The following is a 56,327-nucleotide window of genomic DNA, read 5'->3' on the forward strand; positions in this document are numbered from 1 at the left end:
CCTCTTATGGCTATGACGCACGGGTATCGGACGAGTTCAAGATTTTCACCAATGTGAACAACGCCGTTGTCGATCCCAAGAATTTCGCCGAGAATAGTTTCGTCGACCGCAAGACCGACTGCTGCATCATTCCGCCGAACAGTTTCGCGCTGGCCCGGACGGTCGAATATTTCCGGATACCGCGCGATGTGCTGGTCATCTGCCTCGGAAAGTCGACTTATGCCCGTTGCGGGATCATCGTGAATGTCACGCCGCTGGAGCCGGAATGGGAAGGCCATGTCACCCTGGAATTTTCCAACACCAGCCCCCTGCCCGCCAAAATCTACGCCAACGAGGGCGCTTGCCAGTTCCTGTTCCTCAAAGGCAATGAACCCTGCGAGACCAGCTATGCCGACCGTTCCGGTAAATATATGGGCCAAAAAGGTGTGACTCTGGCCAAACTCTAGGCCATAGGCAGGGAAATTAACCCACCGATTAAACAATCTGCAGGAGCGCTCGCTATGTCCGACACACGCGAATTTGATGTCATCATCTATGGTTCAACCGGTTATACGGGCCGCCTTGTCGCCGAATATATGGCGCAGCAATATGGTATCGGCAAAGACGCTCCTAAATGGGCTATGGCAGGCCGCAGCATCGACAAGCTTGAAGAAGTTCGCGATCTCATCGGTGCGCCCAAGGACACGCCGCTGGTTGTGGCTGATTCCGATGATGCCGCGTCGATCGACATGATGGCAAGCCGGACCAAGGTCGTGCTGACCACGGTCGGTCCCTATCAATTATATGGCGACGAACTGGTTGCAGCCTGCGTCAAGAACGGCACCCATTATGTCGACCTGTGCGGCGAGCCCGGGTGGATGCGCGCGATGATCGACAAACATCAGGAAGAAGCTGAAAAGTCGGGCGCACAGATTTGTTTTTCCTGCGGATTTGACTCGATTCCCTTCGATCTCGGCGTGCTGATGCTGCAGCAGGAAATGAGCAAGCGCTTTGCCAAGCCGGCCACCCGCGTCAAGGGACGGGTTCGCGCCATGGAAGGTACATTCTCCGGCGGAACCGCCGCCAGCCTGAAAGAAACAATGAAGGCGATCGCCAAAAATCCCGGCCTTGTCAAAATTCTGGCGAGCAGCTTTGGCCTGACCCCCGGTTTCGAAGGACCGGACCAGCCCAATATGCTGATCCCCAAATATGACAAGACCATCGACAGCTGGGTCGCACCGTTCATCATGGCGGCGATCAACACGAAAAATGTCCACCGGACCAATTTCCTGCTCGACTTCCCCTTCGGCGAAGATTTCAAATATGATGAAATGGTCGTCACCAGCGCAGGTGATCTCGGCAAGCAGGCCGCTGAAATGGTGGCAAAAGCCAACCCCTTCGGTGGTGACGATGCTCCCAAGCCAGGCGAAGGCCCGACCAGGGAACAGCGCGAAAACGGCTATTATGACCTGTTGTTCCTCGGCGAAACCGCAGATGGCGAAACGGCCACTCTATGCGTCAAGGGCGACAAGGATCCCGGCTATGGCTCGACCTCCAAGATGATCGCAGAATCCGCTCTCTGTCTGGCTCAGGACAATATCAAAAAAGGTGGCGGCGTCTGGACCCCGGGCGCGCTGATGGGCAAGAAGCTGGTGCAACGGCTGGAAGACAAGGCCGGTCTCACCTTCACGGTCGAAAGCTGACGATTATCAGCGACCGTTCAGGTTGCTTCATGCAAGAACATCGCCTCGTATAAAATATCGCCTTCGACCCTTGAAACCCGGTTTCTCAGGACAAATTTGTTAGCATCATGCTGAAACGTCTTTTACGCAAAAAAAAGCCAGCGCGGCCGATCGACAGCGCGACCATCCCGGAGGGGCGCCGGGTCTATGCCATTGGCGATGTTCATGGCCGTAACGACCTGTTGAAGAAGCTGCTCGACAAGATCATCAAGGACGATGGCGAGCGGGATAGTGCCGAAAGCGAGATTATCTTCCTCGGTGACCTGATAGACCGGGGTCCCGATAGCGCCGGCGTCATTGATACCGCGATGCAGGCCAGGGACATATTCGGCAATGTCCGCTTCCTGATGGGCAATCACGAAGAAGTCTATCTGGCGGCGGCGGCCGGTGACGAAAAATCTGTCCGCTTCTTCAACCGGATCGGTGGCCGCGAGACGATCTTGAGCTACGAAATCACCATGAAGGAATATATGGAACTGGATATGACGCAATTGGCACAGCGCATTCCCGAACTATTCCCTCAGGACCATATCGACTTTATCGCCGGCTTCGAGGATCAGATCTCCATCGGTGACTATGCCTTTGTCCATGCCGGGATTCGTCCCGGCGTGCCGCTGTCGGAACAGCGTCAGAAAGACCTCCGCTGGATCCGTGAAGAGTTTCTTTCGGCTCAGGAAGCGCACGAAAAGATCATCGTTTACGGACATACGATCAACGATGATGTCGTGGAGACCGGAACCCGCATCGGCATCGATACCGGCGCCTATTATTCGGAAAAGCTGACCGCACTGGCGCTGCAAGGGCCGGAACGCTGGTATCTCGACACCGCGACATAAAAAAATCGGCGGAACCCTTTTGGTTCCGCCGATTTTGGGTCCGGCAATCAGACCAGTTTTTGGGTAGTGAACGCTTCGTAGTTTAGGCGACTTGAGCGGTAGGAGCGGTTTCTTCTTCCATATCCCGAAGAACATAACCACGGCCCCAGACCGTCTCGATATAATTTTCACCACCGCAAGCCAGCGACAGTTTCTTGCGCAGCTTGCAGATAAATACGTCGATAATCTTGAGTTCCGGTTCGTCCATCCCGCCATAAAGATGGTTGAGGAACATTTCCTTGGTGAGCGTCGTTCCCTTTCGGAGGGAGAGCAGCTCGAGCATCGCATATTCCTTGCCGGTCAGATGGACACGATTGCCATCGACTTCGACCGTCTTGGCATCCAGATTGACGGCCAGCTTGCCGGTCCGGATAACGCTTTGCGAATGGCCCTTGGACCGACGCACAACGGCATGGATACGCGCTACCAGTTCGTCGCGATGGAACGGCTTGGTGACATAATCATCGGCACCGAAGCCGAAGCTGCGAACCTTGCTGTCCATCTCGCTGATACCGGAAAGAATGAGAACGGGCGTTTGCACTTTCGCAACGCGCAGCTTCTTGAGCACATCATAACCATGCATGTCCGGCAGGTTAAGATCGAGCAATATGATATCATAATCATAAAGCTTGCCGAGATCGAGGCCCTCTTCGCCCAGATCCGTGGTATAAACGTTAAAACCCTCGGTTGTCAGCATCAGCTCAATCGCTTTTGCGGTCGTTGGTTCGTCTTCAATCAGCAGCACGCGCATCAGGCAGCCCCTTTTTTTATTTACTCGCTCCAGATCGACCACTGTGCCGACCCGATGGATCATTTATTAACCATAAGATCAATGAACGTAAAAGGTTAATTTTTCCCTAAGGCAGGATTCAACAGGAGTCGCGAGGAGTCAAATGACTCTGGAACCCGCAGAAACGAGTCGTTTACGGACTCCCGCCACCCTTCGAAAAAAAATTAACTTTTTGCCGGTTTTGATCCGAAATGATCCGAGATTTTCCGAAATCGACGAGATTTCGTCACGATCTGGCGACAAAAGAAGCGATTTCGATGCCAAATGACGGACTTCGTTAACAAGCTCTGTTGCCCGGCGGTTGATGGCGCTAGGAACGAGAACATGGTTGATATTCCCGAAAGCGCGATCACCGAGACGTTTCTGGCGGCCAGTGGACCTGGTGGCCAGAATGTTAACAAGGTGGCCACTGCGGTCCAGATGCGGGTAAATGTCTACGCACTCGGACTGGAGCCTTATGCGTTTCGCAAACTGAAGACGCTGGCAGGGCGCAAAATGACCACTGGCGGCGAACTGGTGTTCACCGTGCGCGAATATCGCACCCGCGAGGCCAATCGGGCCGAAGCGCGCAGGCGCCTGGCGGAGATGATCGAAGAGGCCTATCAGCGCGACGCCCGCAGGATCAAAACCCGGCCGAGCAGAGCCGCCAAGGCCCGGCGGGTCGACAGCAAAAAGAAAAAGGCTTCGGTCAAGAAGACACGCGGCAAGCCGGGGCTCGACTGAACAGGGTGGCTCGCCTGCCACCAAGAGCTTCACCCAACATATATCTGGCTATGCTGAACGAATATATCCCACATAGAATATCCGGGACGCCAATGAGGTGCTTGCAAGGATCGCGAATGCATCCCATCTAACTGCCTGCAGACCGAAGCGGCCTGTCGCCAGCGTCGACAATGCCACAGGCTGGTTTGCGAAATTTGATCCGGTGACGAAACTTTAAACAGAATAACAGCCTGAAAGGCGGGACGCATAATCATGTTCGACATTGCCATCGATAAAAACCAGCCGGCAGCAGAATTTTATGCTGACCTGACATCATCCGCGTCCGCTGTGGTAAACGGCGAACCGGATGCGATTGCCAATATGGCCAATGTCGCGGCGCTGATCTGGCAATATATGCCGGACCTCAACTGGGCCGGTTTCTATCGCGTGGTAGATGGAGAACTGGTGCTCGGGCCGTTTCAGGGCAAGGTTGCCTGTATCAGGATCGCAATAGGATCTGGCGTTTGCGGCACCGCCGCAGCGTCCGGCCTTGCGCAACGGGTCGCTGATGTCGATGCCTTTCCCGGCCATATTGCCTGCGATGCCGATAGCCGCAGCGAACTGGTCGTACCGATATTGAAAAACGGCGTTGTGATTGGCGTACTAGACCTCGACAGCCCCCTGCCCGACCGTTTTGCTCCCGCCGATGAGGCCGGAATGGTCAAACTGATCGGAGCAATTGCTAATAGCCTTGGTTAACGCCACGGTAACCAATATGCCCCATTTCGATACACCGGCGTAAATCTACTCTATTTTACAAGCCCCTAATGGCCAAAGCCGCCGGAAAATGGTAAACAACTGTTAACCAGATTTCGGTCGAACACGCTCGGTGCGTGCTCGAAACTAGGGAGTTGTTAACCATGAAGACCCTTTTATTTGTTGGCCTTGCCGGTGTTTTGACCACGGCATCAGGATCGGCCAATGCTGCTATCGACTCGGTATCAGCCGATACAACGAGGTCGTCGATTGATCTCTCCTTCGCGTCTTCAACGGCGCTGGCGAACCCGGCACAGGGAACCAGATCAATGCCGCGCATGGGTAATACGCGGCAGATGAAACATATGAGCGGCACACGCCAGATGAAAACCCATCGGCAGGGCGGAAATTTTGTTCGCCAGGGCCGCGTCGGCTATGGCAACGGCTATCGCAAACCGCATCGCGGGTTCCGCCTGCCCCAGACCTATATCCAACCCAGTTATTTCATTGGCAATTTCGGCTATTACGGATTGAGTCAGCCGAGTTTTGGCTATGGCTGGTCGCGCTATTATGACGATGCCGTTCTGACCGACCGCTACGGCGTTGTCCAGGATGCCCGCTACAATGTCGACTGGGACCGTTATAACAAAGGCTATCATGACGGCTATCGCGACGGTCGGGCGACTTATGATCCCGGCGTATTTGCCGGCGACGATCGTGTTCTTGCGACGCCGTCCGCCTACAACAGCAACCAGTCGACCTATCAGGGTGACTGGGACGGCGAATATCGCGAAGACGGCAGTTATCAGGGCGAATGGCAGGGCACCTATCGTGACGCCGAGGGCCGGACATATGAAGGCGAATATTCCGGCACATTCATCGGCGACGCCAACATGGCTCCGCATTGGGGATCTCGCGCGGACCAGAATGCCCGCCCGGAACATTATGTTCCTTATCCGGATGATCGTGGATTTGACAACGAGCGCTCCGAAGAACTGGCCTATCTTGAACAATGCAAGAAAAGCAGCGGTATCGGCGGAGCCATTGTCGGTGGTGCGATTGGCGCGTTCGCGGGCAACCGCATCGCAGGTAGCGGAAACCGTTTGGGTGGATCATTAATCGGTGGTGGCCTTGGCGCAGTCGCCGGAGCGGCGATTGACCAGGGCAGCGATCGTTGCCGCAAGCTGCTCAAGCAACATGGCTATGAACGGCAAGATACGGCGCGATATCCCGCACATCCGCCGGTCCAGCATCATCGGCCACAACCGCCCCAGACCTATCCGGCCTATCCCAGCGGCTGGAACGGACAATATGGTCAGGCCTATTATTATCCGCAGGCCCAACCGATGGTGACAACAATCATCATCCAGTCCGCACCGGTTACGACCACAACAACGACAACCTACATCGAAGAGGAAGTCGTCTATTCCAAGCCGACCTACAAGAAGCAGTGGAAGCCGGCAGCGAAGAAAGTCTGGAAACCGGCACCAAAAGCTGCCCCGCTCAAGGGATGCCAACAGGCCCGCTGCATGTACGACTGATAGGGTCACATATGTAAAAAAAGCCTGCTGACCTCATCCGGTCAGCAGGCTTTTTTTTGACTTGGCTTATGCCGAACCATATCGGTTCGGGGATTATTATTTCGGTGGATCGGCTGGATCATATCTTTCCCAGCCTTCCGGACCAAGCCGCTCGATCGGCCGATATCTGACTTTATATTCCATCTGCGGCGAGCCGTCGACCCAATAGCCGAGATAGACATAAGGCAATCCGGCTGTCCTGGCGCGCAGGATGTGATCCATGATGATATAATTCCCGAGACCGGCGCGCTCGCCATGCTCTGCATCGAAGAAGCTGTAGATCATCGACAGGCCATCGCCCTGTTGATCGGTCAGGCAGGCGCCAACCAGACGCCCCTTGCTACCGTCTGCAGTCGGCTCGCGATATTCGATCATGAAACTCTTGACCGGCGACTGCTCGACCATGTCGGAAAAATCCATCTCGTCCATTTCGGCCATGCCGCCGCCGGGATGGCGTTTGGCGAGATAATTCTGGAGCAGTTGATATTGTTCGTCCGTTGCCCAGGGCTCGCAAGCCTCGACAACCAGATCCTGATTGCGCCGGATGAGTTTTCTCTGGGTCCCGTTGGGACGAAATTCGTCAGCGATAACGCGAACCGAGACGCACGCCTTGCAATCCAGACAACTGGGGCGATAGGCCACATTCTGGCTCCGGCGAAATCCGATCCGCCCAAGCGCATCGTTCAATTCGTCAGTATGGGGGCCGTTGAGTTCGGTAAATACCTTGCGTTCACTCTTGCCGGGCAAATAGGGGCACGGGCTCGGATTGGTTACAAAAAATCGCGGAAAGCGAACGGGTGCAGTCACAATGCCAGCCTTTTGTTGGGTTTTTCAGAATCGGCAGGGACAATATGCAATGCAGGGAACAAAATGAAAAGGTGATTTACCACGTATTTATATATTGATTCCAATGGACCGGCTATAAAAAAACGGGGCGAAAATCGCCCCGTTTCAAATTTATTTTACCAAAGCTCAGGGGCTTGTTGGATCGTCATCGCCATCAGCAATGATGATGATACCAGCGATAACCGCTGCAGCTGCCAGAACCGCGATCAGAATGCCGTTTTCGCCTTCAAGCTTTTCCGAAGACGACGAAGTCGCACCCAGACGTTCAACAGCAGGCGCCGCACTGTTTGCGGCTTGAGCAGCGACAGGAGCCGCTACCAAAGACACTGCTGCGATACCTGCAGCCAATTTACCAAAATTCATAATAATGCTCCAATTAGTCGATTTACAAAGGTCGGAACCCCAAATTTTGGGCTTCCATGCGTCCCAGTGTACTCAAGAGGGCTTCATTACGTCCATCCCTCAGGCCCGACCGATCTATACCAATTGCTGATTCTGCACAACAACAAACACCAATTAAATTCTCAAGTTAGCTTGCTTACAAGCCACTTAGCCTTCCATTTATCATTTCCGGACAAATGCAGGCTTGCCCGCGACCCAGGTCTGGAGGACTTGCATATTTCGAATCTGCGCCGGGGTGGACAGCAGAATATCCCGATCGATAATGAGAAAATCTGCCCGTTTTCCTACTTCAAGGCTGCCGAGGCGATCTTCGGCAAACGCGGCGTAAGCGGCTCCATTTGTATAGGCTTGCCAAGCCTGTTCGCGGCTCAGCCTTTCTTCCGGCATCCATCCACCGAAGGGCTGCCCGGCGGCATCTTCCCGCGTCATCGCGGCGCTCAGTCCGGCAAAGGGATCGGATGATTCGACGGGAACATCCGTACCGAAAGCCAGCCTTGCCCCTGAATCAAGCAAGGATTTCCAGGCATAAGCGCCGTGCAGACGATCCGGCCCGAGCCGCGCTTCCGCCATCAGCCGGTCCGATGTCTGGTGAACAGGCTGCATCGAGGCGATCGACCCGGATGCGGCGAAGCGACCGATGTCGGACGGCTCGACTATCTGGGCATGTTCGATCCGCCAGCGGCGATCGCCCTTATATGTCGCCTGCAATTCCTCGATAGCGGACAGGACTTCGTCATTTCCCTTGTCACCGATGGCATGCACCGCGATCTGGAAACCATCCATGGCCGCCCGGCTCATCTTGTTTTTCAGCTGCGCCGACGTCAGCATAGCCAGCCCGCTTTCCTTGGGCCTGTCAGCATAAGGCGCCTTTAACAGGGCGCCACGCGATCCCAGTGCACCATCCATATAAAGCTTTACGCCGGCCAGCTTGAGATGATCGTCATATAGCCAAGGCGATGGCCCGGGACCGGCTATGGCAATCATATTATCAATACCGGCAGCATAAGAGACGATGCGGATTTTCAACTGGCCGGCATCGCCCGCCCGGCGAAAGCTCTGCCAGTCCTGCATCGTCGTGCCCATGTCCGCAATCGAGGTAACCCCGTTGGCGAGCAATATATCCTGCGCCTTGCCGAGCGCCAGATCATTTTCCACCGGTCTGGGAGCGGGAATGGCCTCTCCGAATAACTCCATCGCCGTATCGACGAAGATTCCGGTTGGATTGCCGCCGGCCTTCTCGATGGTTCCCCCAGAAGGAGATTTGCTTGAAGCAGTAATGCCCGCCGCCTTCATCGCCGTACCATTGACCCAGGCCGCATGACCGTCGACCCGCGACAGGAATACCGGACGGTCCGGGACGATCGCATCCAGTTCTGCTGCGGTGGGAAAGCGGCCCAGTCCCCAGACCTCCTGATTCCATCCATTGCCGATGATCCATTGCCGGTTCGGATTGGCCGCCGCATATCGCGCGATCTTGGCAAGCGCTTCTGCCAGAGACTTGGTGCCGGACAGATCCAGCGTCAGCGCCCCGAAGCCCATGCCCATGACATGGCCGTGAGCATCGAAAAAGCCGGGGATCAATGTCTGGCCCTTGCCGTCAAACTGGAAGTCGACCTCGCGCGGGCGTTTGTCCCGACGGTCGAGCAGCTGCTTGACCCGGCCATCGTCATCGATAACCATCGCGGCGAAGCGGACGATCTTGCCCTCGCTGTCGAGGGTCATGCCGTTGACATTCTCGATCAGACTGTCGGCACGGGCAACTGAGGGCAGAAGAAATAGCGTACCCGCAATCAAACCCAGTGCCGCGCCACAATTTTTCAGCCAACCGGCCATATCAACTACCTTTGTCTATTTTCTTTTCGGGAGGCGCGACACGAGCGAGCTCGTGTCATTGCGTCCGCCGCCGGCGGCCTGCACTTCTGCGTAAAACTGGTCGACCAGTGCCGCCACCGGGATGGTTGCGCCATTGGTCCGCGCTTCCTCGATCGCCAGTCCCAGATCCTTGCGCATCCAGTCGACAGCAAAGCCGAAATCGAATTTGTCCTGCGCCATGGTCGCCCAGCGATTGTCCATCTGCCAGCTTTGCGCCGCACCGCCCGAGATCGCCTCGTGGACTTTGTCCAGATCGAGCTGGCTGGCCTGGGCGAAGCGCAGCGCTTCCGACAGGCCTTCGAGGACCCCGGCAATCGCGATCTGGTTGCACATTTTTGTCGTCTGTCCGGCGCCGGTCCGTCCGACATGGACGATCCGTCCGGCATAAGCCGACATCACCGGCTCGGCTGCGGCAAAGGCCTCCTCGCTGCCGCCGCACATGATCGACAATGTGCCATTTTCCGCACCGGCCTGGCCTCCGGAAACCGGAGCGTCGACAACATGGATGGCCCGGCCTTCGGCTTCGACCGCCAATTGCCGCGCGATTCTTGCGGAAACGGTGGTATGGTCGATGAACAGGGAACCCGATTCCATGGTCGAAAAGGCACCGTCCCGCCCCATCGTGACAGAGGCCAGATCGTCGTCATTGCCGACGCAGGTAATCACAATCTGCTTGTCGCGGGCCGCTGCTGCCGGGTTCTCGGCCAGCGTCCCGCCATATTGCGCAACCCAGGATTCCGCCTTGGACCTGGTGCGATTATAGACCGTGAGCGCATGCCCTGCTTTGGCCAGATGACCCGCTATGGGACCGCCCATCACGCCCATCCCGATAAATCCGATATTTGCCATAGATCTCCCTAACCGTTGGAACGGCCATAATCATTGTTTCCCTCGATGGCCAGATGCGTTAGGGGCACAGGCGATATGAATGATATGCAGAAATCCGCCCTTCCCTCCTTCGATTTCGAGGATGTGAAAGCGGCGCACGACCGGATCAAGGGCCGGGTCGTCCACACCCCGACGCTGAAAAGCATCACCCTGTCAGAGCTCAGCGGCGCCGAAGTCTTTCTCAAATTCGAGAATCTTCAGTTTACCGCTGCCTATAAGGAACGCGGTGCGCTCAACGCCCTGCTGCTGATGGACGAGAGCAAGCGCAAGGCTGGCGTGATCGCCGCCTCGGCCGGCAACCACGCTCAGGGTCTCGCCTATAATGCAAAGAATCTGGGCATACCGGCGACGATCGTCATGCCGAGCACGACACCGATGGTGAAGGTCGAACAGACCCGCGGCCATGGCGCCGAGATCGTAATTTTCGGCAGCAATTATGATGAAGCCTATGCGCATGCCATGCTGCTCTCCGATCAGCGCGGCCTCACCTATATCCACGCTTTTGATGACCCGCATGTTGCGGCCGGTCAGGGAACCGTAGCGATCGAAATGCTCGAAGCCATTCCCGATCTGGACCGGATGATCATACCCATCGGCGGCGGCGGATTATTTTCCGGCATGGCAACCGCGGCATCTGCGATCAAACCGGATATCAAGATGACCGGCGTGCAGGCAGCGCTTTATCCCAGCATGTACGCCAAACTGAACGGAAAAACCCTGACGGCCGGAGGCGATACACTGGCCGAAGGCATTGCCGTGCGCAATCCTTCCGAATTCACCGCCGCGATCATCAAGAAATATGTCGACGAAATATTGCTGGTCAGCGAAGCGGAACTGGAAGGCGCGGTCAGCCTGTTGCTGCAGATCGAAAAGACAGTCGTCGAAGGTGCCGGCGCTGCCGGCCTTGCCGCATTGCTGAGCAACAAGGAAAAATTCAGGGGCGAGAAGGTCGGTCTCGTATTGTGCGGTGGCAATATCGATACCCGCCTGCTGGCCAATGTCCTGCTCCGCGATCTCGCCCGCTCGGGCCGCCTGGCGCGGCTGCGTCTGCATCTCCGCGACCAGCCCGGCGCGCTTTACAATGTGGTCAAGCAATTTGCCGAGCATGAGGTCAATATCATCGAAGTCTATCACCAGCGGGTTTTTACCAACCTGCCGGCCAAGGGGCTGATCACCGACATCGAATGCGAAGCAAAAGACCGCGAACAGCTGGAAGACCTGATCGCCGACCTCAACAAGTCCGGCTATGACGTCCGGCAGGTCGAACTGGCCGATTGAGCGATTGAACCAATGTCTGCTTTGGGGGCGAAAGACGAAATTATTGATATGTCGTCTTTATTTCCGCTACCGCCCCAAATGCGGAAATCACGGCTCGAGCTGAGCAACCCGACGAAGGTATCCATGAACAGCCGCTATTTCGGCATCAGAAAAGTGCTTGTATCGGCCAAGGGCAACTTCGCTCATTAAGCTGACATCCCGTTCACCGATTGCCTTGCCGTCGCGCAACAGGTGGCGGAATTGATCAATGTCGTAGGCGGCGACTATCCTCAGGTCGGGACGCATGGTTGCTTCTGGGTAAGGCTGTCCTCCTCTCAGATTCAGCCCATGACATTCCGCGCAAGTAGCCCTCACAATATACCGACCGAGCGCGTGCGCTTTGCCCGCGTCTGGCGGCCAGATAGCCCCTTTTTTTGCCACTTCGGCTCTTGAGGACGTGTATGCGCCAGAAGCGAGCTCCAGCCGAGCAGCTTCCTCGAATACTGGCTCATCATGCACTGGGCCTTCGGCAGTTTTACTGCGCAAGAAGGCGATGACGGCGGACATGTCCTCCTTGGACAGCTGGGCGAAAATTTGGGATGGCATCTCCCATAACTCGCGATCAGCGCGCGCTCCGCTCCGGATGATCTTTGCAAGCTCCGCATCCGTATAGCGCGCAACGGATCTCGTCAGATTGGCGGTCCATAGATTGACGAATCCTGGCTCGCTCCAATCCTCTCCTGTCAGGTTCGAACCATGGCAACCAGTGCAACCCAGAACATCTGCAACCCGCTCGCCGTGGGCCACCAAGTTGGCAGACACCCGTTCAAACTGGGCGGTGTCTTCGACAGGGTTTTGCTCGCGCTGATCCGTGCAAGAGGTACTGAAAAGGACGACAACCACGAAGAGCCAGTTGATGTGCATCTCATCCATCTCCTGCTGTGCAATCTGCAAACTAGGGCGTAGAACTGCTACGTCGGCAAACGACTCAATTGCCACCATTTTGGCATTTTGGTATATTATAGAAAAAGGGCGAGGGTCTATGTTTATCCCAGTTTGGTTGATTGTCATTGCCTCTATTTTTACTGCATTTTTCATTGCATGGAGCATACTTGCAGCAAACGGGCGCAACCCGTTGCCTTTTCCAGATCGGGGCTCGCATATTTTTGCCGCCGCCTCGCCCGAGGCTAAAGATATCCTTGTGGCATTGCTTGCTACGCATGGAGTGCGTGAGCGCTTTCAGATGGACAGCAGTGGCATTCAGCGTTCGATCTTGTGGGATGGCACTATCATAAACTTTTCGCCTCAAGATGTCTTAGACAAGCTCGAGGGGGCGACTTCCTGCATCGGATTGGTCAGCGACAATCCGGAAAGAGCCGCAAATGCCGCAGCAGAATTTCTAAAATCTCGAGGCTTCGATGCGAAAGTCGTGACCGATGCCGAACCAAATCTGCCAATCGCTTTCGTTCTGACCAGCGCATTTTCCGGGACAGCGATCAACTTTCGCAAACATGTTACGAAGATGCCGCGCCCGAGTTAATCGATTGTCCGCTTCCCACCCAATTGCCGCCATCCAACAAAACCACGGCCGCCGTCCGCTTTCCGGATATTGCGGAGTCCAGTCTAAACCGGCGCAGTAACCCCGGCATCGCGCATCCCGCGCCAGACCTGCAGCGCCTGCACCGTTTCCGGCACATCATGCACCCGGACGATTTGTGCGCCCTGCTGGATCGCGTGGTGGGCGAAGGCGATTGAACCGCCCAGGCGTTGATCGACCGGTGCTTCCTTGGACAAGGCGCCGATCATCCGCTTGCGACTGGCGCCGATCAGCAAGGGCTGACCGAGCGTATGAAACATCGCGATATTGTTCATCAGGGCGAGATTGTCGGCCAGCGACTTGCCAAAGCCGAGGCCCGGATCGACAATGATCTTCTCGCGCTCGAAGCCCGCAGCGACGACATCGGCGATCCTCTGTTCGAGCCAATCGAGCGTATCGGTGACAATATTGCCATATCCGTCGCTTTTATGCGGGTTTTTGCCGCTTGAGGGCGCGTGCATGAGCACAACCGGACGGCCGGAAATACCGGCCACTTCAAGCGACCGTTTGTCGTGCAACAGGGCGGAAACGTCGTTGATCAAATGCGCGCCCGCCGCAATCGCCGCTTCCATGACCGCCGCCTTGCGCGTGTCGATGGATATAACGGCGCCGCAATGGGCCAGCCTCTCGATCACCGGCACCACGCGTTTGATCTCGTCGCCTTCCCATACCGGGTTCGCGCCGGGGCGGGTGCTTTCCCCGCCGATATCGAGGATAGACGCGCCGGCAACCGCCATCGCGAGGCCCGCTTCGGCCGCCTTTTCCGGATCATCCTGATGCTTGCCGCCGTCGGAAAAACTGTCGGGCGTGATATTCAATATGCCCATGACATGCGGCTGGTCGAACCGGATCGTCCGGTCGCCACATTCCAGCGCAACATGTTGCCGCGTCAGATTGGCAAATTGCGCCGCCGCACGCTCGGCCAGCCGCTCCGGAAGGGCTTTTGACCATTCCGGCCATTGGGTGACATTCACCAGCCCCCGAAGGTTCGGCTTTCCGGCTTCAATAACCAGATATTCTATCTGAGAAAACCAAGTTAAACTATTGTTTAAACGTTGGTTTTTACCATCATGCCATTGTGGACTGTCGACCAGTCCAACAGGCTTCAGATAGAGTCTGGCATCCGCTCCACATGCTTCCAAATCTTCCAATGGCGCGCCCATATCAGGGTTCAGTAGCCAGCAAATAGGTCTGGCGGAGATTGTCGATCGGCTTCAGCGTCTTGCCGTCATCATAATACCAGTAGGTCCAGCCATTGCAGCTCGGCGCATCCTGTACAGTCGCACCGATCTTGTGGATCGAGCCTTCCTGTCCTTCCCAGAGCACCGAGCCATCGGCCCGCACTTTGACCTTGAACTTGCGGTTCTTGCTGCACAATTCGTCCCCGGGCTTCAGATAGCCGGTCTCGACCAATGTGCCGAACGCAACCCTTGGCTTGGATTTCGGCGACTGCATGGTCTTCAGCGAGCTTTCATCGAGCGGCAGCGCTTCGGCGATCCGCTGTTCCGCGACTTCGCAATAGCTGTCCTCTTTCTCGCAACCGATCCATTCGCGTCCCAGTCGTTTGGCAACCGCGCCGGTCGTGCCGGTGCCGAAAAACGGGTCGAGCACAACATCGCCGGGATTGGTGGTCGCCAGCATGATGCGATACAGCAACGCTTCCGGCTTCTGCGTCGGATGCGCCTTGCTGCCGTTGCGTTTCAGCCGTTCCTGGCCGCCGCAAATCGGCATGACCCAGTCGCTGCGCATCTGCAATTCATCGTTGAGATTCTTCATCGCCCGATAGTTAAATGTATATTTCGCCTTTTCCGACTTTGATGCCCAGATCAGGGTCTCGTGCGCATTGGTGAAGCGCGTTCCCTTGAAATTCGGCATCGGATTGGCCTTGCGCCAGATGATGTCGTTGAGGATCCAGTAGCCGAGATCCTGCAATGTAGCGCCGACCCGGAAAATATTATGGTAGCTGCCGATAACCCAGAGGGAACCGTCGGGCTTCAATATGCGGCGCGCTTCCGCGAGCCAGGCCTTGGTGAAGGCATCATAGGCGGCAAAGCTGTCAAAATGGTCCCAGGCATCATCCACGGCATCCACCTGCCCGCCTTCGGGACGGAACAGATCTCCACCCAGTTGCAGATTATAGGGAGGGTCAGCAAACACCATATCAACCGATGCATCCGGCAGGGACGCCATGGCTTCGATGCAATCCATCTTCAATATCTGCCCCAATGGCAGATCGACAGCCTTCTTTGCGGTGCGTGTTGCAGCGCGTGATGCGGTGCGTGCTTTGGGCGCGTGAATGCGCTCGATAATCCCCATGAAACTCTATTCCTTTTTCCAACAGCGCTAACGGTGAGTCCGAAATGGCCGGCGGTCAAGGCCGTTAACATAGGTTAAAGGCGTATCTTTATGGTTAACAGAAATTTGAGCAGGAGAACGAAACGAGTCCGTCACCAGATATGGAGTCAGAGCCGCAAAGCGAGACTCAATCCCTAGTGGTGTGACGGAAAAGACTCTGTCCGGAAAATATATTTGATTTTTTTCGGGAATTTGCCCGAGTTCAAATTTGGTTCCCAAAAAGGAGCGCTCCGGCTATATGCTGGATAAGCAGATTAGCTCCAAAGTGTAACATTACAGGGGTCGGAAAACAGATGGCGCGCAATTTTCGCGATAAATATCAGCAAGAAAACGGCATTTCTCAGCAAAGCGACGAACCCCGGCCCCATCCCGGCGTCATAGTCGGCGGCGAGGCTGGACGCGAGAAACGCAGGGAATATGCGATTGTTTTCGGATCCAAGATTTTCGGATCGATCGCTGCGGTCTGGTATATGTTCACTTATGATACCGGCTGGGTCGAATGGTCGGCCTTCATCGCCGGATATATCATATTGATGCTCGGCATCGTGCTCGGCTTTCACCGCTATTATTCGCACAAGGCCTTCGAAACATCGGTACCGATGCAATATATACTCGGCGCAATGGCGCAAATGTCGATCCAGTCTTCGGTATTGCGCTGGGCCACCGACCACCGGCGTCACCACGCCCATAGCGATGAAATCGGCGACGTGCACAGCCCGTGGCTCGATGGCCGGGGTCGCAAGACAAGCCGGTTGAAGGGCATGTTCCACTCGCACTTCGGCTGGTTCATGGACGATTGCGTCACCGACACCAGCATCTATGGCAAGGGTCTTGCCGACAATGATGTCGTGCTCTGGCTGCACAAGACGCGCTGGTACTGGCTGATCTTCTCGCTGATCATCTTTCCGGGCATCTGGGGCCTTGCCTTTGGCGGCTGGGACCATGTCATCAGCACGATCCTGATCGGTGGCTATTTCCGGACCTTCGTCGTCCTGCAGATCACTTTGGGGATTTCCAGCTACGCCCATGTCGTCGGATCACAACGTCACACCAAGGGCGTCGGCACTGCCAAGAACAGCTTCATTTTCTCGCTGCTGACCTTCGGTGAGGGCTGGCACAACAATCATCACAAACATCCGCGCGCCAGTTTTCAGGGCATGGCATGGTGGGAGATCGATATCGCCGGCTATGTCCTGCTGCTGCTGGAGAAAATGGGCCTGGTCTGGAACGTCACCCGCCAACCCAAATATATCAAAAGCGAAAGCGGCGAATGGGTTTTGGCAGAGCGCAAGATCGCGCCAAAGCCGGCAGAGGCGGAAGCCTAGAGCAATTCCATCTGGGACACCGGAGCAAAGCTGCGCCGGTGGAGGGGCGTCGGGCCATATTCTCGTAACGCCGCCAGATGCTCCGCCGTGCCATAGCCCTTGTTCCGCTCCCAGCCATATTGCGGATATTCTTCAGCCGCGGCGATCATCAACCGGTCGCGAAATTCCTTTGCGAGGATCGAGGCAGCAGAAATGCAGGGATGGATCGCATCTCCGCCGATCACCGCTTCGGCTGAATAGCGCCACTTGGGCAAGCGGTTGCCATCGACCAGCACATGACGGGGCACATCATCCAGACCTTCGACAGCCCGTGTCATCGCCAGCATCGTCGCCTGGAGGATGTTGATATCGTCAATCTCGATCTCGGAACATTGCGCCACCGAAAAACGGGCGCAATCGAGGATTTCCAGTTCCAGTCGAGCGCGTTTTCTAGCGGTCAGCTTCTTGCTGTCATCCAGTCCGATGATGTTGTGACCATCGGGCAGGATTACCGCAGCAGCCACGACCGGGCCAGCAAGCGGCCCCCTGCCCACTTCATCCACACCTGCGATCATCGATCATCGTCCTGAAAATCGGTAACAAATTGATGGCCGAGCGGACCGCTGCCTTGGCCAAGCCCCGGTGCTTCCAATATCGCGATCCGCGTGAACGAAATCGCCTGTTCAAATGCCGCTTCAAGCGCCATCCCGCTGCCCAGTCCGCAAGCCAGTGCGCTGGCAAAGGTGCAGCCGGTGCCGTGGGTTTCGCTGGTATCCAGCCTCTTGCCCTCGATCCGCCTGATCAGTCCGGTCGGCGCATATAGTTCATCGACAACCACAGCGCCGTCACCATGACCACCCTTGATGACGAGATGGCAGCCGTGTCCCAGGATCTCGTCCCTGCCACCCAATGCCTTCAGCTCGGGCAAATTCGGCGTGACGACAGAAGCAATGTCCATCAATGCGCCAAAGGCCGCGATCGTGTCGGCGTCCGCCAATGTACTGCCACTGGTCGCGACCATCACCGGGTCAAAGACGACCGCGATGCTGAGCTTATCAAGATATTGCGCCACCGCCCGCGCCGCATCGGCGCTGCCGATCATGCCGATCTTGACCGCATCGACGCCGATGTCGCTGACAACGGATTCGATCTGGTCCAGTATCATCGCGGTGGGTATTTGATGAACCGCCTGGACGCCCAGCGTATTCTGCGCAGTGATCGCGGTGATCGCCGTCATCGCATGGCCGCCCAGCATGGTGATCGTCTTGATATCCGCCTGTATGCCCGCGCCGCCGCCGCTGTCGGAACCGGCGATCGACAATATCCGTGGGCATTTTCCGGTCACAGGAACAGCGGCCCGACCTGGACGATCAGGAACCATTCAAGCGCCCCGGCAATCAGGAGGATCAATATCCAGAACCGCCGGAAAAACCCGCGCGCAAAAAAGAAAAGGACCAGCGTCACCAGCACCGGCAGGATCAGACCAATGACCACAATGGTTCTGGCATCCATCGCATCGAGAAAGCTCAGCATCTATATTTCCGTTCGGTAGAAGCAGGATATTTCTCCAGCAGCTCCGCTGAACGGGTCGGCCGGGCTTTCAATATACCACCGCAATTGGGGCAGATATTGTGGAGCTTTTCGCTGTTACAATTTTCACAAAATGTACATTCAAAACTGCAGATCAGCGCGCCAGCTTGCTCGGCTGGCAAATCCTTGCCAAAGCTTTCGCAATCGGGACGCATCGCCAGCATCAGCGAGCCACTTCCTCGACAACGGCGCAAATCCGGTCGACGACTGCGTTGACCTGAACTTCATCATCACCCTCTGCCATCACCCTTATCAGCGGTTCGGTTCCCGATTTGCGGATCAGAAGGCGGCCGGAACCTTCCAGTTCCTTTTCCGCTTCCGCGATCACAGCCTTGACCTTCTCGCTGTCGAGCGGCTGGCCGCTACTATAGCGGACATTCTTGAGCAGTTGCGGAACCGGATCAAACAGGTGCAGCAATTCGCTGGCCGGCTTGCCGCTTTCGACCAGTTGCCCCAATACCTGCAAGGCGGCCACCGTGCCGTCGCCGGTGGTGCCGTGGTCCAGCAGGATCATGTGGCCGGACTGCTCCCCGCCGACATTATAACCGCCCTTTTTCATCTCTTCGAGAACATAGCGGTCACCGACATTCGCCCGCACCAGATCCAGATTTTGAGACTTCAGAAACCGTTCCAGCCCGAGATTGGACATCACCGTCGCGACGATGCCGTCACCGCGCAACAAGCCGTCGCGGCTCCAGCTCGACCCGATCAATGCCATAAGCTGATCACCGTCCACGACCTGTCCTTTTTCATCGACAACGATCAGACGGTCGGCGTCTCCATCCAGCGCAATGCCGATATGGGCGCCGGAAGAGACCACGGTTTCCTGCAATATGGCCAAGTCAGTCGAGCCGCATTTGTCATTGATATTCAGACCATTGGGATTGATCCCCAAACTGACAACCTCGGCCCCCAATTCCCAGAATGCAGAAGGCGCCACCTGATAAGCCGCGCCATTGGCACAGTCGCAAACGATTTTCAGGCCATCCAGTCTGATATGGTCCGGCAGCGACATTTTGACGGCATGGATATAGCGGCCGCGGGCGTCTTCAAATCTTTTTGCGCGGCCAATATCCGCCGGCTCCGCCAATTTCGTCTCTTCCTCAAGATAAGCCTCGATCTTGAGTTCGTCTTCATCCGACAGCTTGAACCCGTCGGGGCCGAATAATTTTATACCATTGTCATAATAGGGGTTGTGGCTGGCCGATATCATCACCCCGAGATCGGCGCGCATTGACCGCGTCAGCAAAGCCACCGCAGGCGTTGGCATGGGACCAACCTGCACGACATCCATGCCGACACTGGTAAAACCGGCAACCAGCGCATTTTCCATCATATAGCCCGATAGCCTGGTGTCCTTGCCGATCACAACGCGATGCTTGTGATCTCCGCGCAGAAAATGCCGTCCGGCGGCCTGCCCTACTTTCATGGCGATTTCGGCGGTCATCGGGTGCTTGTTGGTCAGGCCGCGGATACCGTCGGTACCGAAAAATTTCTTGGTCATATAAACTCACATCCCAAAATGGTCAGGCCCTGTTCCGCACGTCTCTAGCCCATCAAACCGGCGGAAACCAAGAAGGAATGAATTCAATCCCAAAATTTACACTTAATCATCCCTTGCCAGATGGAGGCCGCCATGGTTGATGGTCCATTCGAACAGACCAAAGGGCCAGGATATTGAAAAAAGCACTGATCATATTGCTTGCTCTGGTTCTCGGCATATTGGTCGGACTATTTGTCGGCACCAGAAACGCCTTGCTCGTCGAAGCGGCTGACGTGATCGGCAACATGTGGCTCAACGCCTTGCGCATGACCGTCATTCCGCTTGTATTCACCCTGCTCATCGTCGGCATCGGCAAGGCAGCGTCCATGGCCCGAGCCGGACGGATGACCGCTCGCGCCATATTTTTCATGATTTTCATTCTCTGGTGCTCCTCGGCCATGGCCGCCTTGGTGACGCCCGCCTTGCTCGAACTCTTCCCGCTTGACGGGAACGCTGCAGCAGCATTGCGATCTGCACTGGGAAGCGCAGCGCCACCGGGCGAGGTGCCTCCGTTCAGCGAATTCCTCCGCGCGCTCATTCCAACCAATGCCATCGCCTCTGCCGCAGAAGACGCTGTGCTGCCGTTGATGGTTTTTGCCCTGGCATTTGCCTTTGCGATCACCCGCCTGCCCGAGGGGCAAAGAGTGATGCTCGACCAGTTTTTCAATGCTGTTGCCGACGCGCTGCTGATCCTGATCCAGTGGGTCCTGGCGCTGGCACCGCTGGGCGTTTTCGCTTTGGCGCTCGGCGTCGGCGCCAATGCAGGACTGGCGGCCTTTGGCGCCTTGCTCCACTATGTCCTGATCGTCAGCAGCATCGGCGCGGTGATCTGGCTGTTCAGCTATGTGCTTACCTATATCGGCGGCAAACGCGGCCCGATTGCATTTTTCAAGGCATCGGCAAGGGCTCAGGCGGTAGCGATTTCCACGCAAAGCTCGCTCGCTTCCCTGCCAGCGATGGTCAACGGCGTCAAAGCCATGGGCGTCGGCGAACGCTCGGCCGATGTTGTACTGCCGATCGCGGTCGCCCTGTTCCGCGCGACCGGCCCCTGCATGAACCTCGCAGTTGCCATTTACGTGGCCCATCTGATGGGAATTGAACTGTCGGTCGGCGCATTGGCGATCGGAGTGGTCGTGGCAGCAATTACCACCATGGGAGCGGTCAGCCTGCCCGGCTCGATCAGCTTCATCACGTCCATCGCGCCAATTTGCATCGCGATGGGCGTCCCGATCGAACCGCTGGTACTGCTTTTGGCAATAGAGACCTTTCCTGATATCATGCGGACGGTTGCCAACGTCAGCACGAATATGGCCGTGACGGCGACAATCGCCAGAAGCGAAGGAGATATGACATGAAATATCGCAAACTCGGACCCGAACTGGAAGTCTCCGCGCTGGGTCTCGGCTGTATGCCAATGGCCGGAATCGGCACAGCCATGTACGGCATGGCCAGCAGGGCCGAAAGCCTCGCGACGATTGACCGGGCGATCGAACTTGGTGTTACCTTCTTCGATACTGCCGAAGTCTACGGCCCGCATGTCAATGAAGAATTGCTGGGCCAGGCGATCCGCGGACGCCGCGAGCGACTGGTCATCGCGACCAAATTCGGTTTTGCATTCAAGGATGGACAAGTGACCGGCGTCGATTCCAGCCCGGCCAATGTGCGCCGGGCCTGCGAGGGATCCTTGCTCCGGCTGGGCGTCGATACCATCGATCTGTTCTACCAGCACCGCGTCGATCCTAATGTCCCGATCGAGGATACGGTCGGCGCGATGGCGGAGCTGGTGACAGAAGGCAAGGTCCGCTATCTCGGCCTGTCGGAAGCCGGAGCAGAAACCCTTAAAAAGGCGCACGCAACCCATCCGATTGCCGCCTTGCAGTCCGAATATTCCCTGTGGGAGCGCGGTATCGAGGAAGACATCCTGCCGGTCTGTCAAGACCTCGGCATCGGTTTTGTCCCTTACAGTCCTTTGGGCCGGGGGTTCCTGACGGGCCAGATCAGCAGCCGCGACGATCTGCCGGAAGATGATTATCGCCGCAATGACCCGCGCTATTCGGAAGAGAATTTCTCTCTGAACATGAAACTGGTCGACGTGGTGAAGGCGGTAGCCGAACGGCATCACTGCTCGCCGGCACAAATTGCCCTCGCCTGGCTCATGGCACAGGGCAACTTTATCGTGCCTATTCCCGGATCGAAAAGGCGGGCCACTCTGGAAGACAGCATGGCGGCCGTCGACATTGAACTGACCGAAGCAGATCTCGACGAGCTGGAAACCGCAGCGCCCGTCGGCGGCACCGCAGGCCTCCGCTATGGCGACCGGATGATGTCGATGGTGCGCCTCTAGCGGCTAGCGATCATAAGCCTTTGGCAACGCGCCCGGGGCCGGATTGCTGTACCGGTCGCGCAGCCGCATCTGGCGATTGCTCAGCGACTGGTCGACGCCGTCGATAATCACGGTCTCGACCTGGGTCGAAAGCTCCAGAGGATCACCGCTCCAGATCACAACATCTGCCTGACGACCGGCTTTTAGCGAGCCGAGTTGTCCGCTCATGCCCATGATGTCGGCGGGTACGGAACTGATCGCGGCAAACGCCTCGTCCCAGCTCAGACCGGTAGCACGCGGCACTTTATTCAGCGCGACGAGATTGCCGGCATATTGCACCGAATAGCGCAGCTGATGGGCATCATTGTCATTGATCATGCCGATTGCCACCTTGACGCCGGCATCCTTCATCCGGCCAATATTTGACTGGGTCGCCGACAGGTCTTCAAAACCATAAGGAAGATCGCTGAGCGCCGAGGCCAGCACAGGCACGCCCGCTGCCGCAATATGACCGGCAACGCGCCAGCCTTCGTTGGCACCGACCAGGACCAGTTTCAGCGCCGGGAAATCCTTGCGCAGGTCAAGAACCTTCAAAATGTCATTGGCGCTTTCGACGTGGACGAGCAGCTTCGTGCTGCCGTTGATCACCGGCAATAATGCCTTTGCATCGGACGCCTTGAGCAGGTCGCTATCAAAGGCAGCGGGGTTGCGCGCATAGGTGCGCGCTTCATTGAGCAGCGCCCGAAAATGGATGTGGGAAGCAGAACGGCTGCCCCCTGCCCGACTGTGTCCGGTTTCGCCCAGTTCGACAAACTGGAACGCGCGCGCCTTGGTGATCGGATTTTCATCCTGCCCGAGATCGACAACCGCGCCATAGCCACCAAAAATTGAACTGGAGGTACTCGGCGAGACAACCGCCCGCGTGACCCCTGCCGCGCGGTTCACCGCTACCGGAGATGCAAAGGGATTGATCGCATATTGAACATCGAGGGCCGCCGAGAAAGGCGAGCCGCTGGCGTTCATGTCATTGGTCTGGGTAACCGCGCCGACCTCGACAAGACCGATCCGGCTGAACCCGGCAAAAATACCCGGGGTGACCCATTTACCGGTCGCGTCAATCCGCCGCGCATCGGCGGGGATGGTGACATTGGCACCGGCAGCGACAACGCGGTCGTTGCGGATCAGCACCGTACCGCCTTCGATAGGCGCGCTACCGTCGCCGATCACGACCTTGCCGCCGGTGATGGCCGTGGTCTGCGCCGCAAGAGGAGCGGTGATCAGAGCTGCAGCGGAGGCGAGCAATATTGCAAAACGCTTCATTTCACGTCTCCTTCACCCGGCTGGCCGAGCTCGAAATCACTGACCGGACGGCGGCTGGCATCTCCACTGTCGAACAATAGCGCACCGTCGATCCAGACTTTCTCCGGTCGCGAATAAACGCTGAGCGGGTTGCCGTTCCACAAGACCATATCGGCCATCTTGCCCGGTTTCAGACTGCCGGTCATTTTATCAATGCCCATCGCTCTGGCAGGATTCAGCGTGATCCATTGTATTGCTTGCGCGTCGCTGATTTCGATCCCCATCGCGCGGCCATCGGCAAGCGCCTTGCTCGCTTCCTGATTGAGTCGCTGGATCTGGTTTTCGTCATCGCTATGGATGATCACACAGGCACCGGCCTTTTGCAGCAGCGCCGCATTTTCCGGAATGGCGTCATAAGCTTCCATTTTGAAGCCCCACCAGTCGGCCCAGACGGCGGAGCAAATGCCTTCTTCCGCCAATATATCGGCAATTTTATAGGCTTCGACGGCATGATGAAACGCGGTCACCTTATAGCCGAACTCCTTCGACATATCGATGATCTGGGCAAGCTCGTCGGCGCGGTAGCAATGATTGTGGACCAGTATTTCTCCGTCGAGCACACCGGCCAATGTTTCCTTGCCCAGATCGCGCTTAGGCGGCTTGGCATCATTCATCTTGCTGCGATATTCCTGCGCGTCGATCCATGTCTGCCGGTTGAGCGCCAGACTGCCCATCCGCGTCGATGGCATGCGGTTGCGGCTGCCGTAAACCCGCTTCGGATTTTCGCCGCAGGCCATTTTCATACCATAAGGCGCGCCGGGGAATTTCATCGCCTGCACGGTTCGCGCCGGCACGTTCTTCAGCGTAACCGAACGACCACCAAAAAGATTGGCCGAGCCGGGAAGAATTTGCAGAGAGGTGATCCCGCCATTGGCCATCGCCCGCGAAAATCCGGGGTCGTGCGGCCAGACGCTATGTTCCGCCCAGACTTCGGGGGTCACCGGAGAGGTCGCTTCATTGCCGTCGCTATGCGCCGACACGCTGGGCGTCGGATAGTCGCCGAGATGACTGTGCACATCGATGATGCCCGGCGTCACATATTTGCCGGAGCCGTCGACTATCGTTGCGTCGGCGGGGATCGCGGTATCAGCGCCACCGACAGAGGTTATTTTTCCGCCCGCGATAAACACGGTACCATTGTCGATCCGACCACCTTCACCGTCGAAGATAGTCACGCCGGTGATGGCGGTGGGAGTGGACGGATAGGCTTTGTAGGTCGACGGGAAAGCCGTTTTTACCGGTTTGCCCGACTTTACGGGAGCGACCGTGCTGGCCGAATTGGTATCCGCTGCGGTGGCCGCACAACCGGCCAACAGCGATCCGCCAGCAAATAGCGCCAGCAAAGCCCGAAATTTCATAGAAAACCCCTTTGTCTTATGATTTTATCGTCGGGTGGGTACCGCCGGCTCCGGGCTCGCCAAATTCCGACTGGCCTTCCAGATCATCACCGACATTGTCGTCCGCAAGTGTATCCAGATGCATCAGCTTCTTGATCAGCGGCGAAATCAAAATCACCGCAACACCAACACCGACCGCTACCCAACCAACGGTTGAATAGACTTCCAGTACGCGATCGGGACCGGCACCTTCCGCGCCGACAGCCGAAGCAATCAATCCCGCAGCGAAGTTACCGGTGGCAGAAGCAAAGAACCAGGTACCCATGATCAGGCTCGCCATATGCGAAGGCGCCAGGCGGTTCATTGCGCTCAGACCTACCGGAGACAGGCAGAGTTCACCGGTCGTATGCAGCAGATAGATCAGGAAAATGAACAGGACCGGAGTAAGATTACCGGTTCCGGCGGCCAATGCACCGGCAACCAGCACCAGAAAGCCTGCGCCCAGCTGGATCAGTCCGAGACCGAATTTCGCCGGCGCGGAAGGCTCAAGCCCCCTGCGGCCGAGCATGGTCCAGAGCAATGCAAAGACCGGCGCCAGCAACACAATGTAGATCGCATTGATCGACTGGAATACCGATGCCGGGACTTCGATTCCCAATATGGTCCGGTCAACACTGCGGTCGGTAAACAGGTTCAGCGACGAACCAGCCTGCTCGAACAGGGCCCAGAACAGGATCGAACCGAAAATCAGGAACATCGCCGCAAAGATACGGTCGCGATCCTCCGAAGCCAGTTTCGCGACAGCGGTATAAAGGACGTAAATCACCAATATTGCACCGGCGATGCCCAGCAATGATCCGACCAGAGCCTGATACTGGATCAATATCCAGACAAGACCGACAGTCGCGAAGCTGAGGAGATAGAGCAGCCATTCAAACTTGATGCCGCCGACCTTGCTTTCGAGAAGCTTGGGATCATTGGCTTCACCACGGCCGACCAGCAGCGGTTTGCCCCAGATGAATACGACAAGACCGAGCAACATGCCCAGTCCGGCGGCACCGAAGCCGTAAGACCAACCATAGGTCTGACCCAGCCAGCCAGCGATAATCGCACCCAGCGCGGCGCCAAGATTGATGCCCATGTAGAAAATCGTATAGGCCGGATCGCGGCGGATGTCCGTACGGGTATAAAGTTGCCCGACGATGACCGAGATATTGGCTTTCAAAAAGCCCGAACCGACGATGATGAAGGCAAGTGCCAGCCAGAAGATATTGATCGCAGGGTCAGCCTGACCAAGGCCGTCTCCTTCGAAAGCCATCAGAAAATGGCCGAAAGTCAACAGCAAGGCCCCGAAGGCAACCGCTTTGCGCTGCCCGAGATAACGATCAGCCAGATAGCCGCCAACGACCGGTGTGATATAGACCAGAGCGGTATAGGCACCGTAGATTACGCCCGCTTCGCTATCCGAATACATCCAGTGTTGAACGAGATAGAATATCAACAGGGCGCGCATGCCGTAATAGGAAAAACGTTCCCACATTTCGGCAAAGAACAAAACAAACAGTCCCTTGGGATGGCCGAGGAATGTGCCTCGTGCATCGCCTGATTCCAGATACTCACCCGCCATTTATGAACTCCCCGATATACTGTGTGGACTATATGATGCAGTCCGGTTGCCCCGCACCCTAATGAAAAAAATGCGCAAGTGAAGCAGATTGTTACAAGCGAGACCGGTTTATCGCATATTCGCCTTGCAATCGGCCCCGTCTCTTCCGAAGTGACGGATATGACCGAAAAGCAATTTAACGACCTCAGCAGTCTCGCCAGCTACCTCCCATCCCGCCGATCCGGGCGACCGCGCGATATGATTGCACCCGGTCCGAGCGAGGCCCAGATCGAAGAGATTGTCACCATTGCTCTGCGGACGCCGGATCACGGCAAGCTGGCGCCCTGGCGCGTGATTGCGGTTGGCGATGATCAGCGCAGCCTTCTCGCCAATGGCATCCACAATGCCTATCTGAAAGAACGGCCGGAAGCCGGACGGATGGAACTCGAATCGCTGGAGTCGATGGCCTGCCTGGCGCCGACCCTGCTGGTCGTGATGTACTCCCCTGTCACATCGACCAAGATTCCCCTCTGGGAACAGGAACTGAGCTGCGGCGCATTTGTGATGAACATTCTCCACGCCACCCACGCCATGGGATTTGTCGGTGGCTGGATTACCGGCTGGCCGGCATTCAACGAGGATGTCCGCGATCTGTTCGGTTCTGATCCGGAAAGAATCGCCGGCTTCCTCTATCTCGGTACATCCAACGCCGAACTGGCCGAACGACCGCGACCGGAACTCAAGGATATATTCTCATATTGGAACCCCGCAACTGCGGGCGAAGCCGATACATGATTTTACCAAATACCCGAAAAAGCTGAACTTCTGCCTTGCCTGCATGGCTGTATTATGGCAGTGAGGCAGTATGAACAATTCAAGCAAGCCCGTCTATCTGAAACTACGCGACATAATCTCCGAATCCATATTGGATGGCGAATATCGCGAAGGTGACATGCTGCCATCGGTTCGCGTTTTTGCAGCCGATCAAGGTGCCAACCCACTGACGGTTGCAAAAGCCTATCAGGGCTTCCAGGAGGACGGACTCGTCACAGTGAAGCGCGGAGTCGGCATGTTCGTCGCGGCGGGCGCAAAAGATCGCCTGCGCCGGGCGCAACGGGAAGATTTCATCAAGAATGTCTGGCCCCCCGTCGAGCGCCAGATGAAGCGGCTCGATTTGTCGATTGATGATCTGGTAAAAAGCGAAGCCTGAACGGCGTTCAACTTTCAGCGCTACTCCGGCTCTGCCCGGCGATGGAACGGGCGTGCCGCAAACTTTCCCGATAGACCCTATTCTCAGGCATGATAGCGACCGCTTTTTCGAGCAGCGCTATCGCATCCTGCTTGCGCTTGCCATCCGCAGTCAGAGCGAGACCATAGAGATGCGACACTACCGGGCTTGACGGTTGCACGCGATAGGCAATCCGCCCGGCGGCAATCGCCTTGTCGGTCTGCCCCAGCCCGGTATAGGCCTGCGTCAGTCCGGCCATGATCAACGCATCATTGTCGCCAATCCGCAGCCGCAGATTTTCCAGAAGATGGGCCGCCACGGACCAGCTTTTCGTTTCGAGATGGGCATAAGCCATCCAGCGCAATCCAGCGATATTGCTGGGATTATAATTGAGATATTGCGCCAGAACCTCGCCCGATTTCTGCATATTACCCTGTGACCGTAGCACCTCGACCAGACGCAACATCACCGGTTCGGAAAAGCGGATGCTGCGCGCCTTGTCCAGCGCGTTAAGCGCTTCGTCAAAATTACCCATTGCGGCGGCGACATCGGCAACCAGTATATGCGCTGCACTTGCGCCCGGGTTACCCTCTTGCAGCCGCTTGGCCTCGGCAAAGGCCGTGACATAATCGCCGGCATTATAGAGCGCGCGAATATAGGGAACCACTGCCCGTGCATCATTCGGATTTCGCTGCGCTTCGGCAGACAATATGCCGAGCGGCACGTCCTCGACAATCGCGCCTTCCCTGCCGGTGTCATGGATAGCAGCGCGGTTCATGACGCCTGCGGCCTGACCGCGTTCATCAAATGATTCAAGCGCGCGCCCTGCCAGCCACAAGGCGTAGGGATCGGCACCGGTCCTGTTGACCTGGGACTTGAGAACATCGACGGCATCGACCGCGCTTCCGGCCAGATAAAGCGAGCGCGCCAGCAGATTTTGCACCTGCCGGTTATCAGGCTGGATCGACGCGAGCCGGGCAAATTTGTCGACGGCGGCGTTATAATTGCCTTCGCCATGTTCGATAATGCCCTGCACCAGCATGACCGCCGGAACATTGTCGACTGTGCCTTCGGTCTTGTGCATCAATCGTCTTGCAAGACCATAGTTACCCGCCCGCGCTGCCAGAACCGACTGCATGAAAAAGGCCCTCGGGTTGCGGCCATCCAGAGCAATGATTTTGCGCGCGACCGTGAGCATCTCGGTCATCCGTCCCATATCGCCCAGGGTCGCTGCATATTCGGTCAACAGCGGCACATCATTGGGGTCAATCTCCAGCGCCCGCTCGAACCACGGCAGCGCCGTACCCAGACCGAACTGGAACCGCAACAACTCGCCACGATATTGCAGCGCGCGAATATTGTCCGGATCCAGCTTCACTGCTTCGTCGACCGCGTTTGTCGCACCGGCTTGATCTCCGGAATCCGCACGGAAACGCGCGATATCGACCCATAGATCCGGATTCCGCCGGTCCAGTTCCATCGCCCGGTTGAAAGACCGGCTGGCAAGCGGATCATCCCCCAGTTGCAGAGCCACCTTACCCAATATGCGCGCTGCATAGCCTTGATGTTCGGCGGGGATATCATCCGCCTGCAACTGATCCAGCGCCTTTTGCGCCTTCCCCTGCAACAACAAGGCATGGCCATAGAGATGCCGTACAGCAGCCGGGTCGAGACCAAGTTCCAGCGCATGGTCCAGTTCCGCTTCTGCGGCAATTCCGTCATAAAGCCCGAGCAGTACCTCGGCCTGCGCCACGCGCGCATCGATCCATTCGGGATCGGCCTTGATCGCATTCATTAGTTCGATCCGGGCGGATCTTACATCACGAAGAGCACGAAATTTCTCGGCATTGGCAAAGGCCTCGCGGGCATCGGCATTGCCTTGGCTGGCAGCGTATATAGCCGTCGGAACGCCAACCACGCCCAGCGCCAGCGCCGCCGCCAGAACCAGCGGATTGCTGCGAACGCGCAATGTCCGGGAAAAATGCCTCATCACCATTCAGCTGGCTTGCTGCAGCTGATATTGTTTGAGCAGATCATATAAAGTCGGTCGGCTGATACCGAGCAATTTTGCCGCATTGGAAATATTGCCGCTGGTCTGGGAAATAGCCCGCAGGATAGCCGAACGGTCGGCGGCCTCGCGCGCCGCCTTGAGGTTGAGCAGATCACCAGCGGCATCTTCATCCACGTCCAGATCGAGATCCTTGGCGGCGATCATCTTGCCATCGGCCATGATCACCGCACGCTTGATCCGGTTCTCCAGTTCGCGGACATTGCCGGGCCAGTGCCAGGCTTCGAGCGCAGCAAGCGCGTCGGGAGCCAGACCTTTTACCGCCGGATTGATTTCGGCAGCGAATTTCTTCTGGAAATGCCGGGCAAGCAGACTCGCATCGCCAGACCTGCCGGATAGCGGCGGGATCTTGATCACGATTTCGGCAAGCCGGTAGTAGAGATCTTCGCGAAACGCATTTTCCTTGATCATCTTTTCGAGATTCTGATGGGTCGCGCAGACGATCCGCGTATCGACAGGGATCGCGTTGCGTCCACCGATCCGTTCGATCACGCGCTCTTGCAGGAACCGCAGCAATTTTACCTGCAACGGTAGCGGAATGTCACCGACTTCGTCCAGGAAAAGCGTCCCGCCGTCGGCCTGTTCAATCTTGCCTTCGGTGGTCTTTATCGCTCCGGTAAAAGCCCCTTTTTCATGTCCGAACAATTCGGACTCCAGCAGGTTTTCCGGGATGGCAGCGCAATTGATCGCGACAAAAGCCTTGCCGCTCCGGTCGCTTGATTCATGCAGGCCTTTGGCGAGCAATTCCTTGCCCGTACCGCTGGCGCCCAGCAACATCACCGACGCATTGGTGTTGGCCACCCGCTCGATCATTTGCGCGACTTTCAGCATTTCCGGAGCACCGGTTATGATCTGGCCCAGAATATGTCCTTCGCCATTCCCCCTCGCCGCGAGAATGGCGTTTTCCTGTTCCAGTTTACGGACATGGAAGGCACGGCGGACAATGAGACCCAGCTCGTCAATATCGACCGGCTTTTGATAAAAATCCCAGGCCCCGCCAGAGATCGCACGCAAGGCGCTGGCTTTTTCACCATGACCGGAGGCGACGATTACTTTTGTATCCGGCTTCAGACTCAATATGGCTTCCATCGTCGCAAAGCCTTCGGTGGTGCCATCGGGGTCCGGTGGCAGGCCGAGATCGAGCGTCACCACATCCGGTTCTTCCGAACGCAGCATCTCTATCGCGGTTTCCCGGTCGCCAGCGACGATAACATCAAATTCGTCATAGGCCCATTTGAGCTGCTTTTGCAGGCCCGGGTCATCTTCAACGATCAGCAGTTTTTCTCTTTTCGGTTGATTCTTGTCCGGCATCATGCGGCCCTTTCATCTGTGGGTTTTTCATCGGACAAACGCTTGGCAAGCGGCAGGATCAGTGTGAACCGGCTACCGGCCCCCTCCTTGCTTTCGACTTCCAGACGCCCCTTCATCGCCCGGGCGAGTTCCCGGGCTTCATAGGCACCAATTCCAAAGCCGCCCTTTTTGCTCGAGGCAAAAGGTTTGAAAAGCTGGCTGCGAATAAACTCTGTCGACATGCCGCGCCCCTCGTCCCGTACTTCTATAGCGACGCTCAGATCCCGGCGGCGCGCGTTGATGAAGATCGGCTCGTCTTCCGCGCTGGCATCGATAGCATTTTGTATCAGATGGCCGAGAATCTGGTCCACCCGGACCGGATCCGCCATCACCGTCAGATCGTCGATCTGGGTCGTTTCCATATTGTGCAATATCCGTTTCTTCTCGATGATCGACTGGACCAGTTCCCGTACTTTCACCGGCTTCGGGGGTTCCTGCTTGGCGTTATTATGCTGCGACAAACGTTCCAGCAGACCGTTCAGTTTATCGGCTGAATCCTGCAATGTTTCGATCATATCGACCCTGAATTCAGGATTGTCGGCATGGCGCTTGGCATTTCGGGCGAGCAAGCTCAACTGGCTGACAAGATTCTTGATGTCATGCATGACGAACGCCATCCGGCGGTTGAATTCGTCAAATCGTTGCGCTTCGGAGAGCGATTCCTGACTGCGGGCTTCGGCCAGATAACTGGCGACCTGCCGACCTACTACACGCAACATATCCAGATCTTCCCAGTCCAGTGTCCGGTTGATCCGTGGCCGCGCCAGCAGCATCAGACCGGTGAGGCGGTCGAAATGAACCAGCGGAACCGCAGCCCACGCCCGGTCATCGCTGGTCATCCAGTTCGGAATGGCTGCCGGATCGCATTTGTCGTCCTGATCGGCACGCAGCGCGTCAAATTCGACGATATGGCTGGAGTCCTCGAAAAAAGAGATCGTTCTGGCGGTGCAGGCACGCGCCGGCACATCGATCGACGACCAGTTCCAACGGGCTTGCAGCACCAATTGGCCAGAATCGTCGGGTATCAGCAAAATGCCGCCCGGTGAATCGGTGATATCCGCGATCGCCTTGATCACCCGTTCATGGAAAGGCGCGCTATCGGCACCGGGGCGACCGATTGTGTCGGTAAAGCGGATCCACTCCGCACGATAATCATAGCGGTGCTGGAAAAAATTCTTGGCCAATTTCACCTTCAGCCATGCCCGAAACCGTCCCGAAGGGAGCAGAAGCAGGGCGCCGATGGATGTTCCGAACAGAAAGCTGATCTGGGCCAGACGGGCATAGTCGCCGCCAATGATCTGCAATGCTGTAGCAATGACGACCATCATCAGGAGGTAACTGCCAATCGCCACGAGCGATAACGATCGGAAGGCAACGCTTCGCGACAACCTCAAATTCCATTCTGTGTTGCGAACCGAGGCCAAGGCAAGAATGGGCGCAACAACCGCCATCATCGCGCCACGCATCGCGTGCAATTCCAGCGGCAATTGCTGTGTCAGATAGGTGATCGTGAACAGGTTGAGATCAAAGGTCCAGATCGCAGCCAGCGACGCCATGGGCAGCCGGATACCCCATCGGGTTTCCGGCGCGGAAATCGAATATAGATTGTGGACCAGCACGAGCGCGCCCACGGCAAAGATCATCCGCAAAACCAGCGAAGTATATAAAGTGACGCCTTCCAGACGCGGGCTTCCCGCAAAAGCAGGTATCAGCGCATCTACTATTATCTGGCCGAGCAATACAAACGCCAGCGCGACATAGATGCTGTTGACCGTTTTCGGTTCATCGCGCCCTTCTCCGGACCGCAGCAGAATGAACATGAAGGCCAGCCAGCCAAAGTTGCGCAAGGACTCGGCAAAGCGGGCAATCGGCGACAGGAAACCTTCGACTGCAATCGACAATGCCCAAAAGCTGGTCAGCGAGATCGCTATCACCAGCCAGATATGTTGTTCGCTACGCTCGACCTTCCGCTGAAATTGCCAGATGGCGAGCGCGCCGAACAATATCGCAGCGATACCATGCCCAAATGTGCTGATATGAGTCAGAAGCGAGACCATCCTAGCGCACGCCCTCGGGCCAGAGAACCACGCGAATGGTCTGGAGGATGATCAACAAATCGAGAAAGGGTGTGTAATTTTTGGCATAATAGAGATCATATTCCAGCTTGTGCCGTGCATCTTCGGTAGATGCACCATAAGGATAATTGATCTGTGCCCACCCGGTGATACCCGGCTTGACGATATGCCGCTCGGTATAAAAAGGCATTTTGGTTTGCAGATCTTCGACAAATTGCGGCCGTTCGGGACGCGGCCCGACAAAACTCATCTCGCCTTTCAACACGCTCCACGCCTGCGGCAGCTCGTCAATCCGCACCTTGCGGATAAAACTTCCGACGCGCGTTATCCGTGGATCATTCTCCGATGCCCAGATCGCCTTGCCGCCGGCCTCGGCGTCCGCACGCATCGAGCGGAGCTTGAGGATACTGAACTTCTGCCCATAAAGTCCGACCCGTTCCTGTTTGAAAAAAGCGCCTCCGCGGCTTTCGAGTTTGATCAACAAGGCAAAAAGCAAAATCACCGGTCCGGTCAGAACCAGCAACAGGAAGCTCAACAGAACATCAAATCCGCGCTTGAATACAGTGGACAGTCGGCGACCCGAGGAAAATCCATCGGAGAAGATAAACCAGCTGGGGTTCACGCTATCCAGATCGACGCGCCCGGTTTCGCGTTCAACAAAACTGGACATATCGTTGACATGGACGCCGGTCGTCTTGATCGTCAACAGATCGGCAACCGGCAGAGAATTGCGTCGTTCCTCCAGCGCCAGCACCACCTCGCTAACCTCGAGATCAATCACATGCTGCGGCAGGTTCGCGATATCCTGACGCCGGACCGCGCCTTCGATATTGCTTGGACCTTCATTCATGTCGACATAGCCGGCAATGATGAAACCGCTTTCCTGTCGCTTTTCCAGAAGGGAAATACGACCGGCGCGCGGGCCGGCACCGAGAATGAGCAGACGGCGCTTGAAGCTGTCGCTGTCGAACAGGACCCGAAGCAATATCCGGATCACCATCAAAAATGCGATCGCCAATACCATCGCGTAGAGCGAGTTGGAGCGCCAGAGCGTGATGCCGGGCATTGCAAATGACAGCAACGATAGGAAAATTACGCCGAGCGAAATCGCAACCATGATGCGGGCGGCGGCAAAACGGAGCGATTGCAGGGCCTCTGGTCCATAGACTCCCACGGCAATCAGCGCCAGCTGCAGCGCCAGGGCAAAGCTGAAAATCGGCCCCGGACGTTCAGCCATGGAACCGACCGCCATGTCGATCTGAAGCGCACGGAATATCCAGCCCGCTTCTGCCGCCATCAGCAACAGCAGGAAATCGATCAAACCCAGAAAAAGTATCGGATAAGGGATGTAATGCTTGAACAATCGGATCATATTGCGCGTGAACTTTCCTTGGCTCGAATTACCAATAAGGAAAATAAGTTATCTGTCGGTAAATTTTACAGGCATAATCGCAGGAAATCGCGTGGTTTCGTTAAAATTGTTCAATATGTCGACAGTTTCTCATCCTGCCACCGCCGGTTTCAGCCTTCCAGCCTAATCGTGGACGAAGTCAAACGGCGTCAATCCGCGTTCCCGGTCGTCAAATTTGAGCGGGCGGCTGCGCGGGGGTGCCGAGCGCTGCGAACATTGCGGACGGGTACAGGCCGGACAGCCGAGCCCGATCGGCACCGCCTGTTCGGCGCTGAGGTCTTTGCCACGGGCGTAATGCAGCGCCGAAGCGACATCCGCGGAAACGCCCAGCCCGATGCCGAAAGCCGGTGTATATCCACCGGCGCCAGAACCAATGCCCTGCACCGCACGCGACAGGGTGAACCAAGTCGAACCGTCTTCCAGGGCGACCAATTGCGACAGGATTTCTGCGGGTTGTTCAAAAACACGATGAATATCCCAGAGCGGGCAGCGATAGGCGCTTTCCACCAGCGGCGCATTGCTCGCCCCGGCATAGCGTTTCGATATCATCCCTGATCGATCGATGCGAACCATGAAAAACGGCAGGCCGCGTGATCCGACCCGCTGTAACGTAGTCAGACGATGGGCAACCTGTTCGAAACCCGCACCGAAACGGCGCTGGAGCACCTGGATGCGATATCCTGTTTGCTCGCAGGCTCTCAGGAAGCGCTCATATGGCATCATCAGGGCAGCGGCAAAATAACCCGACAGATGGCGGCGGAACAATTTCTCTGCGGAACGATCGGTAAAATTGCCGCCCGCAACCAGCGCATCGATCTCGCCCTTGGCTTCTATCTGGCCCAGCAGCAACGCGGCCTGAAAGGTGCGCGACGCCGGGTCGAGCATTTCCGACAATTGCAATTGTCGCGCATGCAGATCGAGACGGCGCAGCTTGTCGGCCAGCACCGTCTCCGGCAATATCCGGATCATCAACTGATGCTTGACCCGCAGCCGCTCGGTTATCGCGCCATAAAGATCACCCGCACCGAGGCGCAGCTCATCGGCGAGTTTCTCCGCCATCGAATCGAGATCGGCAAAATAATTGCGCCAGCGTTCGATCTCGCGGCGAACCGACTGAATCGGATCGGGCGCGATATTTTCGCCCGTCTCTCCAGCGGCCTTGCGGTTGTCAAACAGTCGTACGAAAGCTTCGGCGCTATTGGGCGACGCGATCAACCATTCCTCCAGTTCCGTCCGGTCGATCGTCAGGTCCTCGAACAGCGGATCGGCCAGTCTCTGGCGGATAGCGTCAATCCCGCCGCCAGGCTCCGCGGCGATCAATTGCCGTGGATCAAAGTCGAACCTGTCCGCCAGAAGCAGCATCAAACGGGCGCTAAGCGGGCGTTGGTTGCGCTCGATGAGATTGAGATAACTGGGGGAAATATCGAGCGCCTGGGCCAGCGCGACCTGCGTCATCGCGGCGCTGCGCCGCAGTCGCTTGATCGCCGCACCGGCAAAAAGTTTGGGGTTTGTCATCACCCTGTTATGTAAATTTATTTACAATATTTCAAGTGATTTTGCATTGTCTTTACAAAGCATGGCTTAATGGACTTTGCCTCGGGACTGCAGTTCGGGAAGCATCCAATCTCTTTGCAGCAACACAGGGTAAATATTTCTTAACCGCAACGGTCTATTTCAGGTCCGATAGTCAAAGAAAATGGTACCCCGGCATGCTTAAAGAATCGCTCATCTTCGTCCTCTCCACCGGAGTGCTGATCTATCTCATCGCTCCGTCGGCAGAGCCCGAGAAACCGCAGCCCGTGGTCGAAGAGGCTAAACCTGTAGCCCCGCCACCTGCCCCGGTCCAGTCTCCGGACGATGCCTGGGACTATGATGACGAGGAAGAAGACGAGTCCTTCACATTTGGCGAACCACTTACGCATCTGGACGATGGCATCAGCGACGAATCAGATGAAGAAGACGGCGGCTCCGGACGTCCGGCATCATGGGGGGAATCGCCATCAGGAAACAGGTCGTTCGCAAGCAACGGCAATATGGCTCCGGTAAATAGTCCCAAACCGGGGGAAAAAGGCAGTCGGGAAAATCCGATCGAGGCCAAGCCCGTCAACAACGACCACTAGTCGAGGTCGCGAGCCATATCCCGGCGGCATTCGTCGCTGATAATCGCGGCATGGCCATAATTGGGATGGTCGATCTGGACCATCACCTGCCCTTCCATGCCTTTCCACTTGTCTGCCTGCTCGGCGGTTAGCGAGAAATGGACAAACTGGACAGCACTGGCCTTGCCATCCGAACGGGTGCGGTCGATGTCCTGCTCCGGTTCGGCGGTGATCTTCTCGTCGCCGATAACGAGGTGGATATGCTGATCGACGCCGCCCAGCGTCTTCAGAAAAGCCGTACGCCGCTCTTCCTCGTCGATTTCGAACATCAATGTGCCGGTAAATTCCGATCCGTTCGGAACCATCGGATTATAGGCAGCCAGCTCGTCGACCAGCTGTTCCGCGCCACCTTTTTCAATCCGCAGCATTTCCTGGATCTGCAACCACATGCTTTCCCAGCTTTCAAACTGGATCGTCGCATAGGGACCGATGGCGATCCGCCGGAATTTCTTGCGCAGGATCGACTCCTGACGCTTGTCCTTGCGGATCAACTCGTAATCTTCGAGCGAGATTATGTCTTCATTGGTAATTTCATGGGTATCGCGGGGCATATCATATCCTCAAAAATCTCGACCGTTTATACGGCACATGTCGGCAAAGCCAGTCGTCAGAACCCGTAGGCCTTGGCCAGCAATTCTATCGGGTGACCGATCCGTTCCGGCACATTTGCCTGGCCACCGCTGGCCATGATCTGTTTCAGATGCGGCCCAGCCAGCGGACATTCGCTGACCATATAGTCAGGATCGCCTTTCGCGACCGAGCGGGCAGCCGGACGGCCAACCTTGACGGCCTTGTCGAAATTTTCCTTGAAAATTCCCCACTTCCCGCCGTGGCCGGAGCAGCGCTCGGTGATTGATGGTTTGGCTTCCGGAATCAGTTTGAGCATCTGCATCGCTTTTGGTCCCATATTCTGGGCACGGCTGTGGCAGGCAAAATGGATGCCGATTTTTGCGTCCATCGGTGCAATCGGGACGAGGCCCTTGTCTGCGGCAATCTCTACGACATATTCGCTGAGATCGCGCGTCGCCAAGGCCAGTTTTTTTACCGCTGCATTGTCCGGCAATATCAGCGGCCATTCAAATTTCATCATCAGCGCGCAACTGGGCGTCAGGGCAACGACGTCGTAACCTTCATCGATGATCGGCTCGAAAAAAGCTGCGACTTCTTCAGCCGATGCCGCCACCGCAGGCAAGTCACCATTTTCCAGCTTCGGCATGCCGCAACAGGCAGGATATTCGACCCGTGTCTGGACGCCATTATGCGAGAGCACGTCGAGCGCGGCCTTGCCGGCGGTCTGGTCGTTGAAATTTCCGTAACAGGTCGCGTAAATGGCAGCCTTTCGACCAAAAGCCGGGGCATCGGGATTGGCGACAGGGCCATGGCCGACATGTTGGTAGGTCAGCGGCACGTCCTCAAATTCAGGCAGATGTGCGCGCTTGTCGATACCGGCAACCCGCTCGAGAACACCACGGGTCAGGCCGTTCTGCTGATCGGAAGCCCAATTGGCAACGCCGGAAAATGCTCCGGCCAGCTTGGCGTTGCGATCGATTTCGGCCAGTTGCCTGTCGACCAGACCGGTCTTGCCCTTGCGATTTTCGACCGCCCGGTGTCGCAGCATCAAATGGGGGAAGTCGAGATCAAATTCATGCGGCGGGACATAGGGGCATTTGACCATGAAGCACATGTCACAAAGCGTACAGGCATCGACGACATTCTTGATGTCGCCACTACTCAGATCTTCGACTTCTTCGTTCGGGCTCTCGTCAATCAGGTCGAATAGCTGGGGGAAGCTGTCGCACAGATTGAAACAACGCCGACAACCATGGCAAATATCGAAGACACGGCGCAATTCCTGATCCAGCGCCTCCTCGTCATAGTAGGATTCCTCCTGCCACGCTATCGGATGCCGCGTCGGCGCACCCAAGCTGCCTTCAGTCATGATATGCTTCCTGTCGCCCTAAGGGCGGAGATCGGTAAAGAAAATGATCATGCCGCCACCCTTTGGGAGGGGGATATTGGCGACGGCATGATCCTCTGAATGGACGGTTTAAGCGTCCATCGTATCCAGTGTTTTCTGGAATTTGCCAGCATGGCTCTTTTCCGCTTTTGCAAGCGTTTCGAACCAGTCGGCAATTTCGTCAAAACCTTCTTCGCGGGCCGACTTCGCCATGCCCGGATACATATCGGTATATTCGTGGGTTTCGCCCGCAATCGCCGATTTCAGATTGTCGGACGTGCCGCCGATCGCCAGACCGGTTGCCGGATCGCCAACTTCTTCCAGAAATTCGAGATGACCATGGGCGTGGCCGGTTTCGCCTTCTGCGGTTGACCGGAATACGGCTGCAACATCGTTATAGCCTTCAATATCGGCCTTCTGGGCGAAATAGAGATAACGACGGTTGGCCTGGCTTTCTCCAGCAAAGGCATCTTTCAAATTCTGTTCGGTTTTGCTTCCAGCAAGTCCCATGGTCTTCTCCTATTGGCGTGATTGAACTAAGCACCGATTCCGAGAATCGGACTGGCGGATTAGTAGGCGCGCGCGCGACCGCACTCCATCGAATTTTTTGATCTTTGTTGATCGGAAATATCGATCAGTTTGTTGCAACTTATTCGCAATAGCGATTATTTGTCACGGACAACGTTTCAGCTGATAGACATCGGGCGCGATGGTGAAATCAAAGCGATCCTGATCGACCAATGTGACCGGACCGTCCATCCGGAACCGCCCGCCCGGCTCGCCGCTTTCCTCGTCAATAGCCAGATCGTCGAGATTCAAAACCAGCTCGCCTTCCCGCCATGTCCAGATACCGACGAGATCCTCGGAAACGAAATTTCCGCCGGAAATCAACGTCCAGTTGGTCGGCGCGGAACAGTCTTCATCGATGAAGGCCCAGCGCCCTTCGAAATAGCCTGAGTCTATATCGCTCGCGTCCCGCGCGGCGAGCGGCGCAACCGGAAGTGCCAGCGACACAAGCAGGATGCACCGCCAAACCATCTATTTCTTCATGATCTGCAAGGTCGCGGCGGTCATCGCTTCGGCACCGGTTGCGATCACCTTTTCGGCATCGGGCGCCCAGAAGGAACTGTGCAGCGACGGCAGTTTTGTACCTTCGGCCAGCGAAGCCTGATATTCCGCCATTGGCACTCCACCGACCCAGAAGATCATGCTTTTGATATTTTTATCGGCGCGGCCATAGCGGCTAAAATCCTCACCGCCCATGACCGGTTTGGATTGCACAACCCGGTCCTTGCCGAAGCGGGTTTCAAAAATACTGGCCATTTCAACAGAAAATTCGGGGCTGTTATAGGTGGCTGGCGTGAATTCTGCCTCGCGCAACGTCACAACCGGCATCCGGTCCTCCGGCATGCCGGCGGCAATCGCCTCGCCACGCGCGATTCTCTTGATCCCGTCGAGCAACTGGGCCCGCGTGTCATCGCCATAGCTGCGCACGGTGAGCAGCAATAGCGCATCGTCCGAAATGACATTATGTTTGGAACCAGCCTGAAAACTGCCGACGGTTACAACCGCTGGATCCTGCGGATCCAGCTCGCGGCTGACAAGGGTTTGCAGCGAGCCGACGATGCGGCTGGCCAGAACGACCGGATCCTTGGTCGTATGCGGATAGGCACCATGGCCGCCAATGCCCTTCACCTGAATATCGACACTGTCGACATTAGCCAGGGCAAAGCCCGGCGCATAGCCGATATATCCCGCCGGCACGCCAGCCGCGTCATGAAAGGCCAGCGCATAATCGGGCTTGGGGAAGCGGGTATAAAGGCCGTCTTCCAGCATTGCGAGAGCGCCCTCGCCTGTTTCCTCCGCCGGCTGCAGGATCATCACCAGCGTCCCGGACCATTCCGCCTTGCGCGCTACCAGTTGCCGCGCCGTCGCCACCCAGCCCGTCATATGCGTATCATGGCCGCAGGCGTGCATGACGAACGTGTCATTGCCCTGACGCGTTTTTGCCTGCACCCGTGAAGCAAAAGCCAGTCCGGTTTTCTCCTCGAGCGGCAAGCCGTCCATGTCGGCACGAAGCAGCACGGTTGGCCCCTCGCCATTTTCCATGACCGCAACCACGCCGGTGCCGCCGACTTTTTCGGTTACCTTGAACCCGAGCCGCTTTGCCTCGGCAGCCAGCTTCGCCGCCGTGCGGACTTCCTCGCCGCTGAGTTCGGGATTGCTGTGCAGGTCGCGGTAAATGTCCATCAGCGATGGCAGATCGGCGGCAATGGAATCCTTCAACCCGTCAGCCTGAGCCGCAGAGAATGCCAGTACCGAAGCCGCCGCCAACAAACCCAATTTCATGAAATTCCGCATCATCATCCCCTGTTACTTTTTATTTCTCTCTGACTAATCCGATCAAAGCCGCTTGTCAGGCCCAAAATTTCATTCCACCGGTGTCAGTTCCATCACGTCGACCTTGCTTTCATATTCAGGAAACGGGAACACCATCCGCCACCGTTTTGCTCCTATGCGCTGGACAACCGCAGCCTGATCGCGTTTTGCCGTTTTCCCGTAGGCAACCAGAGCATCTTCATAATGATAGATAAGCGTCCCGAGATAGGCAGACTGCTTATTATCCACTTTATCGATCCAGCCGATCGTGCGCTGAGAGCCAGTCAATTTGGTGAAATGCTTGCGGCCATTCTGATCGACCACACGGCATTTGAACGGACTATAAGCAATATAGGGAAGCCCTCCGTCCGGATCGCCGTCAAGCTTGGTAATCGAACAATTATAGAGACCTTGCGGAATATTGCTGTTGCTCAACGCCGCGCTGGTTTCGAACAACGGCGAACGGGCAGCCAGTAGCGCGCCTTCGCCCGCTCCGATAACGCCAGCGCGGCCGATTTCCAGCGCCTCTTCCCATCGATCCAGTCGTGCCGCATCCGCAGCCGTTGCCTGCTCAGGCCATTGCGTTTCTGCCTGTGGTCCGGCTGCTGCGGCTACCTGCAATAGAAGCCCTGCAATCATTGCGCCGTCCAGCCACCGTCGATCGAGATATTCGCGCCGGTAATTGAGCGGGCATCATCCTTGCACAGGAAAATCGCCAGAGCGGCGATCTGGTCGATCTGGACAAATTCCTTGGTCGGTTGCGGTGCGAGCAGGACGTCGTTGATCACCTGATCGCGCGTCATCCCACGCACTTCCATGGTGTTCGGGATCTGGCCCTCGACCAAAGGCGTCCAGGTATAGCCCGGCGAAATCGTGTTGACCGTAATGCCATGGGTCGCCACCTCGAGCGCAACCGTCTTGCCGAACCCGTCGAGCCCGTGCTTCGCAGCATTATAGGCGGACTTATAGGGGCTTGCGACCTTGCTGTGCATCGATCCGGTGCTGATGATCCGGCCCCATCCCTTTTCCTTCATCCCCGGCACAACCGCCTTGGTGGCATGAAAAGCACTATTCATGATGATATCCATTATCGCATTCCATTTGTCTTCTGGAAATTCGTCTACCGGCGCGACAAACTGGATACCCGCGTTGTTGATCAATATGTCGACCGTGCCCAGCTGCTCCACGCAATCGGCGCACATTTTCCGGATTTCTTCCGGCTTGGTCATGTCGGCATTGCTATACGCGGCCTTCGCCCCGCTCAGCGCTTCGAGTTCCTGGCGCAGCGATTCGATCTCGCCCGCATCGCCAAAACCGTTGATCATCACCGCCGCGCCTTCTGCTGCCAGCGCTTTCGCATAGCCGCCGCCGATGCCCGATGTTGAACCCGTAATCAGCGCGACCTTACCCTTTAAAAACATGCATAGTCTCCTTTCCGGCGACCTTAAAACTGTCGGACCGGACTGCAATGCTTTTGTAAAAGAAATCAGGGCTACTTGCGCTTTTTCTTGAATCAGGCGAATTGGAAAGCGACGAGGAGATAAACATGCGTTTGGACGATCTGGACCCCAGCAAAAATGTACGTGATCAGGGCCGTGGCGGCGGCGGGAGCTTTGGCGGCGGTGGTGGCGGCCTCGGCATTTTGCTCGGTTTTCTCCCGATGCTGCTGGGCCGCAAAATGGGCTGCGGCACGATCTTGCTGATCGGCGGCGCGGCACTCGCCTTCCTGTATTTCAGCAGCGGTAGCCTGCAACTCGCTGACGGAGCGGGCGGAGGCGGATTCCAGTCGGAAAGCTCCGGTGCCAATGTCGCCTGCGATACAGCGGAAGAAAGATTCTCATGTCAGGTGCTCGCCTCGACCGAGCAGACCTGGTCCAAATTATTTCAGGCGAACGGCGAAACCTATCGTCCGACCACCCTCACCTTTTACGACCAGTCCGGGCAATCGGGCTGCGGCGCAGCGCAGGCGGCGATGGGACCATTTTATTGCCCGGCGGATCAGGGCGTCTATCTCGACACCAGCTTCTTCCGGGAAATGGCGACCCGGATGGGAGCGAAGGGCGATTTTGCGCAAGCCTATGTAATCGCGCACGAGGTCGGCCATCATATCCAGAATCTGACCGGCGTAGCCACCCAGGTGCGCAAGGCACAGGGCCGGGCAAGCAAGGCCGAGGGCAATGCGCTACAGGTGCGGATGGAATTGCAGGCGGACTGCTACGCTGGCGTATGGGCCGCGCAAAATGCCGACCGTATGGAGCCCGGTGATGTCGAGGAGGGTTTGAACGCCGCCCATGCCATCGGCGATGATACGTTGATGCGCGGAGCCGGCCAGCAGCCGATAGAAAGTATGTTCACCCACGGATCATCCGAGCAGCGCATGGCGTGGCTGCGCAAGGGCATGCAGACCGGCAATCCGTCTTCGTGCGATACATTCGCAGCCGGTGCGGTCTAGAAAAAACGGGCTCCGGCGACCCAGCGCCGGAGCCCGCATATAATTATGCCTTTGGCCGGCTGATAGTCGCTGACCAGTCAAGCCGCCGGGTAACGAACATCACCCCGGCCAGGGCTGCGAAAATCAGCAGCGATCCGATGAGCAGCGAATAAGCTTCGAGGCTGAGCAATATATAGATTGCGCCATAGAGACCGGCGAGCAGTCCGCCGATGATCGAGGCCCGTCGCCAACTCGACAATACCGAAGCCGAATAGGCAGTGATCAGCCCGATCGTGGCGACCGATGCCGCGATATAGGCCAATGCGAAACCGATGATCTCGGCAAAAGCCAGCAGCAGCACGAAGAACAATACCAGCGCAACGCCGACCAATATATATTGCACCGAGGATATCCGCACCCCGCCGATCAGATCGAACAGCAGGAACGCGACAAAGGTGAAACCGATGATCAGAAAGCCATATTTGGCCGCCCGGTCGACCTGACCATAGAGATCAACCGGCTGGATCAAGTCGACGGTTGCGCTGGCGGCAACAGCATTGCCATATTCGGCTCCGCTATAGGCCATGTCTTTCGCGCGCATCGGTTGAACCTGCTGGCCCGGATCATTGGCGATCAGCGATGTGCCGAGCGCCAGATTGGTGATCACATATTTCGCCTCGAAGCCGTCGGCATTGATTGTTCTGCTTTCGGGAAGAAAACTCCCTGCAAAGCTGGGGTGCGGCCACGTCGACTGGACAGTCCACTCTGTCTGCCCGGCATTGGGCGCAATGGTCAGACTCTGGTTTCCTTTGAACCGGACATCGAATTTGGCCTCGATCGCGCCGCTTTCCAGCGCGCTGCTATCGAGAAAGGCGAAAAACCCGCTGTTCCCGGTAGCACCCAGTCCCTTCCCGGGTTGCAGTTCCAGCACCTGCCCATTGACGCTGACCTTATTGTCTCCCGCCAAGCCGCGGGCGTCGGACAAGCCGAACCGCAGTTCCGCGCGGCTGAAATCAATCTGGTCGCGGGTCACGCCATAGCGATCGAGATCGTCGGGCAGTCTGAAGATCGCAGAACCGGTAATCGCCGTGTCATAGACAATGACCTCGTAAATCGCCCGTTTCTTGGTTTCGGTGTTCAGCTTGCTGTCCAGCTTCACCATTTCCGGCGCGACGAATAATTCGCGGGTCACGATATTGGTCCGGGTGACCGTCTTGCCGTTCTGCTCAACAGATTCGGTGACCTTCGCCTGATAGGGCAGCACGATCTGGGGGCCGGCAAACACCTGCTGGCCGCCCCAACCGGAGACGATCGATTGCTGGGCTGTTTCGCTCTGACTCTGCCGGTCATAATTGAGCAGCCAGACGGTAAACAACGGGATAGTAATGAGAAACCCCATGAGTAATACCATCAGGAATTTTCGGCCCGGCGATCGTTCGGGCTTCCCCGGATCATCCCGATTTGCTTGTATCTCCGTCATAAAATCTCCCTCTTCCGTCCCAACAAAGTTAGTTTGCGCGACGCCTCCGTTCGTCTAGACCCTATGTATCATCTTTATATCCACTGCGATGAGCAGAGGCACACGCACGCCAAATCGAAAGGTCGTTATGAATATCTCCGATTGCCACAATGTGAACGACTTCCGTGCGCTCGCCAAGAAACGTCTGCCTTTTCCGATATTCGACTATATCGACGGCGCGGCAGACGACGAGGTCACCCGCCGGCGCAATACCACCGCCTATGAACGGTGCGACCTGGTGCCCAATGTTCTCACAGGCGTCGAGACTATCGACATGAGCACGACGGTCATGGGCCAGAAACTGGCGATGCCGCTTTTCCTCTCGCCAACCGCGCTACAACGGTTGTTCCACTGGCAAGGCGAACATGCCGTTGCCCGCGCTGCCGAGAAATTCGGCACGTTTTTCGGTATCTCCTCGCTGGGCACCGTGAGCATCGAGGATATCGGCGCAAGCATCAGCACACCGAAAATGTTCCAGCTATACGTCCACAAGGACAAGGATCTCAACCGGTCGATGGTCGAGCGCTGCAAGGCGGCGAAGTTCGACGCGCTGACGCTGACTGTGGACACTATCGTCGGCGGCAATCGGGAGCGCTGTCTGCGGTCCGGTTTTACCAGCCCGCCGCGGATCACCCCGACCAGCTTCTGGAGCTATGCCGCGAAACCCGCTTGGGGCCTGAACTACATGTTCCGCGACAAGTTCGAACTGTCAAACCTGAAGGACCATGTCTCGGAAGGCAGCAGCGTGCCCAACTCGGTCGCGGATTATTTCACCAATATGCTCGACCAGTCACTCGACTGGAAGATGGCTGAGGAGATCGCGAAGGACTGGGACGGCGAATTCTGCCTAAAGGGGATCATGTCGGTCGCCGACGCCAAGCGAGCGGTCGATATCGGCGCGACCGCAATCATGGTGTCCAACCATGGCGGCCGGCAACTGGACGGCAGCCGCGCGCCCTTCGACCAGCTGGCCGAGATTTGCGACGCGGTCGGCGACAAGCTGGACGTGATTTGCGACGGTGGCATCACTCGGGGCAGCCATGTGCTCAAGGCATTGAGTGTCGGCGCAAAGGCCTGCTCTGGCGGCCGCCTCTATCTCTACGCCCTTGCCGCCGCCGGACAGGTAGGGGTTGAGCGGATATTGTCTTTGCTGCAGAATGAAATTGAACGCGACATGAAACTAATGGGCGTCACGGCGGTTAATCAGTTGAACCGCGACAATCTGCGCTTTCGCTAGGCTATGCGGTCAGGGGATTGAAATGAAAAAAATGAAAAACTCGCTCGGTTTGATAATGGCCATCGGCCTGCTCGAAACCACGGCATTGGCGCAGGAAGGCGCTCCACAGGATTCGACGCTGGAATCGGCCGGCAACAAGGTCACCGAACCATTTGACGGCAAGGAAGTTCCGCAGAAACTGATCGATATTCAGGATGATCCCTATTCGCTGAACGGCCTGCGTGGCTGCGCCGCGATCATCGCGGAAGTGCGCGAGCTCAACGAAGTGCTGGGCCCGGATGTCAACGAGACCGTCGACAAGAGCCTCGCGAAGAAGCGCGAGGAAACCGCTGCCCGGGTGGCTGGCAGCGCAGTAGGCTCGATCATCCCCTTTGGCGGAATCATCGGCGAGGTTACCGGCGCGAATGCGGAGCGCCGGCGCTATAACAAGGCTGTCTATGCCGGTACGGTCCGGCGCGGTTTTCTGAAAGGCGTCGGTCGCGAGCGAGGATGCAAGGCACCTGCCCGGCCTTGATATATTGGGTAACGCATCCAGATTGACCGCTCTACCAAATATTGGTAAATTACGGAAATGAGCAAAAATACATCCATCGCGCTGAGCGACAATAATCTGGAATATGTTCATCGCCAGATGCAGTCCGGGCGCTTTGGTTCGGTGAGCGAAGTCGTTCGGGATGCGTTACGATTGGCTGAAGAACGCGAAGTAAAACTGGAAATCCTGAAGCGCGAACTGCAAAAGGGACTCGATAGCGGACCGGCACGCCCTGTTGATTGGAACGGGTTTATCGACCGCAAATTCGGCACTGAAGATGAGCTATGATATCCGGTTTCGTCCGGAAGCCCTCGCCGATCTTGAAGATATTGCAGATTATACGATAGAAAGATGGGGCAGCAAGCAGGCTCGGTCCTACATATCGAGTTTGGGCGCCGACATCAAAAGCCTGTCAGACTTTGCCCTGAGATTCCCGGAACATGAACCCAGTGGCCTTGGTCTCAGAAAAATGACCAGCGGCCATCATCTGGTATTTTATCTGATCGATGGCGAAATTGTCGAAATCATTCGCATATTGCATGAGCGGATAGATGTTGGCGGACAGATCAGTTGATTTCGACAATGGTTAATCTCCTCAACTCCGAACGGCCTTGCCCCTAACGGAATGTATCCACAAAAAACCATATTGCGATAGCGGCCAGCATCACAGCAAAACCGCGTCTGACCAGTCGCGCATAAGGACCGGTGCTGAGCCAGCCATGGGCGCGGCCGGCTAGCATGACGATGATGATATGGATGGTCGTCGCCACCGCGACATAGGCGATCGACAGCTGCGCCGTTTGCATCGCAACCGACCCGTTTGCGACAATATGGACCGGCAGCACCGCGATGAAGAATAAAGCCGCCTTCGGATTGAGCAGATTGATCAGAAGTCCGCGCCGGAAATGCTTTGCCGCCGTACCATTCTTGTGGATGGCCGAGGGCGATACCTCCCGCTCGCAAACCCATGCCTCCCACGCCAGCCAGAGCAGAAATGCCGACCCGGCATAGCGAAGCAGATTGAAAATCAGCGGCGATTCATGCGCCAGTTGCGCCAGCCCCAACGCGGATGCCGCCGCAACAATCGCCAGTCCCAGACCGATACCGGCGGTCGCCGCAAAACCCGCTCGCCTGCCCTCGCTGGCACTGAGCAAGGCCAGCCAGCCCATGTTCGGACCGGGCGTCAGTTCGACCAGCAGAACGACGAGCAGGAAGGAGGGGAGCATCGGGGCGAGCATCGGGTGCTTCTATCGGGATTGGCCGGTGGCGGGAAGTGGTTGGAAGGCTTTGCGAAGAATATTTAACAGTTTCAGCCTGTCGTGCCGGTGTTGGCTGGTACTCAAGCTAATAGTGATTTAGCCATGCCTTATGAGACGCGCCTATGTTTATATCATGATTAACAAGCCGTTTGGCACGCTTTACATTGGAGTAACATCCGATTTGCCGGCGCGAATATGCCAGCACAAGAATGGAACGGGTTCGGATTTTTGTCGCGAACATGGATTGGGTCGTCTCGTCTATGTCGAAGAATATGATTCTCCCTGTGAAGCTATAGCGCGCGAGAAAGCGATGAAGGCGTGGAAGCGGAGATGGAAAACCGACCTGATTATCAAGGCTAATCCCAATTGGGATGATTTATGGGATGTGATCAATAGTTGATGTCGCGGACACACTCGGTCGTGCCAGCGTAGGCTGGCATCCATACCAATGCTGCGCTGAGGAAACACTCTTCCCCCATTCAGGTCCGGGTTAGGCCCCAGCCTGCGCTGGGGCGACTGCAGCAGAATATCGCAGGATCACTCCGTCATGCCAGCGAAGGCTGGCATCCAATCCAATGGTGCGGTGAGGAAACACTCTTCCCCCCATTCAAGTCCGGTTTGGGCCCCAGCCTGCGCTGGGGAGACAGTTAACAACGGTAGTTGTCCACACTCCAGCCAAAATCAATAAACCCGCTTCTTCGGCTTCACATATTCCGCTTCGTCGGTCAGCGTATAATCATGGACCGGGCGATAGCTGATATCGACCTTTCCGCCAGTGCCGCCCCAACCTTCAAAGGTGGTGACGGTGTGCTTCATCCATTCCTTGTCATTCCGGTCTTCATAATCTTCGTGCATATGCGCGCCGCGGCTTTCCTTGCGGTTGGCGGCAGCCTTGATCGTGACCATCGCCTGGCTCATCAGATTGTCGAGCTCCAGCGTTTCGATCAGGTCGGTGTTCCAGATCAGCGAGCGGTCGGTCACGCCGACATCGGCCAGTTTCGCATTGACCTTGTCCATCGCCTCAACGCCCTCGCTGAGCAACTTGTTGTCGCGGAACACAGCGGCATGCTTCTGCATGGTTTTCTGCATTTCGACGCGCAGGTCGGCGGTCGGGATCGAACCCTTGGCATTGCGGAAATGGTCGAGACGCTGCAGCGCCAGATCGGCGGAACCGTCCGGCAAAGGTCTGTGCGACGCGTTCGGCACCAGCTTTTCCTTCAGCCGCAGACCGGTCGCGCGGCCAAAGACCACGAGATCGATCAGCGAGTTGGAACCCAGACGGTTCGCTCCGTGCACCGACACGCACGCAGCTTCACCGACGGAATAGAGGCCCGGGACGATCGCGTCCGGATCGTCCTTGGTCGGATTGATCACTTCGCCATGATAGTTACAGGGTATGCCGCCCATATTATAATGGACCGTCGGCACCACCGGCAAAGCTTCGCGGGTCAGATCGACATTGGCGAAGATCTTGCCGGTCTCGGTAATACCAGGCAGCCGTTCGGCCAGCACTTCAGGTGCAATATGGTCGAGGTGGAGATAGATATGATCCTTCTCCGGTCCGACGCCGCGGCCTTCGCGAATTTCGGTAGCCATGCAGCGCGAGACAACATCACGGCTGGCTAGGTCCTTGGCGCTTGGCGCATAGCGTTCCATGAAACGCTCGCCTTCGCTGTTGGTCAGATAACCGCCCTCGCCACGTGCGCCTTCGGTAATCAAGACGCCCGCGCCGTAAATCCCGGTCGGGTGAAACTGGACAAATTCCATGTCCTGCAGGGGCAGACCCGCGCGCAGCACCATGCCGCCGCCGTCACCGGTGCAGGTATGGGCGGAGGTCGCGCTGAAATAGCAGCGGCCGGAACCGCCGGTTGCCAGCACCACGGCATGACTGCGGAACCGGTGGATCGAACCGTCTTCGAGGCATAGGGCGATCACGCCCCGGCATTCGCCGTCTTCCATGATCAGGTCGATGGCGAAATATTCGATGAAGAAATCCGCGTCATATTTCAGGCTCTGCTGATAGAGCGCGTGGAGCATCGCGTGGCCGGTACGGTCGGCAGCTGCACAGGTACGCTGGACCGGAGGCCCCTCGCCCATATTCTGCATATGGCCGCCAAACGGGCGCTGGTAGATGGTGCCGTCTTCGTTGCGCGAGAAAGGCACACCGGCATGTTCCAGCTCGTAAACCGCCTGCGGTGCTTCGCGCACCAGATATTCGATCGCGTCCTGGTCGCCGAGCCAGTCCGATCCCTTGACCGTGTCATACATATGCCAGGTCCAGTGGTCGGGCGTGTTGTTGCCCAGAGATGCGGCGATGCCGCCCTGCGCTGCAACAGTATGCGAGCGGGTCGGGAAGACCTTTGTAATACAGGCTGTTTTTAGACCGGATTCTGCCGCGCCCATGGTCGCGCGCAGGCCGGAGCCTCCGGCACCGACAACAACGGTGTCATAGGTGTGATCAATGATCTTGTAGGTAGGCTGGGTGGATTGTTCGGTCTTCATGCTACCACTCCGGTAAAGGCTATTTTCGCAACCGAGAATATTCCCAGAGCCGCGCCGCCGATGGCGAAAAAGTTGAGGAGGAGGATCAGGCCGAATTTGGCGCCATGATCCGTGACATAATCCTCGATCAGGACCTGCAAGCCGATCCGGATATGCCAGAAGATGCTGACCAGCATCAACATCATCGGCACCGCCACCAATGGCGAGGACAGCCATTCGATCATCAGGCCATGTTCATAATTCGGCAGCCGGATCAGCGAGAATACCAGCCACAGGACCAGCAGCAAATTGCTGACCGCGGTGACCCGTTGCACTATCCAGTGATGCGCGCCTTCCTGCGCCGATCCGAGGCCGCGTACCCGACCGATATTGGTTCCTGAACCCATGTTCCGATTCCTAATCTAAAGAATATTCTTGGAAACGATGTAGAGCCACATCGCGCCGGTGGTGACAATCGCGGCCAGAGGCACGGCGATCGACCACATTCTGTTTGTCTGCAATTCATAACCGGCGCCAGCGTCCAGCACGAAGTGCCGCAGGCCCGAATACATATGCTCGAAAAAGGCAAAGCTCATGCCGACCAGAACGATATAGCCAATATAGCCCCAGTTGAACCAGCTGAGGAAATAGTCATAGCTCTCCGGCCCGGCGGAAATCGCGTAAAGCCACCAGACCAGCAGCGGAACGCCAACCAGCGCCATGCCGTCGCCGGTGACCCGATGGAGAATGGACACCAGCATATGCGGCCCCCATTTATACACCTGCAAATGCGGTGAAAGCGGTCTGTTCGTTGATGAACCTGATACGCCGGACATTATATTCCCCTGAACAATCTCTCCGGGTCATACCGGAGTCTTTGAAATCGAACCATTCCCTTAGCGAAAAGCACGTCTCATGCAAACCGGATGCGCCTGATTTAGACATTTTATTAGTGCCCGTTCATGCGACGCCAATCGAAATCACGAAATTTGCATCATCCATGGACGCGCGCGCCTTGTCGTTCTAGTCCATCCGGCATGAGCAAAGCAAAAACACATATATTGGTAACGGGCGCCAGCCGCGGCATTGGCAAGGCCATCGTCGAATCGCTGGATCGGGACAATGTCACGGCCGTTGGCCAGAGCACGACGGGCGCAAATGGCTTGCTGGCGGCCGATTTCTCTCGGGATGGCGCCGCTGATCGGCTTTGGGAAGAGGCGCTGGACCGGCTCGATGATCGCATCGACGTGCTGATCAACAATGCCGGCCTGTTCGAGCCCAATCCGGTCGCAAGTGACGACTGGCTGGAAAGCTGGAACCGGACGATGACGATCAACCTGACCGCTTCCGCAGAGCTGTGCCGCCATGCCGTCCTGCATTTCCAGCAGCGCGACGAGCCGGGCCGGATCATCAATATTGCCAGCCGCGCCGCCTATCGCGGCGACAGCCCCGACCACTGGCATTATGCTGCCTCAAAAGCCGGCATGGTGGCGATGACCAAGACCATCGCCAGAGCTTATGCCAAGAACGAGATACTGGCCTTCGCGATCTGCCCCGGTTTCACCATGACCGGTATGGCCGAAGATTATCTGGAAAGCCGAGGCGGCGACAAATTGCTCGCCGACATCCCGCTGGGCCGGGTCGCCCAGCCGGAAGAAATTGCCGAAATGGCGAGATGGTGCGCGCTTGATGCGCCGCCGAGCATGACCGGCGCCGTACTCGACGCCAATGGCGCGAGTTTCGTCCGATGATTGCCCGCGAACTTCTCGACACAGCTCCCATCCCGGGCGGCGACGAACTCCGCCTGTTCCGGCGCGAACTCAAGGGCGCCGACGAATATTCGATCATGCTCGGGCGGATCGAGCTGATGAACAGCCGGCTCAGCGGATCGGAGGAAGCGCTGGCAACCCTTACCTGCAAACGCCTCGGGGTGAAAAACCCGCGGATATTGATCGGCGGCTACGGGATGGGCTTTACCTTGCGTGCCGCTCTGTCGGTTTTGCCACCGCAAGCGCATGTTGAAGTGGTTGAACTGATCCCCGCCATCGTCAAATGGGCGCGCGGGCCGATGGCTGATCTGTCGCAGAAATGTCTCGACGACAGCCGCGTCACCATCACAACCGGTGACGTCTGCGATGTCATCAGCAGGGCAGACCGCGAATATGATGCCATATTGCTCGATGTCGACAATGGTCCCGATGGCCTGACCCACGAAGCCAATGACCGGCTCTACAGCATGGCGGGACTGGCGACGGCCAAGAAGGCGCTCCGCTCCAACGGCATTTTGGCAATCTGGTCGAGCGAAGGCGATACGCGCTTTACGTCACGACTGAAAAAATCAGGCTTTACCGTCGATGTGAATACGGTCCCGGCGCGGAGCAACGGCAAAGGCGCGAAACATACGATCTGGCTGGCGGCGAACAGCTAGCTAGAGCCTAGACTTCAGAAGCGAATATCAAACGCCACAAAACTTACCATACCAGCGACAGCCAGAACCATGCTGCTCGCGGCCAGAGCGGCTACCGCCGAGCGTCCGTTCTTCCAGCCAGCGGTAAAACCGGCCACCCCGGTCTTGAACAGCATATTGGCCAATACCGTCATCGCCAGCACGAAGCCGGCAAGATTGGATAATATCGTCTCCGGCGGCAGCGCCCCCAGCGTTATGATTGCGGCATCGACATCAAAAGATCCCATGATCAGGACCAGATAGGCAATCCCGCTGGTGCCGAATTCAGCCTCCGCCCAGCGCGCAGCCAGCGACATTGCCGCGACCGTCAGCGCAAAGAAAAAAGCTGGCAGCAAGCGCACGGGGTTGCGCGTTTCGACGCTCTTGTCGGTTTTGGCAGCCCCGCTACGGCGCAGCTGCAGCAATCCGATGACAGCGGCCACCAGCGCGGCCGGTGTCAGGATCATCGCCAGCGGCACAAAGGCAAAACGCGCGAGTATGAAGGTCAGCAGCAACACCCGGACGTACATCACCGCCGAGGCCAGAGCGATACCCGCCGACAAAGTGCGCCTGTTGCTATCTTCGCCGCGCAATCTCTGGGCCAGCGATGCGGTGACCGCGGTGGAACTATAGGCGCCGCCGATAACCGCTGTCACAACCGTCCCGTGGGACTCGCCGAATAGCCGGTTGGCGACATAGCCGGCAAAGGAAAGGCCGGTGACCAATATGACGACAAACCATAATTGCTGCAGGTTGAACGCGTCATAAGGCCCGAAATCGCGATCCGGCAGAAACGGCAGAACCGCAAGCGCGATCAGGGCAAAGCGGATCATGACATTGATATCGGTCGACCCGAGCTTGCCCAGAAATCCGTGGAGTTCCGACCGCATCGACAGCAGTCCTGTCGTAATCGCCGCTCCGGCCATGGCCAGCGCCGGATAACCGCTCCCAGCCAGCAGCCCGAGACAGAGCGTCAGAAGCGAGACCACAAAATTGGTGATGCTGCGCCCGTCCGGTTCGTGGATCATCTTGGCGTGACTGAAGCCCAGCATGATCACGAACCCGGCAAGCAGAATCGCTGCCATTATCAGGTTGAGACTTTGCGCAATCAGCGCGACCAGACCGCCGACACCGGCGATCAGACCGAAGGTACGAATTCCGGCGACCCGGGCGCCCTTGTGCTCGTCGCGCATCGTCCATCCGCGCTCGACACCGATCAGCAGGCCCGCCGCCAATGCGATCGCAAGGTCGCGGTAGATCAGCCACTCACCAGAAAAATCCGTCAGCATTGCCAATATAATATCCCGTCGCGCATATCGGTTCCGGCAAAGCTCATGTGCCGTTCGTTAGGTTAGTGACAGCAATAGCCTATACGTAATGTCCCATAAGCCGCCTCGGAACGTCGCAAGATCCCCGCCTATTGACGCGCTTCGGCGCTCGCATCGCGCCGTTCCTTGAATTCGGAACCGGCCTTCCATTCCGGCCAGTCCTTCGAGTAGGCAAGGCTATTGCCGATATCGAACATCACATCAATATCCTGCACCGCGCCCGTCAGGTCCCAGTCCGGCGACCAGGCATCGCAGGCCGCATGATAGCATTTGCCGGTATAGTCATCGATCCACTTCTGCCCTGCGGCCCTGCCGCCAACCACCAGATCGGATGCGCCAGCAAGGCTCATCATCAAGAGAACCGGCACGCCGCGTTTGGCGAGAGAGAAATGATCGGCCCGGAAAAACAGCCCGCGTTCGGGCAGGTTTTCTTCGGTCACCACACGACCCTGCAATTTGGCAAATTTTGCCAGATCGTCTTCGAGCGTCCCCTGCCCCTTGCCGACCAAGATGACGTCCTTTGCCTTGCCAGCGGTTTGCAGAACATCGATCGCCAGATTGGCTACTGTTGTTTCCACCGGATATATCGGAGCCTGCGCATAGACTTCGGAGCCGAGCAGGCCGCGCTCTTCCGCGCTCCATGCGGCAATAACGATCGTCCGGTCAGGCTGCGGCATGGATTTGAACTTGCGCGCTATCTCCATGATCCCGGCGATACCGAGCGCGTCATCATTGGCGCCCGCACGATAGATTTTGCCGTCCTCGTCGGGCGGTCCCTCTCCATAGGCATCCCAATGCGCGCCAAAGATGATGGTTTCGTCGGGCCGGGTTTTGCCGGTTATCTTGCCGAACACATTCTGGCTCTTCACTACTTCCTGTTTCACCGGGTAGGAGGCCGCGAATTTGGTGCCGATAGCCACCGGTTTGAAATCGCTCCTTCTCGCCGCAACCCGCAATTTTGCAAGATCCAGTCCCGCGCCATCAAATAATTTCTGGGCGGCCTCACCGCTTATCCAGCCCTGCAAGGCCAGACTGGTCATTTCTCCGTCCGGTTTGGCGATGCCGTAATTCTCGCCCTGCGGGCTTTCGACGACACTCCAGCCATAGCCGGCGGCTTCGGTTTCATGGATGATCAGGGCCGCGACAGCGCCGCGCCGCGATGCTTCTTCAAATTTATAGGTCCATCGGCCGTAATAGGTCATCGCACGACCACCGAATTTGCCGGCGACGGCATCATCGGAAGCCGCGGCAAAATCAGGATCATTGACCAGAAAGACCGCGACCTTTCCCTTCAGGTCCACGTCCTTATAATCGTCCCATCCCCGTTCGGACGCGGTCACGCCATAGCCGACAAAGACCATTTCCGCATCCTCGACCACCGCCCGGTCCCTGGGCTGCAGCGTCGACACATAAATATCCTTGCCGGCATTTAAGGCCGTGCTTTTGCCCTTGCTGGAAAACGAAAGCCTGTCGGGCGTACCGAGAGCCGTGTGCAACAATGGCACCGGCTGCGTCCATGTGCCGTCGACACCGCCGGGTTCCAGGCCCAGAGCCTCGAATCGCCCGATCAGATAACCGATTGTCCGGTCTTCGCCTGCTGTACCCGGTGCACGGCCTTCAAACTGGTCCAATGTCATGGTTTTGACCGTCCGGGTGATCTCCTCGGCGCTTATCTCCGTCGGTTGATCCGCAGCCTCGGCAAAGGCGGGGGCACAAATCATCATGGCAGTGGCGGAAAATAACGTGGCGATGCGACCTGAAAAC

57 protein-coding genes are annotated in these 56,327 nt (G+C 57.0%); 22 read left to right on the top strand and 35 right to left on the bottom strand.

Annotated elements, in window-relative coordinates:
• The 3 genes from dcd to AACZ86_RS07160 all read left to right on the top strand — a co-directional run.
• A partial coding sequence (dcd, locus tag AACZ86_RS07150; RefSeq protein WP_339690806.1) for a dCTP deaminase occupies positions 1-446 on the top strand: 446 nt, incomplete at its 5' end.
• Positions 447-500: 54 nt separating this feature from the next.
• Positions 501-1,682: a saccharopine dehydrogenase NADP-binding domain-containing protein gene (locus AACZ86_RS07155; protein ID WP_339690807.1), complete on the top strand. Its 1,182-nt coding sequence runs from the start codon at positions 501-503 to the stop codon at positions 1,680-1,682.
• A 107-nt stretch (positions 1,683-1,789) separates the two neighbouring features.
• A complete protein-coding gene (locus AACZ86_RS07160; protein WP_339690810.1) occupies positions 1,790-2,557 on the top strand; it encodes a metallophosphoesterase family protein in 768 nt (255 codons plus the stop codon).
• 82 nt (positions 2,558-2,639) lie between these two features.
• Here AACZ86_RS07160 and AACZ86_RS07165 read toward each other — a convergent pair whose 3' ends face one another.
• Complete coding sequence (locus AACZ86_RS07165) at positions 2,640-3,347, bottom strand: response regulator transcription factor (RefSeq protein WP_339690813.1); 708 nt, start codon at positions 3,345-3,347, stop codon at positions 2,640-2,642.
• 363 nt (positions 3,348-3,710) lie between these two features.
• Here AACZ86_RS07165 and arfB point away from each other — a divergent pair, with 363 nt between their 5' ends.
• The 3 genes from arfB (at position 3,711) to AACZ86_RS07180 (ending at position 6,385) form a co-directional block, all read left to right on the top strand.
• The gene (gene arfB, locus AACZ86_RS07170) at positions 3,711-4,109 is read left to right on the top strand and encodes an alternative ribosome rescue aminoacyl-tRNA hydrolase ArfB (RefSeq protein WP_339690814.1); all 399 of its coding nucleotides are present in this window, start codon (positions 3,711-3,713) and stop codon (positions 4,107-4,109) included.
• Between the two features lie 252 nt (positions 4,110-4,361).
• The gene (locus AACZ86_RS07175; protein WP_339690816.1) at positions 4,362-4,847 is read left to right on the top strand and encodes a GAF domain-containing protein; all 486 of its coding nucleotides are present in this window, start codon (positions 4,362-4,364) and stop codon (positions 4,845-4,847) included.
• A 161-nt stretch (positions 4,848-5,008) separates the two neighbouring features.
• Positions 5,009-6,385, top strand: coding sequence for an RcnB family protein (locus AACZ86_RS07180; RefSeq protein ID WP_339690818.1), 1,377 nt, complete (start codon positions 5,009-5,011; stop codon positions 6,383-6,385).
• Between the two features lie 96 nt (positions 6,386-6,481).
• Here the strand turns inward: AACZ86_RS07180 and AACZ86_RS07185 are convergent, their stop codons facing one another.
• The 4 genes from AACZ86_RS07185 to AACZ86_RS07200 all read right to left on the bottom strand — a co-directional run bounded on the left by AACZ86_RS07185 (position 6,482) and on the right by AACZ86_RS07200 (position 10,393).
• Positions 6,482-7,231 (bottom strand): arginyltransferase, encoded by a 750-nt coding sequence (locus tag AACZ86_RS07185; protein WP_339690820.1) that lies wholly within the window; start codon positions 7,229-7,231, stop codon positions 6,482-6,484.
• A gap of 165 nt (positions 7,232-7,396) precedes the next feature.
• Complete coding sequence (locus AACZ86_RS07190; RefSeq protein ID WP_339690822.1) at positions 7,397-7,633, bottom strand: hypothetical protein; 237 nt, start codon at positions 7,631-7,633, stop codon at positions 7,397-7,399.
• Between the two features lie 201 nt (positions 7,634-7,834).
• Positions 7,835-9,505, bottom strand: a complete 1,671-nt coding sequence (locus AACZ86_RS07195) for an amidohydrolase family protein (protein WP_339690825.1) — start codon at positions 9,503-9,505, stop codon at positions 7,835-7,837.
• Positions 9,506-9,520: 15 nt separating this feature from the next.
• Entirely contained in the window at positions 9,521-10,393 is an 873-nt protein-coding gene (locus tag AACZ86_RS07200; protein WP_339690827.1) for an NAD(P)-dependent oxidoreductase, read from the bottom strand.
• A gap of 75 nt (positions 10,394-10,468) precedes the next feature.
• Between AACZ86_RS07200 and AACZ86_RS07205 the strand changes: the two genes are divergently transcribed.
• On the top strand, positions 10,469-11,710 hold the full coding sequence (locus tag AACZ86_RS07205; protein ID WP_339690830.1) for a threonine ammonia-lyase: 1,242 nt from the start codon (positions 10,469-10,471) through the stop codon (positions 11,708-11,710).
• An 87-nt stretch (positions 11,711-11,797) separates the two neighbouring features.
• Here AACZ86_RS07205 and AACZ86_RS07210 read toward each other — a convergent pair whose 3' ends face one another.
• On the bottom strand, positions 11,798-12,787 hold the full coding sequence (locus AACZ86_RS07210) for a c-type cytochrome (protein ID WP_339690832.1): 990 nt from the start codon (positions 12,785-12,787) through the stop codon (positions 11,798-11,800).
• Here AACZ86_RS07210 and AACZ86_RS07215 point away from each other — a divergent pair.
• A complete protein-coding gene (locus tag AACZ86_RS07215; protein WP_339690835.1) occupies positions 12,750-13,229 on the top strand; it encodes a hypothetical protein in 480 nt (159 codons plus the stop codon). The two genes, AACZ86_RS07210 and AACZ86_RS07215, sit on opposite strands and share 38 nt — an antisense overlap.
• An 83-nt stretch (positions 13,230-13,312) precedes the next feature.
• Here the strand turns inward: AACZ86_RS07215 and folP are convergent, their stop codons facing one another.
• Together folP and AACZ86_RS07225 are read right to left on the bottom strand one after the other, a co-directional pair.
• Positions 13,313-14,449 carry a dihydropteroate synthase gene (folP, locus tag AACZ86_RS07220; RefSeq protein WP_339690836.1) on the bottom strand — a complete coding sequence of 379 codons (1,137 nt, stop codon included), beginning with the start codon at positions 14,447-14,449 and terminating at the stop codon, positions 13,313-13,315.
• Position 14,450: 1 nt separating this feature from the next.
• Positions 14,451-15,602 carry a DNA methyltransferase gene (locus AACZ86_RS07225; protein ID WP_339690837.1) on the bottom strand — a complete coding sequence of 384 codons (1,152 nt, stop codon included), beginning with the start codon at positions 15,600-15,602 and terminating at the stop codon, positions 14,451-14,453.
• 332 nt (positions 15,603-15,934) lie between these two features.
• On the opposite strand from AACZ86_RS07225, the gene AACZ86_RS07230 reads away from it, so the two are divergent.
• Positions 15,935-16,966, top strand: a complete 1,032-nt coding sequence (locus AACZ86_RS07230) for an acyl-CoA desaturase (RefSeq protein ID WP_339690839.1) — start codon at positions 15,935-15,937, stop codon at positions 16,964-16,966.
• Here AACZ86_RS07230 and AACZ86_RS07235 read toward each other — a convergent pair.
• The 5 genes from AACZ86_RS07235 to glmM are packed head-to-tail and all read right to left on the bottom strand — an operon-like array spanning position 16,963 to position 20,039.
• On the bottom strand, positions 16,963-17,520 hold the full coding sequence (locus AACZ86_RS07235; protein ID WP_339690841.1) for a ribonuclease HII: 558 nt from the start codon (positions 17,518-17,520) through the stop codon (positions 16,963-16,965). The two genes, AACZ86_RS07230 and AACZ86_RS07235, sit on opposite strands and share 4 nt — an antisense overlap.
• Positions 17,517-18,290, bottom strand: coding sequence for a bifunctional hydroxymethylpyrimidine kinase/phosphomethylpyrimidine kinase (gene thiD, locus AACZ86_RS07240; protein ID WP_339690844.1), 774 nt, complete (start codon positions 18,288-18,290; stop codon positions 17,517-17,519). Before thiD ends, AACZ86_RS07235 begins: the two co-directional genes overlap by 4 nt.
• A complete protein-coding gene (locus tag AACZ86_RS07245) occupies positions 18,287-18,478 on the bottom strand; it encodes a hypothetical protein (RefSeq protein ID WP_339690847.1) in 192 nt (63 codons plus the stop codon). Before AACZ86_RS07245 ends, thiD begins: the two co-directional genes overlap by 4 nt.
• Complete coding sequence (locus AACZ86_RS07250; protein ID WP_339690849.1) at positions 18,472-18,699, bottom strand: DUF1272 domain-containing protein; 228 nt, start codon at positions 18,697-18,699, stop codon at positions 18,472-18,474. Before AACZ86_RS07250 ends, AACZ86_RS07245 begins: the two co-directional genes overlap by 7 nt.
• Positions 18,699-20,039, bottom strand: a complete 1,341-nt coding sequence (gene glmM, locus AACZ86_RS07255; RefSeq protein WP_339690851.1) for a phosphoglucosamine mutase — start codon at positions 20,037-20,039, stop codon at positions 18,699-18,701. The genes AACZ86_RS07250 and glmM overlap by 1 nt, the downstream gene beginning before the upstream one ends.
• Before the next feature lie 173 nt (positions 20,040-20,212).
• On the opposite strand from glmM, the gene AACZ86_RS07260 reads away from it, so the two are divergent.
• On the top strand, positions 20,213-21,433 hold the full coding sequence (locus AACZ86_RS07260; protein ID WP_339690853.1) for a cation:dicarboxylase symporter family transporter: 1,221 nt from the start codon (positions 20,213-20,215) through the stop codon (positions 21,431-21,433).
• Positions 21,430-22,422 carry an aldo/keto reductase gene (locus AACZ86_RS07265; RefSeq protein WP_339690855.1) on the top strand — a complete coding sequence of 331 codons (993 nt, stop codon included), beginning with the start codon at positions 21,430-21,432 and terminating at the stop codon, positions 22,420-22,422. The genes AACZ86_RS07260 and AACZ86_RS07265 overlap by 4 nt, the downstream gene beginning before the upstream one ends.
• Before the next feature lie 3 nt (positions 22,423-22,425).
• Here AACZ86_RS07265 and AACZ86_RS07270 read toward each other — a convergent pair whose 3' ends face one another.
• Genes AACZ86_RS07270 through AACZ86_RS07280 form a run of 3 tightly spaced genes read right to left on the bottom strand, consistent with a single transcriptional unit; the run spans position 22,426 to position 26,724 of the window.
• Positions 22,426-23,721 carry an amidohydrolase family protein gene (locus AACZ86_RS07270; protein WP_339690858.1) on the bottom strand — a complete coding sequence of 432 codons (1,296 nt, stop codon included), beginning with the start codon at positions 23,719-23,721 and terminating at the stop codon, positions 22,426-22,428.
• On the bottom strand, positions 23,718-25,118 hold the full coding sequence (locus tag AACZ86_RS07275) for an amidohydrolase (protein WP_339690860.1): 1,401 nt from the start codon (positions 25,116-25,118) through the stop codon (positions 23,718-23,720). The genes AACZ86_RS07270 and AACZ86_RS07275 overlap by 4 nt, the downstream gene beginning before the upstream one ends.
• 16 nt (positions 25,119-25,134) lie before the next feature.
• Positions 25,135-26,724 carry a peptide MFS transporter gene (locus tag AACZ86_RS07280; protein WP_339690862.1) on the bottom strand — a complete coding sequence of 530 codons (1,590 nt, stop codon included), beginning with the start codon at positions 26,722-26,724 and terminating at the stop codon, positions 25,135-25,137.
• Positions 26,725-26,883: 159 nt separating this feature from the next.
• On the opposite strand from AACZ86_RS07280, the gene AACZ86_RS07285 reads away from it, so the two are divergent.
• The gene (locus AACZ86_RS07285) at positions 26,884-27,498 is read left to right on the top strand and encodes a nitroreductase (protein WP_339691158.1); all 615 of its coding nucleotides are present in this window, start codon (positions 26,884-26,886) and stop codon (positions 27,496-27,498) included.
• A gap of 70 nt (positions 27,499-27,568) precedes the next feature.
• The gene (locus AACZ86_RS07290) at positions 27,569-27,913 is read left to right on the top strand and encodes a GntR family transcriptional regulator (RefSeq protein ID WP_339690863.1); all 345 of its coding nucleotides are present in this window, start codon (positions 27,569-27,571) and stop codon (positions 27,911-27,913) included.
• 7 nt (positions 27,914-27,920) lie between these two features.
• Here AACZ86_RS07290 and AACZ86_RS07295 read toward each other — a convergent pair whose 3' ends face one another.
• From AACZ86_RS07295 to AACZ86_RS07315, 5 genes are all read right to left on the bottom strand, one after another.
• Entirely contained in the window at positions 27,921-29,921 is a 2,001-nt protein-coding gene (locus AACZ86_RS07295) for a tetratricopeptide repeat protein (protein ID WP_339690864.1), read from the bottom strand.
• Positions 29,922-29,927: 6 nt separating this feature from the next.
• Positions 29,928-31,310 carry a PEP-CTERM-box response regulator transcription factor gene (prsR, locus tag AACZ86_RS07300; RefSeq protein WP_339691160.1) on the bottom strand — a complete coding sequence of 461 codons (1,383 nt, stop codon included), beginning with the start codon at positions 31,308-31,310 and terminating at the stop codon, positions 29,928-29,930.
• A complete protein-coding gene (gene prsK / locus AACZ86_RS07305) occupies positions 31,310-33,406 on the bottom strand; it encodes an XrtA/PEP-CTERM system histidine kinase PrsK (RefSeq protein ID WP_339690866.1) in 2,097 nt (698 codons plus the stop codon). Before prsK ends, prsR begins: the two co-directional genes overlap by 1 nt.
• 1 nt (position 33,407) lies before the next feature.
• Positions 33,408-34,796 (bottom strand): TIGR03013 family XrtA/PEP-CTERM system glycosyltransferase, encoded by a 1,389-nt coding sequence (locus AACZ86_RS07310; protein WP_339690868.1) that lies wholly within the window; start codon positions 34,794-34,796, stop codon positions 33,408-33,410.
• Between the two features lie 162 nt (positions 34,797-34,958).
• Complete coding sequence (locus AACZ86_RS07315; protein ID WP_339690870.1) at positions 34,959-36,350, bottom strand: short-chain fatty acyl-CoA regulator family protein; 1,392 nt, start codon at positions 36,348-36,350, stop codon at positions 34,959-34,961.
• A gap of 194 nt (positions 36,351-36,544) precedes the next feature.
• Here AACZ86_RS07315 and AACZ86_RS07320 point away from each other — a divergent pair, with 194 nt between their 5' ends.
• Positions 36,545-36,955, top strand: a complete 411-nt coding sequence (locus tag AACZ86_RS07320) for a hypothetical protein (protein ID WP_339690871.1) — start codon at positions 36,545-36,547, stop codon at positions 36,953-36,955.
• On the opposite strand, the gene AACZ86_RS07325 is transcribed toward AACZ86_RS07320, so the two are convergent.
• The 7 genes from AACZ86_RS07325 to AACZ86_RS07355 form a co-directional block, all read right to left on the bottom strand.
• On the bottom strand, positions 36,952-37,545 hold the full coding sequence (locus AACZ86_RS07325) for a DUF3501 family protein (protein WP_339690874.1): 594 nt from the start codon (positions 37,543-37,545) through the stop codon (positions 36,952-36,954). The two genes, AACZ86_RS07320 and AACZ86_RS07325, sit on opposite strands and share 4 nt — an antisense overlap.
• 56 nt (positions 37,546-37,601) lie before the next feature.
• The gene (locus tag AACZ86_RS07330) at positions 37,602-38,933 is read right to left on the bottom strand and encodes a heterodisulfide reductase-related iron-sulfur binding cluster (RefSeq protein ID WP_339690876.1); all 1,332 of its coding nucleotides are present in this window, start codon (positions 38,931-38,933) and stop codon (positions 37,602-37,604) included.
• Between the two features lie 108 nt (positions 38,934-39,041).
• Entirely contained in the window at positions 39,042-39,461 is a 420-nt protein-coding gene (locus tag AACZ86_RS07335; protein ID WP_176278614.1) for a rubrerythrin family protein, read from the bottom strand.
• A 162-nt stretch (positions 39,462-39,623) separates the two neighbouring features.
• Positions 39,624-39,965: a hypothetical protein gene (locus AACZ86_RS07340; protein ID WP_339690882.1), complete on the bottom strand. Its 342-nt coding sequence runs from the start codon at positions 39,963-39,965 to the stop codon at positions 39,624-39,626.
• 24 nt (positions 39,966-39,989) lie between these two features.
• Entirely contained in the window at positions 39,990-41,300 is a 1,311-nt protein-coding gene (locus AACZ86_RS07345; protein ID WP_339690883.1) for an amidohydrolase, read from the bottom strand.
• Positions 41,301-41,381: 81 nt separating this feature from the next.
• Positions 41,382-41,969 (bottom strand): DUF4893 domain-containing protein, encoded by a 588-nt coding sequence (locus AACZ86_RS07350; RefSeq protein WP_339690885.1) that lies wholly within the window; start codon positions 41,967-41,969, stop codon positions 41,382-41,384.
• The gene (locus AACZ86_RS07355) at positions 41,966-42,751 is read right to left on the bottom strand and encodes a 3-hydroxybutyrate dehydrogenase (RefSeq protein WP_339690888.1); all 786 of its coding nucleotides are present in this window, start codon (positions 42,749-42,751) and stop codon (positions 41,966-41,968) included. The genes AACZ86_RS07350 and AACZ86_RS07355 overlap by 4 nt, the downstream gene beginning before the upstream one ends.
• Before the next feature lie 125 nt (positions 42,752-42,876).
• On the opposite strand from AACZ86_RS07355, the gene AACZ86_RS07360 reads away from it, so the two are divergent.
• A complete protein-coding gene (locus AACZ86_RS07360; RefSeq protein ID WP_339690890.1) occupies positions 42,877-43,782 on the top strand; it encodes a neutral zinc metallopeptidase in 906 nt (301 codons plus the stop codon).
• 43 nt (positions 43,783-43,825) lie between these two features.
• Here AACZ86_RS07360 and creD read toward each other — a convergent pair whose 3' ends face one another.
• Positions 43,826-45,241, bottom strand: a complete 1,416-nt coding sequence (gene creD / locus AACZ86_RS07365; RefSeq protein WP_339690892.1) for a cell envelope integrity protein CreD — start codon at positions 45,239-45,241, stop codon at positions 43,826-43,828.
• A gap of 127 nt (positions 45,242-45,368) precedes the next feature.
• Between creD and AACZ86_RS07370 the strand changes: the two genes are divergently transcribed.
• Genes AACZ86_RS07370 through AACZ86_RS07385 form a run of 4 tightly spaced genes read left to right on the top strand, consistent with a single transcriptional unit; the run spans position 45,369 to position 47,623 of the window.
• Entirely contained in the window at positions 45,369-46,517 is a 1,149-nt protein-coding gene (locus AACZ86_RS07370) for an alpha-hydroxy acid oxidase (RefSeq protein WP_339690893.1), read from the top strand.
• Between the two features lie 22 nt (positions 46,518-46,539).
• A complete protein-coding gene (locus AACZ86_RS07375; protein WP_339690895.1) occupies positions 46,540-47,031 on the top strand; it encodes a hypothetical protein in 492 nt (163 codons plus the stop codon).
• A gap of 57 nt (positions 47,032-47,088) precedes the next feature.
• The gene (locus AACZ86_RS07380; RefSeq protein WP_339690896.1) at positions 47,089-47,337 is read left to right on the top strand and encodes a type II toxin-antitoxin system ParD family antitoxin; all 249 of its coding nucleotides are present in this window, start codon (positions 47,089-47,091) and stop codon (positions 47,335-47,337) included.
• Complete coding sequence (locus AACZ86_RS07385; RefSeq protein ID WP_339690898.1) at positions 47,327-47,623, top strand: type II toxin-antitoxin system RelE/ParE family toxin; 297 nt, start codon at positions 47,327-47,329, stop codon at positions 47,621-47,623. The genes AACZ86_RS07380 and AACZ86_RS07385 overlap by 11 nt, the downstream gene beginning before the upstream one ends.
• Positions 47,624-47,666: 43 nt before the next feature.
• Here AACZ86_RS07385 and AACZ86_RS07390 read toward each other — a convergent pair whose 3' ends face one another.
• Positions 47,667-48,287 (bottom strand): LysE family translocator, encoded by a 621-nt coding sequence (locus AACZ86_RS07390; protein ID WP_339690900.1) that lies wholly within the window; start codon positions 48,285-48,287, stop codon positions 47,667-47,669.
• 130 nt (positions 48,288-48,417) lie between these two features.
• Here AACZ86_RS07390 and AACZ86_RS07395 point away from each other — a divergent pair, with 130 nt between their 5' ends.
• A complete protein-coding gene (locus AACZ86_RS07395; protein WP_339690902.1) occupies positions 48,418-48,708 on the top strand; it encodes a GIY-YIG nuclease family protein in 291 nt (96 codons plus the stop codon).
• Between the two features lie 281 nt (positions 48,709-48,989).
• Here the strand turns inward: AACZ86_RS07395 and sdhA are convergent, their stop codons facing one another.
• Genes sdhA through sdhC form a run of 3 tightly spaced genes read right to left on the bottom strand, consistent with a single transcriptional unit; the run spans position 48,990 to position 51,625 of the window.
• Positions 48,990-50,810 (bottom strand): succinate dehydrogenase flavoprotein subunit, encoded by a 1,821-nt coding sequence (gene sdhA, locus AACZ86_RS07400; protein ID WP_339690904.1) that lies wholly within the window; start codon positions 50,808-50,810, stop codon positions 48,990-48,992.
• The gene (gene sdhD / locus AACZ86_RS07405) at positions 50,807-51,196 is read right to left on the bottom strand and encodes a succinate dehydrogenase, hydrophobic membrane anchor protein (RefSeq protein WP_339690906.1); all 390 of its coding nucleotides are present in this window, start codon (positions 51,194-51,196) and stop codon (positions 50,807-50,809) included. Before sdhD ends, sdhA begins: the two co-directional genes overlap by 4 nt.
• Positions 51,197-51,211: 15 nt before the next feature.
• Positions 51,212-51,625, bottom strand: coding sequence for a succinate dehydrogenase, cytochrome b556 subunit (gene sdhC / locus AACZ86_RS07410; protein ID WP_339690909.1), 414 nt, complete (start codon positions 51,623-51,625; stop codon positions 51,212-51,214).
• 201 nt (positions 51,626-51,826) lie between these two features.
• Here sdhC and AACZ86_RS07415 point away from each other — a divergent pair, with 201 nt between their 5' ends.
• Positions 51,827-52,540 carry an SDR family oxidoreductase gene (locus tag AACZ86_RS07415; RefSeq protein ID WP_339690911.1) on the top strand — a complete coding sequence of 238 codons (714 nt, stop codon included), beginning with the start codon at positions 51,827-51,829 and terminating at the stop codon, positions 52,538-52,540.
• Positions 52,537-53,217 carry a spermidine synthase gene (locus AACZ86_RS07420; RefSeq protein WP_339690914.1) on the top strand — a complete coding sequence of 227 codons (681 nt, stop codon included), beginning with the start codon at positions 52,537-52,539 and terminating at the stop codon, positions 53,215-53,217. Before AACZ86_RS07415 ends, AACZ86_RS07420 begins: the two co-directional genes overlap by 4 nt.
• A 14-nt stretch (positions 53,218-53,231) precedes the next feature.
• Here the strand turns inward: AACZ86_RS07420 and AACZ86_RS07425 are convergent, their stop codons facing one another.
• Together AACZ86_RS07425 and AACZ86_RS07430 are read right to left on the bottom strand one after the other, a co-directional pair.
• Entirely contained in the window at positions 53,232-54,524 is a 1,293-nt protein-coding gene (locus AACZ86_RS07425) for a DUF4010 domain-containing protein (protein ID WP_339691163.1), read from the bottom strand.
• A gap of 128 nt (positions 54,525-54,652) precedes the next feature.
• Positions 54,653-56,284: a M28 family metallopeptidase gene (locus AACZ86_RS07430; protein ID WP_339691165.1), complete on the bottom strand. Its 1,632-nt coding sequence runs from the start codon at positions 56,282-56,284 to the stop codon at positions 54,653-54,655.
• Positions 56,285-56,327: the final 43 nt, after the last annotated feature.

Source organism: uncultured Parasphingorhabdus sp., from assembly GCF_963975735.1.
Lineage (GTDB): Bacteria > Pseudomonadota > Alphaproteobacteria > Sphingomonadales > Sphingomonadaceae > Parasphingorhabdus.

Coding starts and splice junctions, on each gene's coding strand:
- arfB (WP_339690814.1), top strand. CDS start 3,711: ATGGTTGATATTCCCGAAAGCGCGATCACCGAGACGTTTCTGGCGGCC.
- sdhD (WP_339690906.1), bottom strand. CDS start 51,196: ATGGGTTCAGGAACCAATATCGGTCGGGTACGCGGCCTCGGATCGGCG.
- folP (WP_339690836.1), bottom strand. CDS start 14,449: ATGGGCGCGCCATTGGAAGATTTGGAAGCATGTGGAGCGGATGCCAGA.
- AACZ86_RS07280 (WP_339690862.1), bottom strand. CDS start 26,724: ATGGCGGGTGAGTATCTGGAATCAGGCGATGCACGAGGCACATTCCTC.
- AACZ86_RS07245 (WP_339690847.1), bottom strand. CDS start 18,478: ATGCTGAGCTTTCTCGATGCGATGGATGCCAGAACCATTGTGGTCATT.
- AACZ86_RS07380 (WP_339690896.1), top strand. CDS start 47,089: ATGAGCAAAAATACATCCATCGCGCTGAGCGACAATAATCTGGAATAT.
- AACZ86_RS07165 (WP_339690813.1), bottom strand. CDS start 3,347: ATGCGCGTGCTGCTGATTGAAGACGAACCAACGACCGCAAAAGCGATT.
- AACZ86_RS07375 (WP_339690895.1), top strand. CDS start 46,540: ATGAAAAAAATGAAAAACTCGCTCGGTTTGATAATGGCCATCGGCCTG.
- AACZ86_RS07270 (WP_339690858.1), bottom strand. CDS start 23,721: ATGAAGCGTTTTGCAATATTGCTCGCCTCCGCTGCAGCTCTGATCACC.
- AACZ86_RS07235 (WP_339690841.1), bottom strand. CDS start 17,520: ATGATCGCAGGTGTGGATGAAGTGGGCAGGGGGCCGCTTGCTGGCCCG.
- AACZ86_RS07315 (WP_339690870.1), bottom strand. CDS start 36,350: ATGACAAACCCCAAACTTTTTGCCGGTGCGGCGATCAAGCGACTGCGG.
- AACZ86_RS07195 (WP_339690825.1), bottom strand. CDS start 9,505: ATGGCCGGTTGGCTGAAAAATTGTGGCGCGGCACTGGGTTTGATTGCG.
- AACZ86_RS07190 (WP_339690822.1), bottom strand. CDS start 7,633: ATGAATTTTGGTAAATTGGCTGCAGGTATCGCAGCAGTGTCTTTGGTA.
- sdhA (WP_339690904.1), bottom strand. CDS start 50,810: ATGAAGACCGAACAATCCACCCAGCCTACCTACAAGATCATTGATCAC.
- AACZ86_RS07345 (WP_339690883.1), bottom strand. CDS start 41,300: ATGAAATTGGGTTTGTTGGCGGCGGCTTCGGTACTGGCATTCTCTGCG.
- AACZ86_RS07415 (WP_339690911.1), top strand. CDS start 51,827: ATGAGCAAAGCAAAAACACATATATTGGTAACGGGCGCCAGCCGCGGC.
- AACZ86_RS07265 (WP_339690855.1), top strand. CDS start 21,430: ATGAAATATCGCAAACTCGGACCCGAACTGGAAGTCTCCGCGCTGGGT.
- AACZ86_RS07250 (WP_339690849.1), bottom strand. CDS start 18,699: ATGCTGGCGATGCGTCCCGATTGCGAAAGCTTTGGCAAGGATTTGCCA.
- AACZ86_RS07355 (WP_339690888.1), bottom strand. CDS start 42,751: ATGTTTTTAAAGGGTAAGGTCGCGCTGATTACGGGTTCAACATCGGGC.
- AACZ86_RS07420 (WP_339690914.1), top strand. CDS start 52,537: ATGATTGCCCGCGAACTTCTCGACACAGCTCCCATCCCGGGCGGCGAC.
- AACZ86_RS07200 (WP_339690827.1), bottom strand. CDS start 10,393: ATGGCAAATATCGGATTTATCGGGATGGGCGTGATGGGCGGTCCCATA.
- AACZ86_RS07350 (WP_339690885.1), bottom strand. CDS start 41,969: ATGATTGCAGGGCTTCTATTGCAGGTAGCCGCAGCAGCCGGACCACAG.
- AACZ86_RS07395 (WP_339690902.1), top strand. CDS start 48,418: ATGAGACGCGCCTATGTTTATATCATGATTAACAAGCCGTTTGGCACG.
- AACZ86_RS07385 (WP_339690898.1), top strand. CDS start 47,327: ATGAGCTATGATATCCGGTTTCGTCCGGAAGCCCTCGCCGATCTTGAA.
- AACZ86_RS07225 (WP_339690837.1), bottom strand. CDS start 15,602: ATGGGGATTATCGAGCGCATTCACGCGCCCAAAGCACGCACCGCATCA.
- AACZ86_RS07330 (WP_339690876.1), bottom strand. CDS start 38,933: ATGACTGAAGGCAGCTTGGGTGCGCCGACGCGGCATCCGATAGCGTGG.
- sdhC (WP_339690909.1), bottom strand. CDS start 51,625: ATGTCCGGCGTATCAGGTTCATCAACGAACAGACCGCTTTCACCGCAT.
- glmM (WP_339690851.1), bottom strand. CDS start 20,039: ATGACCAAGAAATTTTTCGGTACCGACGGTATCCGCGGCCTGACCAAC.
- AACZ86_RS07275 (WP_339690860.1), bottom strand. CDS start 25,118: ATGAAATTTCGGGCTTTGCTGGCGCTATTTGCTGGCGGATCGCTGTTG.
- AACZ86_RS07155 (WP_339690807.1), top strand. CDS start 501: ATGTCCGACACACGCGAATTTGATGTCATCATCTATGGTTCAACCGGT.
- AACZ86_RS07290 (WP_339690863.1), top strand. CDS start 27,569: ATGAACAATTCAAGCAAGCCCGTCTATCTGAAACTACGCGACATAATC.
- AACZ86_RS07335 (WP_176278614.1), bottom strand. CDS start 39,461: ATGGGACTTGCTGGAAGCAAAACCGAACAGAATTTGAAAGATGCCTTT.
- AACZ86_RS07390 (WP_339690900.1), bottom strand. CDS start 48,287: ATGCTCGCCCCGATGCTCCCCTCCTTCCTGCTCGTCGTTCTGCTGGTC.
- AACZ86_RS07325 (WP_339690874.1), bottom strand. CDS start 37,545: ATGCCCCGCGATACCCATGAAATTACCAATGAAGACATAATCTCGCTC.
- AACZ86_RS07430 (WP_339691165.1), bottom strand. CDS start 56,284: ATGATTTGTGCCCCCGCCTTTGCCGAGGCTGCGGATCAACCGACGGAG.
- AACZ86_RS07180 (WP_339690818.1), top strand. CDS start 5,009: ATGAAGACCCTTTTATTTGTTGGCCTTGCCGGTGTTTTGACCACGGCA.
- AACZ86_RS07205 (WP_339690830.1), top strand. CDS start 10,469: ATGAATGATATGCAGAAATCCGCCCTTCCCTCCTTCGATTTCGAGGAT.
- AACZ86_RS07230 (WP_339690839.1), top strand. CDS start 15,935: ATGGCGCGCAATTTTCGCGATAAATATCAGCAAGAAAACGGCATTTCT.
- AACZ86_RS07295 (WP_339690864.1), bottom strand. CDS start 29,921: ATGAGGCATTTTTCCCGGACATTGCGCGTTCGCAGCAATCCGCTGGTT.
- AACZ86_RS07360 (WP_339690890.1), top strand. CDS start 42,877: ATGCGTTTGGACGATCTGGACCCCAGCAAAAATGTACGTGATCAGGGC.
- AACZ86_RS07310 (WP_339690868.1), bottom strand. CDS start 34,796: ATGATCCGATTGTTCAAGCATTACATCCCTTATCCGATACTTTTTCTG.
- AACZ86_RS07160 (WP_339690810.1), top strand. CDS start 1,790: ATGCTGAAACGTCTTTTACGCAAAAAAAAGCCAGCGCGGCCGATCGAC.
- AACZ86_RS07210 (WP_339690832.1), bottom strand. CDS start 12,787: ATGAAAAATGCAGTAAAAATAGAGGCAATGACAATCAACCAAACTGGG.
- AACZ86_RS07320 (WP_339690871.1), top strand. CDS start 36,545: ATGCTTAAAGAATCGCTCATCTTCGTCCTCTCCACCGGAGTGCTGATC.
- AACZ86_RS07425 (WP_339691163.1), bottom strand. CDS start 54,524: ATGCTGACGGATTTTTCTGGTGAGTGGCTGATCTACCGCGACCTTGCG.
- prsR (WP_339691160.1), bottom strand. CDS start 31,310: ATGCCGGACAAGAATCAACCGAAAAGAGAAAAACTGCTGATCGTTGAA.
- AACZ86_RS07285 (WP_339691158.1), top strand. CDS start 26,884: ATGACCGAAAAGCAATTTAACGACCTCAGCAGTCTCGCCAGCTACCTC.
- creD (WP_339690892.1), bottom strand. CDS start 45,241: ATGACGGAGATACAAGCAAATCGGGATGATCCGGGGAAGCCCGAACGA.
- AACZ86_RS07175 (WP_339690816.1), top strand. CDS start 4,362: ATGTTCGACATTGCCATCGATAAAAACCAGCCGGCAGCAGAATTTTAT.
- prsK (WP_339690866.1), bottom strand. CDS start 33,406: ATGGTCTCGCTTCTGACTCATATCAGCACATTTGGGCATGGTATCGCT.
- AACZ86_RS07370 (WP_339690893.1), top strand. CDS start 45,369: ATGAATATCTCCGATTGCCACAATGTGAACGACTTCCGTGCGCTCGCC.